This is a genomic window from Cruoricaptor ignavus (assembly GCF_014961145.1).
Taxonomy (GTDB): Bacteria; Bacteroidota; Bacteroidia; order Flavobacteriales; family Weeksellaceae; genus Cruoricaptor; species Cruoricaptor ignavus.
In genome coordinates, this window is the sequence record NZ_CP063145.1 from 2,011,733 (window position 1) to 2,069,403 (window position 57,671).

52 protein-coding genes and 3 tRNA genes (1 of these 55 cut by a window edge) are annotated in these 57,671 nt (G+C 41.9%); 41 read left to right on the plus strand and 14 right to left on the minus strand.

Annotated features, from left to right (window positions below):
* From IMZ16_RS09750 to IMZ16_RS09795, 10 genes are all read left to right on the plus strand, one after another.
* On the plus strand, positions 1-304 hold the end of the coding sequence (locus IMZ16_RS09750; RefSeq protein WP_193439877.1) for a hypothetical protein. 950 nt of this gene lie to the left of the window's left edge; the window shows 304 of its 1,254 coding nt (coding positions 951-1,254); the start codon falls outside the window, past its left edge; its stop codon occupies positions 302-304.
* 118 nt (positions 305-422) lie between these two features.
* Positions 423-1,037, plus strand: coding sequence for a conjugative transposon protein TraK (traK, locus tag IMZ16_RS09755; protein ID WP_193439878.1), 615 nt, complete (start codon positions 423-425; stop codon positions 1,035-1,037).
* Between the two features lie 2 nt (positions 1,038-1,039).
* On the plus strand, positions 1,040-1,378 hold the full coding sequence (locus IMZ16_RS09760; protein ID WP_193439879.1) for a hypothetical protein: 339 nt from the start codon (positions 1,040-1,042) through the stop codon (positions 1,376-1,378).
* The gene (gene traM, locus IMZ16_RS09765; protein WP_193440847.1) at positions 1,374-2,567 is read left to right on the plus strand and encodes a conjugative transposon protein TraM; all 1,194 of its coding nucleotides are present in this window, start codon (positions 1,374-1,376) and stop codon (positions 2,565-2,567) included. Before IMZ16_RS09760 ends, traM begins: the two co-directional genes overlap by 5 nt.
* 16 nt (positions 2,568-2,583) lie before the next feature.
* On the plus strand, positions 2,584-3,453 hold the full coding sequence (locus tag IMZ16_RS09770) for a DUF4138 domain-containing protein (protein ID WP_193439880.1): 870 nt from the start codon (positions 2,584-2,586) through the stop codon (positions 3,451-3,453).
* A 2-nt stretch (positions 3,454-3,455) separates the two neighbouring features.
* On the plus strand, positions 3,456-3,704 hold the full coding sequence (locus IMZ16_RS09775) for a hypothetical protein (RefSeq protein WP_193439881.1): 249 nt from the start codon (positions 3,456-3,458) through the stop codon (positions 3,702-3,704).
* Positions 3,705-3,710: 6 nt separating this feature from the next.
* A complete protein-coding gene (locus IMZ16_RS09780) occupies positions 3,711-5,705 on the plus strand; it encodes a type IV secretory system conjugative DNA transfer family protein (RefSeq protein WP_193439882.1) in 1,995 nt (664 codons plus the stop codon).
* A 97-nt stretch (positions 5,706-5,802) separates the two neighbouring features.
* Entirely contained in the window at positions 5,803-6,546 is a 744-nt protein-coding gene (locus IMZ16_RS10490) for a M23 family metallopeptidase (protein WP_317173216.1), read from the plus strand.
* Complete coding sequence (locus IMZ16_RS09790) at positions 6,543-7,259, plus strand: hypothetical protein (RefSeq protein ID WP_193439884.1); 717 nt, start codon at positions 6,543-6,545, stop codon at positions 7,257-7,259. The genes IMZ16_RS10490 and IMZ16_RS09790 overlap by 4 nt, the downstream gene beginning before the upstream one ends.
* 184 nt (positions 7,260-7,443) lie before the next feature.
* Positions 7,444-9,387 carry a JAB domain-containing protein gene (locus IMZ16_RS09795; protein WP_193439885.1) on the plus strand — a complete coding sequence of 648 codons (1,944 nt, stop codon included), beginning with the start codon at positions 7,444-7,446 and terminating at the stop codon, positions 9,385-9,387.
* Positions 9,388-9,457: 70 nt separating this feature from the next.
* Here IMZ16_RS09795 and IMZ16_RS09800 read toward each other — a convergent pair whose 3' ends face one another.
* On the minus strand, positions 9,458-9,814 hold the full coding sequence (locus IMZ16_RS09800) for a helix-turn-helix domain-containing protein (RefSeq protein ID WP_073180981.1): 357 nt from the start codon (positions 9,812-9,814) through the stop codon (positions 9,458-9,460).
* A gap of 1 nt (position 9,815) precedes the next feature.
* Positions 9,816-10,112 (minus strand): type II toxin-antitoxin system HigB family toxin, encoded by a 297-nt coding sequence (locus IMZ16_RS09805; RefSeq protein ID WP_193439590.1) that lies wholly within the window; start codon positions 10,110-10,112, stop codon positions 9,816-9,818.
* Between the two features lie 64 nt (positions 10,113-10,176).
* Between IMZ16_RS09805 and IMZ16_RS09810 the strand changes: the two genes are divergently transcribed.
* From IMZ16_RS09810 to IMZ16_RS09840, 7 genes are all read left to right on the plus strand, one after another.
* Positions 10,177-10,863, plus strand: coding sequence for a hypothetical protein (locus tag IMZ16_RS09810; protein WP_193439886.1), 687 nt, complete (start codon positions 10,177-10,179; stop codon positions 10,861-10,863).
* Positions 10,802-16,015 carry an Eco57I restriction-modification methylase domain-containing protein gene (locus IMZ16_RS09815; protein WP_193439887.1) on the plus strand — a complete coding sequence of 1,738 codons (5,214 nt, stop codon included), beginning with the start codon at positions 10,802-10,804 and terminating at the stop codon, positions 16,013-16,015. Before IMZ16_RS09810 ends, IMZ16_RS09815 begins: the two co-directional genes overlap by 62 nt.
* A gap of 56 nt (positions 16,016-16,071) precedes the next feature.
* Positions 16,072-16,746 carry a DUF6904 family protein gene (locus IMZ16_RS09820; protein WP_193439888.1) on the plus strand — a complete coding sequence of 225 codons (675 nt, stop codon included), beginning with the start codon at positions 16,072-16,074 and terminating at the stop codon, positions 16,744-16,746.
* 86 nt (positions 16,747-16,832) lie between these two features.
* Positions 16,833-17,462, plus strand: coding sequence for a GNAT family N-acetyltransferase (locus IMZ16_RS09825; RefSeq protein WP_193439889.1), 630 nt, complete (start codon positions 16,833-16,835; stop codon positions 17,460-17,462).
* Between the two features lie 53 nt (positions 17,463-17,515).
* The gene (locus tag IMZ16_RS09830) at positions 17,516-18,904 is read left to right on the plus strand and encodes an AlbA family DNA-binding domain-containing protein (RefSeq protein WP_193439890.1); all 1,389 of its coding nucleotides are present in this window, start codon (positions 17,516-17,518) and stop codon (positions 18,902-18,904) included.
* Between the two features lie 162 nt (positions 18,905-19,066).
* Complete coding sequence (locus IMZ16_RS09835; RefSeq protein ID WP_193439891.1) at positions 19,067-21,202, plus strand: hypothetical protein; 2,136 nt, start codon at positions 19,067-19,069, stop codon at positions 21,200-21,202.
* Positions 21,192-21,491, plus strand: a complete 300-nt coding sequence (locus IMZ16_RS09840) for a hypothetical protein (RefSeq protein WP_193439892.1) — start codon at positions 21,192-21,194, stop codon at positions 21,489-21,491. Before IMZ16_RS09835 ends, IMZ16_RS09840 begins: the two co-directional genes overlap by 11 nt.
* A gap of 512 nt (positions 21,492-22,003) precedes the next feature.
* Here IMZ16_RS09840 and IMZ16_RS09845 read toward each other — a convergent pair.
* The 3 genes from IMZ16_RS09845 to IMZ16_RS09855 all read right to left on the minus strand — a co-directional run bounded on the left by IMZ16_RS09845 (position 22,004) and on the right by IMZ16_RS09855 (position 22,342).
* Positions 22,004-22,077, minus strand: a tRNA-Arg gene (locus IMZ16_RS09845).
* Positions 22,078-22,174: 97 nt separating this feature from the next.
* A tRNA-Pro gene (locus IMZ16_RS09850) sits at positions 22,175-22,249 on the minus strand.
* 9 nt (positions 22,250-22,258) lie between these two features.
* Positions 22,259-22,342: transfer RNA gene (locus IMZ16_RS09855), tRNA-Ser, on the minus strand.
* 123 nt (positions 22,343-22,465) lie between these two features.
* Between IMZ16_RS09855 and IMZ16_RS09860 the strand changes: the two genes are divergently transcribed.
* From IMZ16_RS09860 to IMZ16_RS09870, 3 genes are read left to right on the plus strand one after another with little or no spacing between them, the layout of a single operon-like run.
* Positions 22,466-23,494 carry an N-acetylmuramoyl-L-alanine amidase gene (locus IMZ16_RS09860; protein WP_193439893.1) on the plus strand — a complete coding sequence of 343 codons (1,029 nt, stop codon included), beginning with the start codon at positions 22,466-22,468 and terminating at the stop codon, positions 23,492-23,494.
* Between the two features lie 26 nt (positions 23,495-23,520).
* Positions 23,521-24,402, plus strand: coding sequence for a glycosyltransferase family 2 protein (locus IMZ16_RS09865; RefSeq protein ID WP_193439894.1), 882 nt, complete (start codon positions 23,521-23,523; stop codon positions 24,400-24,402).
* Complete coding sequence (locus tag IMZ16_RS09870; protein WP_193439895.1) at positions 24,378-25,442, plus strand: hypothetical protein; 1,065 nt, start codon at positions 24,378-24,380, stop codon at positions 25,440-25,442. The genes IMZ16_RS09865 and IMZ16_RS09870 overlap by 25 nt, the downstream gene beginning before the upstream one ends.
* Positions 25,443-25,452: 10 nt before the next feature.
* Here the strand turns inward: IMZ16_RS09870 and IMZ16_RS09875 are convergent, their stop codons facing one another.
* The gene (locus IMZ16_RS09875) at positions 25,453-26,925 is read right to left on the minus strand and encodes a lipopolysaccharide biosynthesis protein (protein WP_193439896.1); all 1,473 of its coding nucleotides are present in this window, start codon (positions 26,923-26,925) and stop codon (positions 25,453-25,455) included.
* A gap of 212 nt (positions 26,926-27,137) precedes the next feature.
* Here IMZ16_RS09875 and IMZ16_RS09880 point away from each other — a divergent pair, with 212 nt between their 5' ends.
* The 5 genes from IMZ16_RS09880 to IMZ16_RS09900 all read left to right on the plus strand — a co-directional run bounded on the left by IMZ16_RS09880 (position 27,138) and on the right by IMZ16_RS09900 (position 32,286).
* Positions 27,138-28,802 (plus strand): DEAD/DEAH box helicase, encoded by a 1,665-nt coding sequence (locus tag IMZ16_RS09880; RefSeq protein WP_193439897.1) that lies wholly within the window; start codon positions 27,138-27,140, stop codon positions 28,800-28,802.
* Between the two features lie 88 nt (positions 28,803-28,890).
* The gene (locus tag IMZ16_RS09885; RefSeq protein ID WP_227411519.1) at positions 28,891-29,535 is read left to right on the plus strand and encodes a DUF47 domain-containing protein; all 645 of its coding nucleotides are present in this window, start codon (positions 28,891-28,893) and stop codon (positions 29,533-29,535) included.
* Positions 29,536-29,589: 54 nt separating this feature from the next.
* Entirely contained in the window at positions 29,590-30,561 is a 972-nt protein-coding gene (locus IMZ16_RS09890; RefSeq protein WP_193439898.1) for a polyprenyl synthetase family protein, read from the plus strand.
* Positions 30,561-31,529 (plus strand): GSCFA domain-containing protein, encoded by a 969-nt coding sequence (locus IMZ16_RS09895; RefSeq protein ID WP_193439899.1) that lies wholly within the window; start codon positions 30,561-30,563, stop codon positions 31,527-31,529. The genes IMZ16_RS09890 and IMZ16_RS09895 overlap by 1 nt, the downstream gene beginning before the upstream one ends.
* Complete coding sequence (locus IMZ16_RS09900) at positions 31,522-32,286, plus strand: TatD family hydrolase (RefSeq protein WP_193439900.1); 765 nt, start codon at positions 31,522-31,524, stop codon at positions 32,284-32,286. The genes IMZ16_RS09895 and IMZ16_RS09900 overlap by 8 nt, the downstream gene beginning before the upstream one ends.
* An 18-nt stretch (positions 32,287-32,304) precedes the next feature.
* Here the strand turns inward: IMZ16_RS09900 and IMZ16_RS09905 are convergent, their stop codons facing one another.
* The 3 genes from IMZ16_RS09905 to gldB are packed head-to-tail and all read right to left on the minus strand — an operon-like array spanning position 32,305 to position 34,798.
* The gene (locus tag IMZ16_RS09905; protein WP_193439901.1) at positions 32,305-33,456 is read right to left on the minus strand and encodes a cystathionine gamma-synthase; all 1,152 of its coding nucleotides are present in this window, start codon (positions 33,454-33,456) and stop codon (positions 32,305-32,307) included.
* A 23-nt stretch (positions 33,457-33,479) separates the two neighbouring features.
* Positions 33,480-33,803 carry a gliding motility protein GldC gene (gene gldC / locus IMZ16_RS09910; protein ID WP_073180615.1) on the minus strand — a complete coding sequence of 108 codons (324 nt, stop codon included), beginning with the start codon at positions 33,801-33,803 and terminating at the stop codon, positions 33,480-33,482.
* Between the two features lie 14 nt (positions 33,804-33,817).
* Positions 33,818-34,798, minus strand: a complete 981-nt coding sequence (gldB, locus tag IMZ16_RS09915) for a gliding motility lipoprotein GldB (RefSeq protein WP_193439902.1) — start codon at positions 34,796-34,798, stop codon at positions 33,818-33,820.
* 60 nt (positions 34,799-34,858) lie between these two features.
* Between gldB and nadE the strand changes: the two genes are divergently transcribed.
* Both nadE and IMZ16_RS09925 read left to right on the plus strand, forming a co-directional pair.
* On the plus strand, positions 34,859-35,647 hold the full coding sequence (nadE, locus tag IMZ16_RS09920; protein WP_193439903.1) for an NAD(+) synthase: 789 nt from the start codon (positions 34,859-34,861) through the stop codon (positions 35,645-35,647).
* A gap of 20 nt (positions 35,648-35,667) precedes the next feature.
* Positions 35,668-35,937: a barnase inhibitor gene (locus IMZ16_RS09925; protein ID WP_193439904.1), complete on the plus strand. Its 270-nt coding sequence runs from the start codon at positions 35,668-35,670 to the stop codon at positions 35,935-35,937.
* Between the two features lie 58 nt (positions 35,938-35,995).
* On the opposite strand, the gene IMZ16_RS09930 is transcribed toward IMZ16_RS09925, so the two are convergent.
* Together IMZ16_RS09930 and IMZ16_RS09935 are read right to left on the minus strand one after the other, a co-directional pair.
* A complete protein-coding gene (locus IMZ16_RS09930) occupies positions 35,996-37,360 on the minus strand; it encodes a T9SS type A sorting domain-containing protein (protein WP_193439905.1) in 1,365 nt (454 codons plus the stop codon).
* Positions 37,361-37,387: 27 nt separating this feature from the next.
* Positions 37,388-39,916, minus strand: a complete 2,529-nt coding sequence (locus tag IMZ16_RS09935) for a TonB-dependent receptor domain-containing protein (RefSeq protein ID WP_193439906.1) — start codon at positions 39,914-39,916, stop codon at positions 37,388-37,390.
* Positions 39,917-40,077: 161 nt separating this feature from the next.
* Here IMZ16_RS09935 and IMZ16_RS09940 point away from each other — a divergent pair, with 161 nt between their 5' ends.
* From IMZ16_RS09940 to IMZ16_RS09975, 8 genes are all read left to right on the plus strand, one after another.
* Entirely contained in the window at positions 40,078-40,767 is a 690-nt protein-coding gene (locus tag IMZ16_RS09940; RefSeq protein ID WP_193439907.1) for a response regulator transcription factor, read from the plus strand.
* A complete protein-coding gene (locus tag IMZ16_RS09945; RefSeq protein WP_193439908.1) occupies positions 40,767-41,813 on the plus strand; it encodes a sensor histidine kinase in 1,047 nt (348 codons plus the stop codon). The genes IMZ16_RS09940 and IMZ16_RS09945 overlap by 1 nt, the downstream gene beginning before the upstream one ends.
* Positions 41,814-41,893: 80 nt before the next feature.
* Entirely contained in the window at positions 41,894-42,445 is a 552-nt protein-coding gene (locus tag IMZ16_RS09950; protein ID WP_193439909.1) for an IS1096 element passenger TnpR family protein, read from the plus strand.
* The gene (locus IMZ16_RS09955; protein ID WP_227411520.1) at positions 42,354-43,847 is read left to right on the plus strand and encodes an alpha-amylase family glycosyl hydrolase; all 1,494 of its coding nucleotides are present in this window, start codon (positions 42,354-42,356) and stop codon (positions 43,845-43,847) included. Before IMZ16_RS09950 ends, IMZ16_RS09955 begins: the two co-directional genes overlap by 92 nt.
* A gap of 32 nt (positions 43,848-43,879) precedes the next feature.
* A complete protein-coding gene (locus IMZ16_RS09960; protein ID WP_193439910.1) occupies positions 43,880-44,674 on the plus strand; it encodes a thymidylate synthase in 795 nt (264 codons plus the stop codon).
* Positions 44,675-44,692: 18 nt separating this feature from the next.
* On the plus strand, positions 44,693-47,200 hold the full coding sequence (locus IMZ16_RS09965; RefSeq protein WP_193439911.1) for a M1 family metallopeptidase: 2,508 nt from the start codon (positions 44,693-44,695) through the stop codon (positions 47,198-47,200).
* Positions 47,201-47,473: 273 nt separating this feature from the next.
* Entirely contained in the window at positions 47,474-48,367 is an 894-nt protein-coding gene (locus IMZ16_RS09970) for a DnaJ C-terminal domain-containing protein (protein WP_193439912.1), read from the plus strand.
* A gap of 5 nt (positions 48,368-48,372) precedes the next feature.
* Positions 48,373-48,681, plus strand: a complete 309-nt coding sequence (locus IMZ16_RS09975; protein ID WP_193439913.1) for a chaperone modulator CbpM — start codon at positions 48,373-48,375, stop codon at positions 48,679-48,681.
* Here the strand turns inward: IMZ16_RS09975 and IMZ16_RS09980 are convergent.
* From IMZ16_RS09980 to mnmE, 3 genes are all read right to left on the minus strand, one after another.
* Positions 48,678-50,234: an Rne/Rng family ribonuclease gene (locus IMZ16_RS09980; RefSeq protein ID WP_193439914.1), complete on the minus strand. Its 1,557-nt coding sequence runs from the start codon at positions 50,232-50,234 to the stop codon at positions 48,678-48,680. The genes IMZ16_RS09975 and IMZ16_RS09980 overlap by 4 nt on opposite strands.
* Before the next feature lie 204 nt (positions 50,235-50,438).
* Positions 50,439-50,732 carry an HU family DNA-binding protein gene (locus IMZ16_RS09985; protein ID WP_073180588.1) on the minus strand — a complete coding sequence of 98 codons (294 nt, stop codon included), beginning with the start codon at positions 50,730-50,732 and terminating at the stop codon, positions 50,439-50,441.
* A 220-nt stretch (positions 50,733-50,952) separates the two neighbouring features.
* Positions 50,953-52,374, minus strand: a complete 1,422-nt coding sequence (gene mnmE / locus IMZ16_RS09990) for a tRNA uridine-5-carboxymethylaminomethyl(34) synthesis GTPase MnmE (protein ID WP_193439915.1) — start codon at positions 52,372-52,374, stop codon at positions 50,953-50,955.
* Positions 52,375-52,504: 130 nt separating this feature from the next.
* On the opposite strand from mnmE, the gene IMZ16_RS09995 reads away from it, so the two are divergent.
* From IMZ16_RS09995 to IMZ16_RS10020, 6 genes are all read left to right on the plus strand, one after another.
* A complete protein-coding gene (locus tag IMZ16_RS09995; protein ID WP_193439916.1) occupies positions 52,505-52,837 on the plus strand; it encodes an ArsR/SmtB family transcription factor in 333 nt (110 codons plus the stop codon).
* Between the two features lie 16 nt (positions 52,838-52,853).
* On the plus strand, positions 52,854-53,330 hold the full coding sequence (locus IMZ16_RS10000) for a DUF6428 family protein (RefSeq protein WP_193439917.1): 477 nt from the start codon (positions 52,854-52,856) through the stop codon (positions 53,328-53,330).
* Between the two features lie 18 nt (positions 53,331-53,348).
* The gene (locus tag IMZ16_RS10005; protein ID WP_193439918.1) at positions 53,349-53,783 is read left to right on the plus strand and encodes an arsenate reductase ArsC; all 435 of its coding nucleotides are present in this window, start codon (positions 53,349-53,351) and stop codon (positions 53,781-53,783) included.
* A 39-nt stretch (positions 53,784-53,822) separates the two neighbouring features.
* Entirely contained in the window at positions 53,823-54,719 is an 897-nt protein-coding gene (gene chrA / locus IMZ16_RS10010; protein ID WP_227411521.1) for a chromate efflux transporter, read from the plus strand.
* Positions 54,720-54,912: 193 nt separating this feature from the next.
* Positions 54,913-56,418 carry a M20/M25/M40 family metallo-hydrolase gene (locus IMZ16_RS10015; protein WP_193440851.1) on the plus strand — a complete coding sequence of 502 codons (1,506 nt, stop codon included), beginning with the start codon at positions 54,913-54,915 and terminating at the stop codon, positions 56,416-56,418.
* A 37-nt stretch (positions 56,419-56,455) separates the two neighbouring features.
* Entirely contained in the window at positions 56,456-57,538 is a 1,083-nt protein-coding gene (locus IMZ16_RS10020; RefSeq protein ID WP_193439919.1) for a baeRF3 domain-containing protein, read from the plus strand.
* Positions 57,539-57,671: the final 133 nt, after the last annotated feature.

A 57,671-nucleotide genomic window follows, 5' to 3' on the forward strand; every position in this document is an offset into this window, starting at 1 on the left:
AATGGTTTATGTAACCAATTCCGGGATGATTTACAACCAGCTTTTCACGTGTGTGGCCTACATCGTTACGGGCATTGGGGTATTAATGACGCCGACTATTGCCGACACCATCGTCACGGCAGGAGGAGCTACAGCGATGACGAAGATGAAAACCGCAGCAGGAAGGCTGGCCGGTTCAGCAAAAACAGCTGTATTGGCTGCAAAAACCGGAGGCGCATCCGTAGCAGGTGCAGCTACAAAATCAGCAACCCAAGGCTCTGCATCTGGAATGGCTCAAAGTGCGATGAATTCTAAGAAAAAGTAGATAAGATGTGAGATGTGAGATTCGAGATTAAAGAGAAAAGACAAAAGACGAAAAACCAAAAACCAAAAACTAAAAACAATCAACGATTAACGAACAACCAAAAACCAAAAACAGAAAAATGCTAATAAAAAATATAGAACAAAGGATAAAAATCAACAAAATCGTATCGCTGGGTGCGATGGGTTTTGCAGTTATCATTGTCATAGCGGGATTTTTCTTCGCTTACAGAATGATTCAGGACTCCCGAAAATCCATATACATCTTGGATAATGGTGTTCCCGTCCTTGCCAAGCAGACCGATGTGCTGTTGAACCGCCCCGTAGAGTATAAAGCACAAATCGAATTGTTCCACCGTCTGTTTTTTACACTGGCACCCGATGATGCCTATATCAAGGAGAATATTCAAAAATCCCTTTACCTCATTGACGATAGTGGTAAAAAGGAATATACCAACCTCAAAGAGAAAGGCTTTTATAACCAGGTCATAGCTTCCAGTGCAATGGTGAGTATCCACGCTGATTCCATCCAGCTCAATATGGAACAGAAGAAATTTGCATTTTACGGGAGGCAAACGATTACCAGGAAATCATCCGTCATTACAAGGAAGATAGATACCGAAGGCTATTTTGAGGACATCATCCGGAGCCCCAACAATCCCCACGGCGTGTTGCTCAAAAACTGGAGAATTCTGAACAATGACGAGATTTCCAACCAATCTAAAAACTCTTATTAATCATGAAAAGTACAATAAATAGATGGACGCTGTATTGGGTAAACCACCCCAAAAAATTCTTTGTCTATTCTATGGTTTTTTTAAGCCTGTCCTTTATTGGTTCGCTAATTCAGGGAATATTTTACCCTTCAGAATCGGTTTTCAAAATCAAGGTTCCGCAGCTTTATACCAAAAAACTACCCGAAACCACCAGCTATAATCACGAAAAAGAAATGCAGAACATCGTGGAGGAGCTTAAAATGCTTAAGGAAAAAAGAGACAGGCACGAACTGCAGAGGGCAGACAGCCTCCGCATCGAATATTTGTATCACCAATACCAAAAACTAAAAAATGGACATTAAAAAAATTAATTTCAAAGATAAAAAATATATTCTGCCTCTTTTGGCATTGCCATTCCTGCTGTTTTTTATTTATGTAGGCACACAGCTGGCGGAAAAGAAGCAGCCCAAAGACCAACCCAAGGAACTCTCATTATCATTAGGAGACACCAAAGATTCCATCCTTACCAAAAACGATGCTTATGATGAATTTTTCAGAAAAGATGATAACAGGACAATGCTTGGCGGTTTGGATAAAGAGCAGGACAGCCTGATGTCTTACGAAGACCGGTTAACATTGGAACAGAAGAGGAAAATTGATTCTTTGAGAGCAGAATCCGGGAAGCACCGTAACGCTACAAAAGCAGTGGCCTCATCCTATTATAATCCAAAATCAAATAGTGATGATAAGGACTACCAAAGATCTGCGGACATTATTAAGATGCTCAATGACAAATCTTATGGAAAAGAGAATGGAGCTGATGTGCTGACATCTAAAAATAACACAATACAGGAGCAACCAGACCCTGTAAAATACCTGAAGCAACAAATGCTGGTGATGGATTCCTTGGAAAAAGCCAAAGACCCCGAATACCAAAGCAGGCTGGCGGCAGAAGAAAAGCTCAAAGCCAATAAGGAGAAGCTGCAAGCATTCCTCAACTCTACCTTTAATGTAAGCAAATCAGGGATTAACAACAGTTTCAATGCTATTTATAAAGAAGCAGAAAACAGTTTTATAAAGGCAGTAATAGATGAAAACAACAAAGGCTTTTTAGGAAGCAGAATCCGCTTTCGCTTGTTGGAGGATATTTTCGTGGGACAGCGAAAAATCAGCAAAGGCTCCATTCTTTACGGTCAGATTTCAGGATTTTCGATGCAAAGGGTAGAGCTGAATATTATCTCAGTTTTTTCAAAGGGCGAAATATTGCCTGTCAATTTATCCATCTATGATTTGGACGGTATGAAAGGGCTTTATGTACCACAAAGCATATTTCGGGATATGGTGCGTGAAATGGGCAGTAACTCCGTTCAGGGCACACAGATGGATATGGGCGGCTCTGGCTTTTTCACCAGCTTAGGCACCCGATTATTCACATCCACTTCTAAATCCATCGCCAATCTCATCAAGGCTAACAAAGCAAAGCTCAAATATAACTCCTATGTTTTGCTCATAGACGAAAAAGAACTTAAAAAATCAAAAAACACAAATTAATTTAAACATTCAATTGATGAAAAATTTAATCTATGCCGTGTTGCTGTTCGCAACGCAGCTGCTATCTGCACAAACGACAATGAAAGAGCAATTCCTTTCCGAACTGCCTGAACTTGAAATTACCGACGGAGTTAATTTACACATCGTATCTCCGGAGCCTATCCAGTATGTAGATTTATCCACCACCCAACTAACGGGCGATTTACCTTCTGCCAATATCGGAAGAATAAAGCTAACAGATGATACTAAAGATACGGTTAAGGAAAGATTAAAGGCAAATTCACATTTCTCCAATGGTGAAAATATCGGGATTATCACCGTGGTCGGACAGTCTTTTATGGCGCAGTATAAAGCCGTTTACAGAAATCCGGATAATCCGAATATTGTGAGCAATATCCAGATACAGCCCGAAGATATGCAGCCGATCGAACTGAATAAAACCCGTTTTTCCAATTTAGAACTCTCGAAGTTGTCAATGGACATCATCCGGAAGCAAAGCGATGAGAAGCCCATCAGAAAAGAAAATAATTTAAAGCTGAAAATGCAGCTCAACAATGTGTTCGTATTAAGCGACTATATTTTTCTGGATATGACTTTTATAAATACGACGCATCTGAGTTATGATATTGAGGACTTGAAATTCACGATAGAGGATAAATCCATTCATAAAACAACCAATAATCAAAGCATCGAATTAACGCCAGTTTTCCAGCTGCATCCTCAGAAATCTTTCAGAAAAAACTTTAGGAACATCTATGTTTTTAAAAAGTTCACCTTTCCCAACAGCAAGGTTATGAAGATCAGGCTTATTGAAGAGCAACTTTCGGGGAGAACCATTGAGATGAAAGTGAATTATTCGGACATCCTTAAAGCAGATACTTTTTAATTATGATAGGAAATTTCATTACAGAACACTGCTACCTATTTTTAGTGGTTGCTATGGCTCTGATATTAAGCATTATAGTATGGATGTTAAACACATATGAACAGTGCTCATCAGATATAATAGATATGAGAAAAATGTTTAAAAAACAAGTCTATTTAAATGAATGGTACAGGAAAATTTTGATTGAAATCTACGATCAGGATTATATAGAAAAAGCAGAACAGGAATTTATTGAGAAACATCAATTATAAATCAATATGCAAGAACAGCAACATCAAATTAAACTCTACGGTTTTCTGCAAAAGGCGGTCTATGCGGTGGTAGCACTGGATTGTTCAGCATTGTTTTACCTCAATGCCGACATCCCCGTAGTCTCCAATTTGCTGAAAAACTTTACCAAGATGAGTTTTTTCTATCCACCGTTGAATGCCAAACTTTCAACATTGATTTTAATAGGACTGGTAGCCGTTGGTACAAGGGCTAAGAAAAAGAAAGACCTGAATATTGGAACGGAAATCATCCTGCCAATGCTCATTGGTTTGGTGATGATGTTTTCCGCTTTGGTTTGGCAACAGCAGGCAGGAAATCCTAAACTCCCGAAAATACTACCCGGTTTCAGCCTCTATCAGGTGCTGTATGCCTTACTTTCCTTTTTAGGAGCCGTTATCCTGCAAATGGGAGCCGATTCTATTTCCAAACTCATCCAACAAAAAATGGGAAAAGACCGATGGAATGTAGAGGAAGAAAGCTTTGCCCAAAATCAGGAACTTGTAGATAACGAGACCTCCGTTAACATTCCTTATCTGTTTCGGTATCAGAAAAAGACCAACAAAGGCTGGGTCAATCTTAATCCATTTCGGGGCACGATGGTCATCGGTACGCCGGGAAGCGGTAAATCTTTTGGTATTATCAATCCGGCTATTCGGCAAATGATTGCTAAAGGATTTTGCCTGTGTATTTACGATTTTAAATTTCCGGACTTGGCGCAGATAGCCTACTACCATTACCTTTTGAAGAAAGCCAAAGATTCGGCTTACGATTATGAATTCCATGTCATCAATCTCAACGAAGTAGAAAAATCCAAAAGAGTCAATCCCTTTAGAAAGGAATATATCCGCACATTGGCAGAGGCGCAGGAAATGGCAGAATCAATGGTGTCTTCACTTCAAAAAGGAGGCTCTGGTTCGGGAGGTGGCTCAGATGCCTTCTTTACCCAGTCTGCCATCAACTTTCTGTCATCGAGCATCTACTTTTTTGCTACTTATAATCACGGGAAATATTCAGATTTACCCCACATCCTTGCCTTCATGAACAGGAGTTATCAGGAGATTTTTGAAACACTTTTCAGCAACGAAGAAATCGTTTCTTTACTTTCACCTTTTAAAACGGCGTATGACAACAAGGCTTTTGACCAGTTGGAAGGCCAGGTGGGCACATTGAAAATCTTTCTTTCACGATTAGCCACCAAGGAAAGTTTCTGGGTATTTTCGGGTGATGAAGTCGAATTGAAAATTACCGACCGAAAGAATCCATCCATTCTCATCCTTGCCTCAGACCCGGGGACGCAGGATATTAACTCTGCTTTGTATTCTTCGGTGCTGAACAGGACATTAAGATTAATCAACTCCAAATACAACCTGCCGGGAGGCATTATTGCCGATGAGTTTCCGACCATTTACATCCATAAAATTGATAATGTGGTGGCAACAGCGAGAAGCAACAAAGTGGCGGTACTTTTAGGATTACAGGAAATCCCCCAGTTGCGGCAGTTTTACAAAAAGGAAGTGGCAGATACCATTTCTGCTATTGTAGGAAACATCCTCTCGGGATCAGCAAGGGATAAAAATACTTTAGAGTGGCTGGAAAAACTATTTGGGAAAATCAAGCAGAAATCTTATTCGCAATCCATCTCGCAGCAGGGTACGACCACGAGCATCAATGAGAAAATGGACTTTATGATACCTGCCGGAAAAATTGCCACGCTGAAAACAGGAGAGATGGTAGGAATGATCGCCCAGGGAGAAGAAAACGATACACTGGAGTATAAAACATCCGCCATGCACGGAAAAATCAATCTGGATATAAAGGCTATCAAAAAGGAAGAGCAAGGCTATGTGCCGATGCCGGTCTATTATTCTTTCGTGGATAAAACTGGAAAAAACCGCAAGGAAGAAGTCCTGATGACCAATTTCAGAAAAATCAATAAAGAAGTAGAACTCATCGTAAAAGAATTTTCAAAAAATGAAACCTAAAGCCCCAAAAATAATCTGTCTGTTTTTTCTTTTTGGAAGCCTTTTTCTAAAAGCGCAGTTCAATACGCTGTTGCCGGTTGCACCAAAAAAAAGCGAGATGAAGCACAATTCAGAATATCATCAGGCAGAAATGAATAGAGAAGAAAAAGGACTGAGCAATCCAACATTGAAAAAAATATGGAAAAATCTTTTTGTTTCTGATAACAACGAAAAATTGAAAAGTGAAATAGACTCTCTTAAAAATAAGATGACGGAATTTGAAAAGAGCAGCAGGAGGAAAGAGAATTATCAAAAAATAAAAGACTCCATATGGCTTCAGATGCAGCTTCAGTGGAGACAAAACACTGCCGGGCCTCCAATACCTACGGAGACTACGGCATCGGCAAAAGAGATGCGAGCACTATCGGAGAGAATTTCCCTACCGCTTAAAAACAGTATGTCGATCAGTTCGCCGTTTGGATTTCGACTCCATCCAATTTTCGGCATTCGTAAAATGCACAACGGCATGGACATCAAAGCCAATTATGAAAAAGTTTACTCGGTATTGGACGGCGTAGTCAGTGCCGCGGGCTGGGATCCCAAAGGTGGTGGAAATTATATCAAAATCAACCACTTCAACCGCTTTGAAACTGCCTACCTGCACCTTTCCGAGATGTATTACAAAGTTGGAGAGCGTGTAAGGGCTGGATTTATTATTGGGAGGAGCGGCAATAGCGGCAACTCTACCGGTCCGCATCTTCACTTTGCAGTAAAAGAGTACGGAAGGTTAATCAACCCTGACCATTTTTTGAAAGAACTTATGAATATCAAACACTTAAACATCAATAAAAACACATTATGAAAAACAACGCATTACCCATCACCGACCTTAAAAAGTACGGCATTATCAATGAAGACCTTTCTTTCTCCAGAATATTGAGAGAGGAAGATATTAAAAAATTTCTTCAGGGTTACACTATGGTGGCCGACAACGGCAAGAACAGAGCCACTTTCCAACTCACAGAGGATAATACGCGCCTCAAGGTTATCTTTTTGGAGAGAGACCGAAAACTTTCTGAAATTTTAGAAAGTAGTAAAGAGAAAATCCAGTTTTCCGATATGGCAGACCTGTCATCTTACGATCTTAAGATGCTTTCTGTGGAGAAAAAAGCCTTTATCTACGATAAGGAAAAAAACATCGTCAGAGAATATGATTTTGTGAAAAATGCCATAGAGCTTACACAAGTTCTCGCAAAAAAGGATGATCCAAAACTGATGAGCATTTATAAAAATGAACTTGAAAAACTCAAAGCCTACCTTCAGGATAAATTAGAGATGTACCCGGAGTTTTCAAAAGAAATTGCACGGGATATCAACATCGTTTCTAATGAAATCAATACCGTCAACAGTATTTCACCCGATGAGAAGCAAGTATCGAAAGATCCCCGGTCCAATGTGGTTTTGAATGTGAACGAAAGAGACCTTTATGAAGATGCCCAATCAGAAAGGGAAAACCAAAGAGAACTTCCTGAAGAGACTGAGGAAAGGCAGAGGCCAAGAGGAATGAGAAGGTGAATATAAGATTTTAAGATACGAGATACAAGACTCAAGAAACGAAAAACAAAAAACAAGAAAAGACACAAGATGAAAAAGCAGTTTTTAAAATTTTCGCAGGTTCACGAAAAACCTAACAAACGCTATCGTCCGACAGATGTAAAGAATATGAGACGGCAGTTTTACTTCAAAAAACTGAAAGACTATGGAAAAATTAAATCTCTTTAATTATCAGTCGTACCATGGGCAGAACAGCAATTATCAGTTTGAAGAAAACGAGAAGACGCAATATCTTAAAACATCGGAAGGGAAAAGATTACCGTATCAATTGTTTTCAGGGGCAAATCGTACTGATCGACAGGCCAGCTTATTACGGGAAGACGATTCAAAAGGCTACAGCAGTGATTTTGCATTAATAGAAAGACAATTTTCTGAAAACAAATCACTATCCTTTACTGCCGGAACAAAAGTTAGAAATGCAGCGGATGTTGCCTGGCTGTTTAGGGCTTTAGAAGATGAAGCCGTAGAACACACTTTTGCTTTATACCGCTTTAAAGACGACAGTTATCTCGTACAACATTTATCATCGGGAGGCATCACATCTGCGGTAGTTGATTTTAGGCTATTGGCAGGAAATGCATTTAGACTGAAGCCTGAAAGCATCACCTTAGTCCACAACCATCCCAGTGGTCATTTGGTATCAAGTCGCCAGGATCGGATGATGCTGGAAAAACTCAATAAAATATTTGAAAATACGGGCATCAAGGTGGAAGATGGCATCATCCTTAACCTGAGGTCGGGGAAATACCTAAGCTTTTCTTATGAAGATCATATGGACACTATACAAAATCATAAGGAACAGGCACAAGACCAAAAACCTGTAAATGTTTACAGTTTCAACAAGCAGGTATTTGTTTCCAACTATCAGCCTTATCAGATTAAAGGACCGGAAGATATTGCAGCCTATTTATCTGCCCAAAAATTTGGATTATCTGATAAAACGGAAGCTCTGATTTTAAACAATGCCAATGAGATTGTAGGAAAATTTGTATTGCCCCAGCATAAGCAACTGGAAAAACTCACGGAACTCCTTAGCATCTATGCAGGAACATCCGTAGTGCTGTTCGGCAATAATGTTAATGAGGAAATGTACAATAATTATAAAAAGCAGTTGGAGTATTCGGGATTTACCGCTTTGGATGCCATAAGGATGAAGAGCGGTAATTACTATTCCATCTCTCAGGATGTAAGTATAATTCCTACCGAAAGCAATATCAAACGCTTTAGCCCAAAAGAGCAAAGTTCTTCGCAGATGGTCAGTGAGCACAACAAAAAATATCAAACCAATTTAGACACACAGAAAGAAATTAATATTAACAACAAAAACACAAAACAGATGAGTACAGAAAAAACATTCAACCAGGAAGAGTATTTAAAAAATCAACTAAAATATTTAGGATTTGGAGAAGGAGAGAAACTCCACAAGGATTTGGAGAAAGGCATCAAATCCAAAGAGCAGCAATTTGAAATTAAGACCAGTTCGGACAAAGCCCTAACTGGCAACAAAGCCGATTTTACTTTAAAATTTGGTAAAACCGAAAGCGGCGGTGTTTTCCTGAATTCCTATCAGGCGAAACTTACCAATGCCAAAGGAGAGGAGTTGAGCCATAACTTTCCGGTCAACAGGGAAAATACTTTCACGGCAAAAGAAGCCATCAATTTGTTGGAAGGTCGCAGCGTAAAAATCGAGTTCCATAACCCGAAAAGCGACCAAAAAGAAACTGCATTTGTAAAACTCAATTTTGAGGAGCCTAAAACCGAAAACGACAATTACAGATTTCAGAACTTTTATCAAAATTATGGTGTAGATACCCAGAAAATCGTTGAAAAATCCAATCTGATTTTCGGTAAGCCTGAATACAAGGACAACACCATCAAATCTTTGGAAAAAGGCAATGTGGTAAAGGTAAAATTTGAAATGAATGACAAGGTGGTGGAAGGCAAAGCCGTCCTCAATCCCCAATACAAGAATTTAAACCTGTATGACAGCGATATGAACCGTATCAACACCAATAAGGCTTTGGAAGGGATGGAACAGGAGCAGAAAAATGAAAAAGCAAATGCCCGGGAGCAAAGCATTAAAAGATAGCTTGTTGCAGTAGAGATGACAGAGGGCTGCTTGGTGTGTGGCAGCCTTTGTTGTCTTCTATTGTATGGTTTTATTGCAAGATGATATTTGCACTGATGTTCAGTTTTTTGTGGATGTTTTTAGCCACTTGTAAAGTCGGTTCGCTTTTCCCGGAAAGATATTCGCTAATACGTGGAGCAGACACGCCCAAAAGCTCAGCTAATTTAGCCTGTGTAAGGTTCATTTCATGCATCTTGAATTTAATCGTATCCACCAAAGAAGGTGTAGCAATAGGATAATGGATATTCTCATAAACTTCTACAGCATCAGACAAAAGCATTAATTCAATCATATTTTTATCTGTTGCAGGAGTTTGGTCGTCCACTATTTTAAGAAGTTCATCAATACGGGCCATAATTGCTTCATATTGGGTTTCATTTTTTATCATATCAAATGTTTTTTATGTCGTTAATTTTATCATAATCACTATGAGTGCCTACAAACCGGATATATACCTGTTGGACTGAAAAAAGAATAAGAGCCACGATACGGTAATGATTGCCTTTGATATTAAATACAAATCTTTGATTGCCTACACTATCTACGCTATTAAAATCCTTTTTAATGTCTGCAAAATTATTCCATTCAGCTGCTGATACTGTACTATACCAATGCTCTAAAGCCAATTTAGCATCAGCGTGATGAGTATAAAATAACACCAGCGATTTTTTTGATATGACCCTCACTTTTTAAAATCAATCGGATTAGTTATTACAAAATTAAAAATATTATTACAAAATACAAAACTTTATGAAAAATTATTTTAAGCTATTAATACTTACTCTATCCTTTATGACGATTCAGTCCTGCCATAAGAAAATACAGTCTGAGAAAGGTGGAATAGACCTCGTTTCCAATGTTTATTTTAATGCCTCAAAAGGTTTGGACAAAATGCAGAGCTTCCATCTATCGAAACTCAACTATTTTCAGAACCAGATGGTGGAAATAATTCCGGATTTGGAAGTTCAGGAGTTTAACAGGAAGGTCTATTATATCAAAGATTCTCTTTGTTTCCCTTTGGAAAATACAGAGGGTAGCAATATTATTTTTTCAGAGCTAAATAAACAGCAAAAGGCATTTCTGGTATGGAATAAAAAAGAGGGTGCCATTTTTTCAAAAGAGCATATCCCCAACTACCAAAACAGGAGAAAACTCCCAGACACGCTCTTGTTCCGAAAAAACTATAAACGCTTTGAAATCAATTCACCCTGGACTTACAGTCGTTTTTACATTTATCCCACAGATACGATAATGCCGTACTCTCTTTACCGCCATGCCGAGGAAGATTACGGAGGAAGATTAGAGCGCATCGACTACTATAATAAAAAGACCGATGTATTTGTCAGCCTGCAACTGCTCCCAAGGAAGAATTGGGATGCTGCAGCTAAAGAACTTTTCGATTACAACCAATTCGTCAACAATAAAAACCGTGAGTAACAGCCTATATACCGGACTTCCAGTTAAAAATATCTCCATAACCGAGGGAGCCAAAAATGAACTCATCGTATTTCAGTCTGAAATAGACAAACAAGCTTTTTTAGAACTGCTCCGGTTGAATTCACAGACCAATAACAGGAGTATGGCGGTGTTGCATCAATTAGGAAATGCTGGCCAACTTACAAATCATTTCCGGTATTATGAAGGAAAGATATTTCTGTGCCTTTCCGGGGACCATTCGGGAAGATCAGCAACGCAAGAAATACTAAATGAGCTAAAAGATAAAAACATCAAAGATATCCGTCCTTTATATGGAATTGGAAAAGAACATCTGAGCCTCAATGATTATCTAAAAAAAAAGATTGAGAATCAAAATGAAAATCAAACCAAAAATTTTAATTTAGTCCAAGCCAAAAATAATTCCAATGAGCAACGAAATAACACTGAACCCCAAAGACTTTCCGATACTGAGCAATTGGAGCCAGAAAAGGCTGCACGAAACCTTGGAGCAACTGAGCAAAAGAGCCAATCCGAGCAAGACCGAAATTACATCGGAAGATCTGCTTTGGTCAGCCAAGATGTTGGAAATGGACTTACAGGCGGAAATAAGCAGCGTTTGGGAAACGGAGGTAGAGGAAGATCCGACGACGGAACACAACAGAAAAATGATGCAGAAAATGCGAGAAGAGAACATTCCGTGGGCGGAATCCTATCCGGGAGAACTCTATCCGATACAGGATTAAGAATTCCAGCATCAGACTTATCTGAAATTGAAAACTTAGAGAAACGCATTGCCCAATACAAAGGTCAAAAAGTCAGCAATGAGCAAATCTCTGAGATTGTAAATCTTGTTACCACTGTTGGAGACGGACAACAAATCCATTTAAAAAATCACTTAGCATTTCATGAAGACCTCAAGAATATTTGTACTCAATACAAAAGTGGCGGCACGGCAAAAGAAGGTCGTGGTATTTTAGATGAATACTACACGGATGCTAAAATTGTTGATGCTGTTCGAAACCTTATCAAAAACAGAGTACATGCCCAAAATGAAATCTTTGTTTTAGAGCCAAGTGTAGGCACTGGCAATTTTCTCTATGCTGCTAAAGATTTAGGTATTAAAGCCAATATAACCGCCTTTGAAATCAACGAAACAACGGCAAAGATTGCAAAAATACTCCACCCGGAAGCTAATATTCATCTTCGTTCCTTTGAAACTGAGTTTATCGACGATAGAGGGCATAAAAAAGACTTTAGCCAAAAATACGATTTGATTATTGGTAATCCACCTTATGGCGACCATAGAGGTTATTACAAAGGTTTGGGAGAAGAGCCCAAACTCTCCAAATACGAAGATTATTTCGTCAAGCGGTCCCTGGATGTTCTTAAACGGGATGGTATCCTTGCTATGGTGCTGCCTTCGGGCTGGTTGAACCGCCAGACTAAACTTAAAGAAGCAGAGCTTATCGATGCCCTTCGGCTACCTTCAGGAGTATTTCAAGGGACGCAGGTGGGCACAGATATTATCATTCTTAAAAAGAATACGCATAAAATTTCGGAGGATATTTCCGGATATTTTGAAAAACATCCCGAACATATTTTAGGGGAAATCCGTGAAAAAACCAATCGCTTTGGAAGACCGGAGCAGTATGTGCATGGCAGTTTGGAAGAAGCCTTGCAAAAGATAGTTCATCTTCAAAATAAAAAAGAAACGCTTCGGATAGGCAATTTGTTTGAAGACTTTTTTAATCAGGATCCATTTCCTAAACAAAATACGGAATCCAAAGAAGCCATCATTAATTTAGAGGAAAAATCGGGCGCATCAATAGAAGAAAAGGCACTTAATGAAGCAAAGGAAAATATTAAAAATGCCTTATCAAAACTGGGAGAAATCAAGTTTAAAAGCCCGGCCGTAGAATCTGAAATATCTAAATATGAAAACCTATTAAAGGATATTACTAAAACGCCTGAAAAGTTTGATTCAGAAAGCCTGTCGGAGATTAATGAAAAGGCAGAAAAAATCATTAAAAAACAAAGCGAGCGAAATACAGAATATCGGGTTCAAACGCAACCCGAAATCAAGAAAGGAATTTTAAAATACCATTTCAAAAAGCCGGATGCTATTGTAGAAACAGCACTTCAAAATAGTTCGGAGCTTACACATGAGCAGATAGCAGCATTCCGGGATACGGAATATGACGGAACGCTCAATAATCACGGAAAACATTACCAATTTGCCAATTATCACGACGGCAAATGGATGCACGATTTCTATTACGCCGAAGGAAATATCTACGCCAAATTAGAGCAACTGGAAAAAGACTTCGCAGACAAATTTTCGGTAGGTGGAATGGAGAGCCAATACGAAAAACAGAAAGCACTTTTAGAAAGCGTTTTGCCGAAACCTAAAAACTTAGACCAAATTTTTATGAGTCCCAACCACGAGTTTGTCCATAACTTCATTATCGGAGAAAAAGAAAGAGAGCAGTGGAATGCGGACAGCCAAAAAATGGAAATCATTAAAGAGCCTAAAAGCCTTGCGGATGAATTCAAAAGTTTTGTCAGCAAACTTAGCAGCGAAGCCTTTGCAGGTTCATCCTACTGGGAAGTTTGGAGTTTTGTAGACAATGAAAATGTAACCGGGAGCGACAAAGAACGAAACGCCCTTATTCGGGAGAGAAGAAAAGCTGCTGCCAATGATTTGTTCCAAAAGTTTTTGAGAGAAGAATTATCTGAAGACCTTAGAGAGCGATATGTAAAAGAATTTAACAGAAACTACAATAACATCTATGTTCCAGATTATTCCAAATTTCCATTGTTTTCAAAGATTTATCAAAATTTTAAAGGAAAACCACTCACACTAACCGAAGTTCAAAAAGCAGGAATAGGCAGGCAAACGACTAAGGGTGTCGGGCTTTTGGCTCACGAAGTCGGGTTTGGGAAAACCCTATCCGGAATTCTGTCTATGCACGAAGCCATGGAAAGAGGTAATGCCAAGCGACCGCTTATTGTGGTTCCGAATGAAAGTATCCTCAAGCAATGGATAGAAACCATTTTTGAGACCATTCCTGATGCTAAAGTGAATATTTTAGGCAATCTTGGAAAAGATTATGACCTTTCTAAATTTGACAATAAAGACGGAGAAATTACTATTGTTAATTATGAAGGCTTTAATAATATAGGCTTCAAAGAAGATATTACACAGCGTTTGGCTTCCACCTTTTCGTATATTTCAGAGAGTGAACTTAAAAGTGTCAATTCCATTAGCGAGAGAGATTTTCAAAAGGAACTTGAAAAGGAAAAAGAACTCGTTGGAAAAATGAAACGCGGAAAAATCTACGATTGGGAAGATTTTGGGTTTGACCATCTTACTTATGATGAAGTCCATAATGCTAACCACATCGTTGGTAAAGTAAGAATAGAAGATCGCCGTTTTGCGTCTGACTTTAGAAGTCAAAACCAGCAGACTTCAAAATTGGGAATCAATACCTGGATGGCAGCACAATATATTCAGGAGCAAAATGATGGCAGAAATGTAACACTTCTATCCGCTACACCATTTACCAATAAACCATTGGAGTATTATTCTATTTTATCACTCATTGCCAACAAACGATTGGAGGAATCAGGTTATTTTAATGTGAATACCTTTTTTGAAACCTTTATGGAGGCGGATAACGATATGGAAATTGATGCCAAAGGCGATGTGAAATTCAAAGCCAATGTAAGACGCTTTAAAAATAATTCCCTGTTCCAGCAACTGCTTTCAGAATTTATTGATATCAAAGGCGAGGAAGACAATCCTGAACTGAAACGCCCCAATAAAATCAACAAGGAATATAAAATTGAGCAAAATGATTTGACCAAAGAGCAATATGAGATGCTCAATGAGAATTTTGAGGAAACACAAAAGGGTGCCATTTTAACGCATATCCTCAATGCCAGATTGATTGCAATTTCGCCGTATCTATCTCCGTATTATGAAGATGAAGAACCGTCGTTGGAAGAGTTTATCGAAAACTCTCCAAAACTCAAACAGACGATGGATTTAATACGGCAGAATAAAAAAGACATCCCTAATTCAGGACAAATCATCTATTCTGAATTAGCGGTTTCAGAATTTCCAAAACTGAAAGAATACTTAGTGCAGAAAATAGGATACCAACCTGAAGAAATCGGAATCATCACAGGAGCAACCACCAAATCCAACCGATTAAAAATACAGGAGAATTTTAATGAAGGGAAAATCAAAGTGGTTATTGGAAGTGAAGCCATACAAGAAGGAATGAACTTACAGAAAAATACCACTGATGTTTATATGCTTTCTTTACCCTATAATTTTACCTCATTGCGACAAGTAGAGGGTAGGGCATGGAGACAGGGTAACCAAAATGAGAATGTCCGCATTAATTTTATGCTGACCAATGACAGTATTGATGTTTTTATGCTCCAGAAATTGCAGTCCAAACAGGCAAGATATTTAGAAGCAATGAAGAAAGGAGCCGATGTTTTGGATATTTCTGATATAAGTACACAGGAACTCAAAACGGCTATCATTACCAGCCCTGAGACAAGAGCCAATATCGAGATTGAATTACTGAAAAAGAGAATTGAAAATCAAAAAAGCAGGTATGTAGCAGACAATGCTTTTATCCTTAGAAAGCATCAGGACTTTTTGAAAATACAGGACGGAGTAACCAAAGCCCAGAACGACTACAACCGTATTTTGGGCTATTGTAATGATGGAAGTGCAAATTCAGATTATTGGAAAAATCAACTTTCATTCTATCAGAAAAATATTGATGCTGCTAAACAAATGGTAGAGGAAAAAATTAGTGAGTTGGCAGGCAAGGGCGTCAATGTAGAGGAAATTGAAAAGCAGACCAAGTCCACCGATGAAAAGATTGAGGCCTTAGAAAAAGAATTAGAAAAACTCCCGGAAGTTAAGGCTAAATTGGTATCCAAATATACCGAGGAAAAACAGAAACAACTACTGGAAAATCAAAAATTGGATTATGTAAAAGAGCGGGCTGATGAGAATGCAAAATTGTTTGGTGCAGTTCCATCTTTTGAAGAAGAAAAGCTGGGAATCGCAGAAATTGAATTGGCGGAGGAAGTTGAGAATAAGGTAAGTTTTTCGAGGAGAAGGTAAAGTTTCTACATCAAAGTAAAATCTTTAATAAATTTGTTCAAATTCAAATTTTGATTATGATATACGCTGTACCAACTAAAAAAGGAATAGGAGTTGAGTTATGGGGAACCCGTGCTGACTTAGAATATCTATATGATGTTATCTCAAAGTTTTGGGGGGATGATATTTCTGCTGGAATTCGAGGTTCGGAAGATAAAGATAATTTGATAAGTAGTTTCTCTTATGAATTACGAAAAGCATTATATGGTAGCAGACTTACGAGGGATACCAGTCACTATTATTTTGAAGAAACTCCATATTATGGGTTTAAAGTTTCTTGGGTACATATACTTTTTACACTCGCTACCATTAAGTATAATATGAAGTTGGTTCAAACCAATAAGGCTGATATTGCAATGATATTGCATATAGAATATTGGGTAGAAAAAGCAATGAAAGATTATGATCCTATTGGAGCCATAGCATTATTACCCTATTTTGATGATGCCATTTACGCAGAAAATGAATATTTATACTTGTATATGAGACATATAAATTTAAGATTTTTTGAAATGAAAGGAGGCAAAATTTCCTTTAGAAAATTAGGCGATCTGATGAGAACAGCTGTATATTCTTCGGATGAATATAAAGAATTACTCAATTTTATGCGCTCTGAAGCAAAAAATCATAAATGCCAAATTCAAGATATGGAGTTGAATGATGATAATGAAATCTATGAAATTGAATGGTAATTTAATAATTTCTGTAATTAAATGACAAGCGAATCGTTGCAACTATTACTGGATAGATTAAATCAGAATGAAACATCATCTTTTTAATGTTTTCAAAATCTTTAAGCTCTTCTGTTGATTTTGCCAAAATTTGGATAGAAAAACCTAAAGTAACAGATAATGTTTCATCTTATGATGGACCAGATTATTTTTATTTAATAAAAAATGATCAAAATATTTTTGTTGCCGTTGTATTTGATATGCGAAGAGATTTACATTGGTATGTTCATTCAGGTTATAGAGGGAAAGGATATCTGACAAAAGCTATGAGAGCTACAATTATACCTCACTTATTTTTATCAAGAAGCGAGCAACGAATAACCATAAAAGAAGATGAGATCGGATTAGATAATTTTAAGGCTTCTGAAAAAGTAGCATATAGTTTAGGATTTCTAAAAAAAGAAGAAGGTGAATATTTACTTAATGCTAACAATATTTCTGAACAATGCATTTTGCAAAAAGATATAGCACTTTCAGAGAATAGAATTAACGAATTAAAAAAATACATAAATTTTCTTAGCAGATCTCTATGGACAGTGCAAACAGAAATAGAAATGAGTTATGGAGAAACAGACTATTCAGATGAATTAAAAGATTTGGTTAAAGAAATTAGAGACTACACTTGGAAATTAGATGATTTTTATTGGAAAAGTAAAGCAGAGGAAATTGAAAATTGATTTGCTATCCACTAAAATAAAATTTCCTGTTAAGAGTAAAATACTATAATTATATGTTTACAGAAATTGAAATAAAGTCTATTATTTCTTCCGGAGAGGGATATAATGCGGAATTTAAGTTAAGTTTTCCTTCAAAGATTAAAGAAATTACGGAGAAAATATGTGCTTTCGCAAATGCAGCAGGAGGCACACTTTTGATAGGTGTTGACGATAGTAATAGTATTCAAGGAGTTTCTTTTGATAATTCAAAGCACTCTTCATTACAAAACTCCATCAGGGAAATATCTCCGTCTCTTCATTGTGAAATTTATGCAATGGAAATCGAAAGTAAAGAAATTGTAGTGATTGAAGTTCCGTCAGGAGACAATAAACCTTATGTGTTTTCGGGAGCGATATATGTCCGTCAAGGTCCTAATTCCCAAAAACTGACCACCGTGGAAGAAATGAGAGACTTCTTTCAGCAAGCAGACCGTATTTATTTTGATGAAGCTCCGTGCAAAGCGATTGATATTACCAAAGACATTCCGGAAGAAAATATCAGACAGTTCAGAGCATTAGCCGGACTTAGTAGTGTTATAGGCGATGAACAGATTTTCAATAATCTGAAATTATATACCAAAGATTCAGTTCTGAAAAACGGTGCCGTATTATTCTTTGCACAAAATCCTGAACAATTTTTCGAAAAAGCAGTAGTTAGATGTATTGCATTTGAAGGAAATGATAAAAGATTTATCATAGATGATAAAATTATGACAGGAACTTTATATCAACAATTTCTTCAGTCAATGGATTGGTTGAAAGGGAAGCTGGATGTCCGTTATGATATAGAAGGGGCAGGTGCTCAACCGAGAAAAGAAATATGGGAAATACCTGAGACTGTTTTTAAAGAAGCTATCATAAATGCTTTGGCACATAGAGATTATTATGAAAAGGGGGCAAGAATTACCATTGAACTTTTTTCGGATAGAGTTGAAATATCTAATCCTGGAGGTCTGGTGAGTGGCATTCCAAGAAATGAGTTTGGTAAAAGAAGTTTAAGTAGAAATTATCTCATTTTTGGATTATTTGAAAGAATAATAATGGTTGAGCAAATTGGTTCGGGAGTAAACCGTATGAATGATTTAATGATAGAAGCAGATTTGACTCCTCCTGAGTTTACAATGGAAGGAATGTTTACTGTTACACTTAGAAGACCTTTTGATTTCAAAAAGTGGGTAGATAGGTGGGTAGAAAAACTGACAGATAATAGAATTAAAATTCTTGAAGAGGTTCATAGAAATAACAGAATTACCAAGAAAGAGTTAGAACAAAATGTTGGTATAAGTGCCTCTGCAATAGATAATAACATAAATATTCTAAAAGAACTAGGATTAATTGAAAGAGAGGGTAGTGATAGAAGTGGTTATTGGAAAATCAATTATATTTTACCTATAGGTGGGTAGAAAGATGGGTGCAAAATAGAAGTTTTGATTTATGGGTCTGTGATGCTGAAAGTATATACATTTTAGATAGCGGATTATATAGTAAGTAGAAAGATGATTGTTTTGATAGCAAAAAAGTTGTAATCAGGAAATTAAAATATCTTTACAGAAAATAAGATCAATATGAAAATAGATATTCATGTTCATACTCGTAAGATAAAATCAGGTGATGCGCCTTCAAGAAATATTGAAGCAGAAAAATTTATTGAAATAATGAAGAATACCGATGTAAAGATTATGGCAATTACAAACCATAACCACTTTGATATAACACAATATGAAGTGTTCAGGGAGGGAGTCAAAGATCATTGCCAATTATGGCCAGGTATTGAACTCGATGTTTTTGAGAATGATAAAAGGGGTCACCTTATCGTAATTTGCAATCCTATAAACCACGAGGAATTTGATAAAAGAGTTAAAGCGTTGATTGCCGAAAAAAATGTAGATACTTTTACGTGCTCAATAAAGGAAATGGTAGATTCATTTGATGATTTGGATTGCGTTTATGTTGCCCATTATCTTGTAAAAAAACCAAATATTGGAGATGAAGAACTAGAACTTTTAGGAAATCAAATTGCAAATAAAAAGAGAATTATAAAAGAAGCGACAAATTCTATTTCTGCGGGTATCTATATTAGTCATGGTCATAATTCTATTTACGGTTCTGATGTTCATGATTGGGATAGCTACATTAAAGAAAGTGAAAATTTGCCAGAACTTAGGCTCCCGGTCGAAAGTTTTGAACAATTTACTTTACTACTTGAAAAAGATGAAGCAACAATAAATACACTTCTCAATAGCAAAACAAAAGAAAATGTAGAACTTGTTCCTTTTACAGTAGCCGATAAGATATCTTTAGAAATTTTCAATGATATCAATATTTTGTTTGGTTCGAAAGGAACAGGGAAGACAGAAATTTTAGATAGTTTGTCAAAATATTACAATGATTTAGGTTACAAAACAAATGTTTATAAATCCAATGACCAACATCTAAACGAGGCATTTGATTTACGAGGTTCAGCTAATATCGATTTTTCTACATTGAATATAGATGAATGTGAAGAAGAAATCCAGTTTATTAAGCAAGTAAGTGAAGAAGATATTACGAGTATTTCAAAATACGAACAACATTTCGCTTTAGAGCAAACAAATAAAATTTCAAAAAATCTAAAAATTAAGGACACCATTCTGCAAGATGATACTATAATATCTCGTAAATTAAGTGAGTTGAATACGATTTCGCAAAAATTTAATGATTTCCTTACTTATACTAGAGATAACGACAATTTGAAAGATTATATTGATTTGGAACTGCTTAAGGAATTAATTGGAGTTTTGAATAAAATTTTGTTTTCATTGAAAAAACATACAGAAGATAAATTCATTGAGAAAACAAGTGTAAAAATGCTAAATCAAATAATTAATCTTTTTAGTACAGAAATTGCAAAAAAAACGGGTCAACCTCAAAAACCTGCAAAAACTGGATTTGCAGAATACGCAAGTAATCGTATAAAAATTGAAAAAACTATAAAAAAAATTCTTCAAAATATTAGTAAACAAATTGAACCGATTGAAGAATACGCTGGAAGCCTAGGAGAGAAAGGTGAAATTTTTTGCAAAACAAATCTTAAAATTCAAGATGGCAATATTACTGATAGTGCTTATACTCCAGTAAAGCAAGTTAGAAAAACACCTCAAAAAGATTTCGCAAAATCAATAATAGCGATACAGAGATCTTTATATAATAATAATTTATTCGAGAAAATTACAGAATTGAATGCGATCGATGGTATTGAAACAATTAATTCAGTAAGTGATTTACTTTTGAAATACAAACATTTCATTCTGAATAATGAGTCTTATAGTCCTTCTAATGGAGAGTCTTCGATGATCTTATTGCATAAAGAATTAAGCGAGAACAAGGAAATTTACTTGATTGATGAACCAGAAAAAAGTTTAGGAAATGATTATATAAATGATGTAATTGTACCTTTGTTGAGGGAAAAAGCACTGCTCGGTAAAAAAGTGATAATTGCGACTCATGACGCAAACATTGCAGTGAGAACTTTGCCCTACAACTCGATATATAGGCTTCACGACCAAGGACAATATTACACATTAACAGGAAATCCGTTTTCTAATAAATTGAAATGTATTTACGGAATTCATGATGAATTAGATTGGAAAGAAATAAGTATGAAAACATTAGAAGGAGGTAAAGAAGCCTTCGGAGAAAGAGGAAAAATATATGGAAACTAAAACAGCAAATATCAAACGAGAGGCAACAGCAACCTCCTTAATTCTTAATTTAGACACTCCTTTGGAAATAATTCTAACAGAGGATAATCCAAATTCTGTCAAAGCAATTTTTAATAATTTAATAAAAGAACTTAAAAAAGGTCTCTTAAAATTTGAACTGGAAGATGAAAAAAAAGATGATATGTACTTTCACATTTGCGATGAATACATTAAACAACTAAATTCTGAAATGGAAACCGTCTATAACGAATTGAAAGATTATGAACTTTTAGATATTGAAGAAGAATAACTCCCGTCTTAATTCTAAAGAGTTTGTGAATTAAAACAATCCATTAATTTTTTACTTTATTACTGGAGTAAGATGAAACAATGGATATTTGTAATTCTTACCAAGTTATTTGAAGTTTTTATACATTAGTCCCCACTTCAAAAATCGGGGACTAAATTGGGCGTAGTTCAATAGTTTTTAATGTTTTTAAGAGTTAAGGCTTTGTTGTTAAATCATTGGTAATCAGTAGAAATGATTATTTACAGTGATTTAATGTTATATAAATTTACTTCCGTCTTCGCTACAAACCACCCCATAAACAGGGTGGTTTTTTGTTGTCACCCCGGAAACACCCCCGAAATTACTGTTTTTTGAAAAATTTGTGTTCGTTGAGATACTCTGCTTAGTCCCCAACTTTTGTTCTTGATCCTTAGTTCCCAAGTTTTGTTCGTGATCCTTTTTATGTGTTACCTATGTGTTACCCAATAAAAAATAAAGACTTACAATTTCTTGTAAGTCTTTGATTATCAATGTGAGCGCGATAGGATTCGAACCTATGACCGTCTGCTTAGAAGGCAGATGCTCTATCCAGCTGAGCTACGCACCCGGAATTTTTTAACTGAATTTTATGACCGTTCCGAGAAAATCAGAATGCCTTATCCCGTTACCTTAAAATAAAAAATTCCCGAAGGAATTTTGAAAAGTCGGGGCGGCAGGATTCGAACCTGCGACCTCCTGGTCCCAAACCAGGCGCGATGACCGGACTACGCTACGCCCCGTATATTGTGCGGAGAGACAGGGACTCGAACCCTGGCGACGGTTTCCCGCCGACAGATTAGCAATCTGCTCCGTTACCACTCCGGCACCTCTCCAAAAAAATCTAATGAACGCTTTCGCAATTGCGAGTGCAAATATAGAACAGTTTTTATTATTTAACAAAATTTTTTGCCTGGAATTTTTTGTATTTTTGAACTTTAACCAAGAAAAATATAACTATGGCACGCAAGTATCTGTATTTCATAGGTTTACCTGTATTGCTGCTCTCCTGCGCCTCTAATAAGAATGCTCAGAAATCCGCTCAGAAAGTTCAGCAGGTGGCTTCTGCGCAGGCAACCCATCAGGCAGCTACAGCTAATAAATCTGAAAACAGACCTTCGGTGGAGCGCCACTCCGGGGTAGAATTTTACACCGTGAATATCGCGGATATATCAAAAAATGATAATACTATAAGCCACTCCTCCATTGCCACGGCAAGGCCCGCAGGGTATAAAGTTACCAAAGATTTCTTCCCCGCCGTGGCACAGAATTTCCGGCAAAAGTTCATCATCCTGCATTATACCGCGATAGATAATGAAAAATCAATCCGTGTACTTACGCAAAAATCAGTAAGCGCGCATTACCTCGTAAATGATTTGCCGGATAATGAAATATACCAGCTCGTAGATGAGAATAAACGCGCCTACCACGCGGGCATCAGCTCCTGGCGTGGGAGCAGTAACCTTAACGATACCAGCATCGGCATTGAGATCGTAAATGAATCTACAGATCTGCCGGGCGGGGACTATCGGTTTGTGCCGTTCCCGGAGCACCAGTACCGCAAGGTAGCTGCATTGGTAAAAGACCTCGCCACGAGGTACAATATACCCCCTACGAACATCATTGGCCACTCCGATGTGGCGCCTACGAGGAAGCAGGACCCGGGGCCTACTTTCCCGTGGAAGCGCCTCTACACCGAATATAATCTGGGTATGTGGTATGACGATGCTACAAGAAATATGTACCTGATGCAGATGGACGCAGAGGATTTCGCAGTGCAGGTGGCCTCGCCGCAGATGGTGTTTAAGTACCAAACGATGCTGCGTGATTTCGGTTACGATATCCAGCCGAGCGGCCAGCTGGATTCCGCCACGCAGAAGACCATAGCAGCCTTCCAGTACCACTTTCGTCCAGAAAAATACAGCGGGGTAATGGATCTGGAGACCTATGCCATCCTACAGGCACTGCTGCAGAAATATCCGAAATAGAAGTCGTAAATTCCCCCGAAGTACCTTTGAATTTTCTTATTATAATTCCTGCGCACAACGAGGAAGCATTTATTGCCTATTGCCTGAAGTCCCTGCAAAGGCAACGATACCGAGATTTTAGGGCTGTCATTGTAAATGACGGTTCCACTGACGCTACTCGGGAAGTATGTGATGATTTTTTAAATAATCATAATGATACGAGGTTTACGATATTAAATCTGCAAACATCTCAGCACCAGCCCGGCGCGAAGGTTGTGAGAAGTTTCAATGCGGGGTTAGAAACTCAAAATCTTCAGCATTTTGATATAATATGCAAATTTGATGCGGATATTATTTTCCCCGAAAACTACCTCGAAGAATTAGCTAAAGTGTATGTTGAAAATCCCCGTGCGGGTATGGTCTCCGGTCTGGTGAAAATTTCTTCGAAAAAGCCCATTGCCGAGGATGCTTTCGACTTTTCTGATAGTGATGAGGTTTGGAAGTTTGAAAATATTTCATCAAAAAATCATGTGCGCGGCCCAGTAAAATCTTATCGGAGAGTCTGTTTCGAGAAAATCGGCGGGCTGCGGCCGGTGCTGGGATGGGATAATATTGATGTGATGCTCTCGGAAATTTCTGGTTATGAGGTTGTTACAATTAAAAATCTTTGGGTAAAACACCTTCGGCCTACCGCTTTCAAATACCAAGGGCAGCGCGCAGAAAAGCTTGGTGAGTATTTTTATAACATCGGACTGGACTTGCCGCTGACGATTCTTTCTGCAGCGAAGGAAGCAAGGAAGGGCGGTGGCGTACAGAATTTTTTCATTATCTTAAAATCCTATCTTCGCCAGCGTGGCAGGAGGGTTTTGACTAAATATGAAATAAGGGAGGTGAGGAAATTGCGATGGAAAAAAATTCTCGTGCGATGAGCAGGCGCATAGCCTACATTGAGCTGGATACGCACGCGGAAATCCTGGCGAACCTTATGAAGCTTTCGGAGGGTAGCGAAGATTTTTCATTCACTTTTTTTATTTCCGAAAAAATTGCCGAAAGGCTCAGCCTGCACCACTGCCCCGAAAATGTAAACATCGTAAAACCCAGAGAACTTTTAAAAAAAATAAACAGCCAGAGTTTTGATCTTGTGATTATCGGCACGGCGCATCGGAATTTTAATATTTATCAAAAAATAAGCAAAAAAAATAAGATTGCCATAATTGTTCACAATTTAAATTTTTCACAATCATCTGGGTTCCGCTTGTTCAGCTCAGTTTTTAAAAAAGAGCAGCTTTTCAGGTTGAAGCTGCTTTTTCTCGAAGGACTTCTGAGGGCCCCCCGGCTTTACCAAAATGCCGATTTTCAGCTGGTTTTAGACAAGGAAATAAGCGGAGAAAGGCAGATGTTTTTTCCAATTTTTTATAGAAAAAATCAAGGTAAAACTTCGCAAAAGCCTTTGCGGATCGTGGTTCCCGGGCAGGTATCTCAGCAGCGGAGGGATTATCGGCGAATTTTAAAAAAAATGGAAGATTTTCGCCTGTCGTGGGAATTTATTTTTTTGGGAAAGGCAGAGGGCGAGGAGCTGGGGTGGATTAGGAAGGCAGAAAAATTAATGTCGCCGCGTCTCAAACTCCGTTTTTTTACCCAAAAAGTATCACAGGAAAATTTTGACCGATTGCTAAATTCTGCCTCCGTGCTGTGGTGCCCGCTGCAATCGGAAACGGAATTTTTTTCCATCAGAGAAATTTACGGTAGGACTAAAATGTCGGGCAACCTCGGTGATGCCATCTCTGCGGGCCGGCCGGCGATTTTCCCCGAAAATTATCCTGAAAACGATTATCCGTTTATCCTGCGGGAGTCGGCGGAAGTTGAAAATCAGCTGGTGAATGCTTCGGCAGAGGACTTTTCAGGATTTGAATTTTCGGAGGTTCGCAAAGAGTTTATAGCTGTTTTATCTCGACTTTTAGCTGAGTGATTGTCATTCGTTATGGTAAAAATTTGCCAAGAAAAGTCTGCTTAAGATATTGTTTTAAAGGGAAAATCTGCAAAAAATAATTTCCTGTAAGAATGAAAGCGAGGGAGACGGCGGGTTTGTAAAAAAGATTGATCAGGGGGTTTTGAAAATTCGGAAGGAGAATCACGAGAGTAATCGCCAGTCCGGAAACGATCAGCAGGAAGCCCATCTCCATCGTAAAAGGTAATACCCTGAATTTCACATAGTTAAAACAAACTTTTACGATGTTAAAAACCGTCAGCGAAATGGCCGTAGCAAGCGCCACCCCTATGATGCCCAGCTTGGTGTGGCGTATGAAAAGGTAATTTAAGAGGATGGTAGTGGCGGCAAGCAGGAGCATCACCACTATGTTCAGCCGGTAGTATCTTGACAATGAGATAATATGCCCGTTGAAACCCGTAGCGAGGTCGAAAAGCATTGCGCTTCCCAGCAGCCAGATCACTGGCTCCGCCTCCCTCAGCTGGTCGCCATTTTTAATGAAATGCGTAAGGTAGGGGAAGCCGGAAAGTATGCAGGAAAAAAGCACCACGCCGAGGAAAAATAATGAGAGGGAGGTGCCCTTGTAAAACCTATCCAGTTCCTCCATATCCCTGTTTTCCAGAGATTTATTAATGATGGGTGCGGAGATGTTATGGATGCCCATCTGCGGAATCATAATGAGCGACATTATGTTCAGCAAGGTGCTGTAGACGCCGTTCTGCGCCATAGAAATGTGCTCGCCGATCATATAATTATCAATCCTGAACGCGATATAATTCCCGATATTTCCCAAAAATCCGAACAGGCTGTAGCTGAACATCGCGCGGTAAAGCCGGTTTTTGCGAAAAACCTCCAGGCTGAAATCCGGGCGGATGCCGTGTATGCGCCGCGTGTAAAGTCCGTAGCCCATCAGTGCCGAAAAAAATACCGTGACGAAGAAACTCAGGGCAAATTGCTCACTCAGCCCTGCGAAGAAAAATAGGCAGAACGCGCCAATATTTGCAAGTTTGGGGAATATGGAATCGAAGATATTCGAGACTGCGATTCTCTTGAAATTCGTCAGGAATTTGTTGAAAATCTGTGAGAGCGCAATTAATAATATCAGGGGGATAATGGTGTATCTGTAGCGCCAGATCTCCAGAGATTTTTTTTCAGGAAAAATTTTAAAAAAAACAGAAAAAAAACCCAGAAATAGTAGAAAATTCACAAGCACCAGCAGGAGGGAAACCGTCAGCAAACTGTTCGTTTTTCCTGCGGACTCAAAATTTGAAAAAAACTTTACGCCAGTGAATGAAATTCCGAAAACCACGAAGGGCGCCATCATCTCCGCAGTGGGGAGGATGAAGCGCAGCTTGCCGTAAAATTCCATATCCCGGGGGAAGAGGAACAGCGCGGCGAGGGTGCCTATCAGGAAACCCAGGTATCCTATAAGTGTGTAGGTAAGGCTTTGCTTGGCTATACTCATAAATGTCGAGAGAGGGGCAAATTTAATGAATTGTGTTAAAATAATGTTAAAACGAATTTGTCGTTTATTTTTGTTTGGGTAGTTGTTTCAGCCAGGATTAATATCATTGATTGAATTTCCATCCTAAATGTTTGATATTCAAAAAGAAAATTTATAACTTTGTCGGCTTGCAAGAAAAAAAACGGTATCTTTGCAAAAATTTTCTCTTTTTAATGACTTTATTTTCTGAAACTGAACTGCGCCCGGAAATCCTCCAGGCGGTCAGCGATTTGGGCTTTGAGCGACCAACCGAAATTCAGCAGCAGACAATCCCCTTTATTTCTTCAGACTCGCGCGACCTTATCGCGCTGGCTCAGACCGGGACGGGGAAAACTGCGGCCTTCTCCCTCCCGATCCTTGATATGATAGATGAATCCAGCAGGAAAATCCAGCTCCTCGTACTTTGCCCTACCCGGGAGCTCTGCCTGCAGATCGCCAAGGATATAAAAAATTTCACAAAATACCTCCCGAATGTAAAATCCGTCGCGGTATATGGCGGCAGCAGCATAATGGAGCAGATCCGCGCACTGAAAGAAAAGCCGCAGATCATAGTGGGTACGCCAGGGCGCGTTATTGACCTCATTAACCGCAGAGCCCTCGATTTTTCTGAGATCCAGTGGCTGGTGCTGGACGAGGCCGATGAGATGCTCTCCATGGGGTTCAAGGACGATCTGGAAACCATCCTCAGCGAGACTCCTGAAACTAAGCAGACGCTGCTCTTTTCCGCTACGATGAACCGCGAGGTGGAGCGCATTTCTAGAAATTACCTTACAGAGCCGCACAGAATTTCAGTAGGGAAAATTAATGAGGTTAAGAAAAATATCCGCCACGAATATTATGTTGTGGGCGGCCGCCAGAAGCGCGAGGCGCTGAAGAGGCTCATAGACGCAAATCCTAACCAGTATTCTATCATTTTCTGCCGCACCAGGATGGAGACGCAGGATGTGGCAGATTTCCTTATGCAGAACGGCTACGCTGCAGATGCGCTCCACGGGGACCTGTCCCAAGCGCAGCGCGATACCGTGATGAAGAAATTCCGCCTGAAAAACATTGACATACTTGTGGCTACCGATGTGGCTGCCCGCGGGCTGGATGTAAATTCCCTCACCCATGTGATCCACTATTCGCTGCCGGATGACCCAGAAGTCTTCGTGCACCGCAGCGGGCGTACCGGGAGAGCAGGGAAGGACGGCATCTCCATGGCGATCATAAAACCGGAAGAAAGCCGCAAACTGCGGCAGATAAAAGCTTCGACCAAAATAGAAATAGAAGAAGCGCAGATCCCGACCGGGGAAGAAATCATAAAGGCGCAGGTGGGCGGCGTTTTTGAGAAACTATTTACTGAGCACGAGGATTATTTTGAATTTGACGACAGCCTAATTCCAGATGTTTCCGAGTTCAGCAAGGAGGAGCTGGTGCACAAGCTGCTGCAGTTTCAGCTGCGCGATCTTGCTATGTATTATAAGGATAAGAAAGATTTGAGCTCTCAGGACCTTGTAGAAGAAGCCGAGGGGCGCAGAGATCGCCGTGGCAGGGAACGCGACCGCGGCAGAGGAAAGGAGCGTGGCGAAAGACGCCGCAATACCCGCGGAGGCGAGAATATGACGCGCTTTTTCTTCAACCTGGGAAAAAAAGACAACCTCCGCAAAACCGATGTACTGGATATCATCAACAAAGCATCCGGGAAATCCAGGCGCAGGCCAGACATCGGAGATATAGAGATTATGGAAAAATTCAGTTTCTTCGAGGTGGAGAAATCTTTTGAGAATGAAATTCTTAGCAATATTTCGGCAATGAAGTTCAAAGGCAGGGATATGCGTGCCGAGGTTGCGAACTGATTTAATAATTTATTAACATTCAGGCGGCAGTTCTGTTAGGCTGTCGTTTTTTTTTGCCGTATTTTTGCATTTTCCTGCAAGAAATTCAGTGAGATTTTGGAATAATATATTTGGTAAATTAAACACCATAGGCTACGATGTATATTTTGATTTGTTTAAAGAATCAGCAGCTAACCTCGTGGCTATGAGCGATATATTGTATAACGGAATCTCGGAATATGATACTTACGACGAGAATGTCCTCCAGACACTCAGCGATCTTGAGCATAAAAATGATGAGCTTACGCATACGCTGTTCCTGGAGCTGGGGAAAAAATTTGTGAAGACTTCCGTGCGAGAAGATTTATCCTCCCTCGCCTCAGCGTTGGACGACATTGCTGATTATATGTACTCTGCGGCCAAATATATCTATCTCTACAAATCTCCGGAGATTAAGATTTATTCAGAATTTGCGCATCTTATCCGCCACTGCTGCGTGGAGATACAGAATGCGCTGAGGGCTCTGAGAGAATTTAAGGACATAAATGCCGCGCGGGAAAGTATCATAAAAATCAATTCTATGGAGAACATCGGTGACGAGCTTCTCACCCAGGCAATGCTGCAGCTGTTCGAAAGCGGCGATGCCGTGCGGATTATCAAGGTAAAAACAGTTTTGGATTTTCTTGAAGAGGTAACGGACCGCGCTGAGGATGTCGCCAATATCCTTGAGAACATTATCCTTAAATACACCTGAAAGCTGCCATTGCGCCATTGCTCCACTTTTTTTTAATTTTGTGAACGATTAGTTATGGAGTTTTTAGCAAAATATCAGCAGATAATTTCTCAGGAAATTGAAAGTAATTCCTTTAAACAAAAACCCTCAGAGCTTTATGAGCCGCTGAACTACATCCTGAGCCACGGGGGGAAGCGGATCCGCCCGGTACTGCTGTTGCTTGCCGCAGACATTTTTGGCGAAAACCTTGCAAAGGCAGTGCGTCCGGCTCTTGCGATAGAGTTTTTCCATAATTTTACCCTGATCCACGATGATATTATGGATGAAGCTCCGCTCAGGAGGGGCATAGCTACCATCCATTCCATCCACGGCATCAGTACGGGGATCCTTTCCGGCGATGCCCTGCTGATAAAATCTTACCGGTATTTTGAAGAGCTGGAACCTGAGCTTTTCAAAAAATGTATTTCCCTTTTTTCGGAAACTGGGGAAATGCTGTGCGAAGGACAGCAATTGGACATCAACTTTGAAAGCACAGACAGCGTGTCCTTTGAGGAATATGAGGAAATGGTGACCAAGAAGACTGGGGTGCTGCTGGCTGCTGCCCTGAAGATGGGTGCCCTGATTGGGGGTGCCGCTGCGCAAGATGCGGATAGCCTTTACAACTTTGGCATAAATGCCGGAATCGCATTTCAGATGATGGACGACTACCTTGATGTATTCGGCAGCCAGGAGCAGGTAGGGAAGAGGCGCGCGGGGGACATTTACGAAAATAAAAAGACGATTCTTTACATCCTTGCCCTCCAGAATGCGGATGCCCAGCAGCAGGACGAGCTGAAGTACTGGTACTCGAAAAAAACGGAAAATACCGACAAAATCTACGGTGTGGAAAAAATTTTCAGAAGCACGAGCGCGGATACGAAAACCCTGGAATTAATACGCGAATACCATCAGCGCGCTTTGGAATCTCTCAATGAAAGCACATTGACAGAGGAAAAGAAAAAACCTTTCAGAGATTTCGCTCACTCGCTGCTCCAAAGAGAATTCTGATGAATTTCCGAACAGAAGTCTGCATTCCGGATTCTGAAAATAAAATCCAGCCGGATGACCGGATTTTTTCCATAGGTTCCTGTTTTGCTTCAGAAATTTCCTCTCTGCTGGGTAAGGGGCAGCTGCAGGTTTACAATAATCCCTTTGGAACTTTGTTCAGCCCATACTCTGTCAATCAGGCGGTAAAGCGCCTTCATCAGGCAAAATCATATTCTGATGAAGATTTAATCACTTTCGGAGGAAAATTTATCTCTCTCGACCACCACAGCAGTTTCGACACGCCCTATGCCCACCGGACGCTGGAACGGATTAATGCTGAAATAGATGCAGGAAATGCCTTTCTGCAGGAGGCTCGGTGGGTGCTGATCACTTACGGCACCTCCTTTATTTATGAGTTTTTGCCGAAAAAAAACCTGGTGGCCAATTGCCGAAAAATTCCGTCTAAATTTTTCAGGAAAAGATTGCTGAGTGCCGAAGAATTGAATTCGTCCATCGGAGAAAGCGTTTCGCTGCTTCGCGACATCTGCCCGCGGGAGGCTCAGATTCTGCTGACCGTTTCCCCGGTACGGCACACGAAGGACGGTTTTGCAGAAAACACTCTCAGCAAAAGCAAACTCATTACAGCTATTCACGAGGTGGCCCATAGTTTGGAGTTTTGCACTTATCTTCCTGTTTATGAGATAGTTATGGATGATCTCAGGGATTACAGATTTTATGCAGAGGATATGATTCACCCAAATAACCAGGCAATAAATTATATTTTTGAAAAGTTCGGAAATGCTTATTTTTCTGACGAGACTATGGATTTTCTGGATGAAAATTTCCGGATACAGCGAGCGCTCCGGCACCGCCCTACCGACCCCAGCAGCGAAGATCACCAAAATCTTCAGCAGAAAATCCGTGAGCAGATAGCCCGCCAGCAAGCATTGGTGAAGCACAAAATTTTCCAAGATTTTATAAATGATTGATACCCACACACATCTTTATTCGGATGAGTTTGAGGAAGACAGAGATGAGGTGATCCTCAGGGCGCTCTCGGCAGGAGTGGAAGCCTTCTGTCTGCCGGCGATAGACTCCGGAACTCACGATAAAATGCTACAGCTGGAAGCGAGGTACCCGGACACTATGCATGCAATGATGGGGCTACACCCGGTATCCGTACAGCAGGAGAGCTGGGAGCAGGAAGTGGGGATAGTAGAGAATTACCTGAAACAACGGAGATTTTGCGCCGTTGGCGAAATTGGTATTGATCTCTATTGGGATGCTTCCACGCTTGATATTCAAAGGCTTGCGTTTGCAAGGCAGATTGAACTTGCGCTGCAGTACGATTTGCCTATTGTGATACACAGCCGCAACAGTTTTGATGAAACTTTTGAGGTTTTAGAAGAAAAAAAATCTTCAAAACTCCGCGGAGTTTTTCACTGTTTTTCCGGAGATTTACTGCAGGCGCAGAGAGCCGTTGATTTGAATTTTAAACTCGGAATTGGCGGTGTAGTAACCTTCAAAAATGGGAAAATCGACCAGTTTCTGAATCAGATCGCCATTGAAAATATAGTATTGGAGACGGATTCGCCGTATCTTGCGCCAGCTCCCTACCGCGGGAAACGCAATGAAACCGCATATATTGAACTCATTGCCTCGAAGCTGGTGGATATTTATGGTATTGGTTTCAGCGAGATAGATCGAATAACCACAGAAAATGCCCGCAAAATCTTTGGGATTTAATGTTTTACGGGCATTAATTTACAATGAATCAAAAGCACTGGTAAGATCATTAAGTAAATCGTCTGAATCTTCTATTCCCACGCTAAGCCGTACCAAGTCATCAGTGATGCCGAGCTCTTTCCGCTTTTCTTCAGGGATGGAAGCGTGCGTCATCATAGCAGGATGGTTTGCCAGGGATTCCACTCCGCCCAGGGATTCCGCGAGAGTGAACACTTTGAGGTTTTCCAGGAATTTTACCGAATCTTCTTTTCTTCCTGATTTAAAAGTAAATGACAGCATCCCGCCGAATTTTTCCCCCATCTGTTTCCTGGCTAATTCATATTGCGGATGGCTGCTTAGCCCGGGATAATATACTTTATCAACTAAATGATGATTTCTTAAAAATTCTGCGATTTTTTTACCATTTTCTGAATGCCTTTCCATTCGCAAGGCTAAGGTTTTTATACCCCGGAGTACAAGGTAAGAATCCATAGGGCCTAGGATGCCGCCGGAGGCAAACTGGAGAAAATGCAGCTTTTCTCCAAGAGTCTCATTCTTGGTAATCAGCGCTCCCGCCACCAAATCTGAATGCCCGCCGAGGTATTTTGTAGCCGAGTGCATCACGATATCCGCTCCCATATCCAGCGGCATTTGAGCGTACGGCGTTGCAAAGGTATTATCCACAGCCACCAAGATTCCGCGTCCTGAAACGAGTTTTACCACCGCCTCAATATCCACCAGTTTCATCAGCGGATTTGTTGGAGTCTCAAGCCAAATCAGCTTTGTTTTTTCTGTAATTAATTCAGAAATTTTTGTGATATCCTCAAAATTCACAAAATTGAAAGTGAGACTGTACTTTTCATAAATTTTGGTAAACATTCTGTAAGTTCCACCATAAAGATCGTCCACAGCAATCACCTCGTCTCCAGGGGTGAGGAGTTTTAGAACGCAGTCAATTGCAGCCAGGCCGGAAGCAAAAGCGAGCCCTCGCGTGCCATTCTCAATGCTTGCAAGGCTGTCTTCCAGCGCCTGCCTCGTGGGATTCGCTCCTCTGGAATACTCGTATCCGGCTCGCAGCTCGCCCGGAGTTCTTTGTTTGAAAGTGGATGTGAAAAATACTGGCGGATTTACTGCACCTGTGTGGGGCTCTGCCTTTTGCCCGCCGTGGATTACTTTTGTATTAAATTTCATTTTTTTTAAAATCAATAGTATTATTATTTTATAGCCGCCCGAACAGCAAATTCATCTGCCAATCTCTCCATCCAGTCAGCAACATCTTCTTCTCCTGTGGCGCGCTCATAAGTACTCGCCAGAGACAGATAAATCTGGTGTATGAATATTTTCATATGATCCAAAGGCATGTCTTTTGCCCAGAGATCAATGCGAAGGGCTTCTCTCGTTTTATCGTCCCATACAGAAAGCATCACGGCTTTAGTTTCTTGGTTTTCAACCCCACCGTCGGGCGCATTCCAGGTCAATTTCTCTGGGATATGGTTTTCATCAAGCTCTATATCTATGGAAATCTGGCTTTTTTTCATTATGAATTTAATAATTATTTCGGGTTATATTGAGATTTGTTAAAAATTTCTGTGGCATCCATTTTCAGGAATTCTTTCAAAGTTGTATCTGGATTTTTGTCAAGATAGCTGCGACAAATCATCCAGCCGATGAAGATGCCAATTTGTGGCGAGCTGCTATTGTCTACCTCAGTATAAAACTTGGAGAATGGGCCTTCTTCTATGAACCTGCCATTCAGCCTTACATCATCGCTGAAAACGATGTCATTTTCCACAAAAAAATTCCAGACATTCCCTTCGTTGGCCTGCGCCCACTTCAGCTGCTCCTCTGTGTAGCCCATTTTCACTGCATCTGAAGTTTTGGGTAAAAGAGCATCTGTAAGAATCATTCGCTTCCCGGCATAGATTATCCTGTCTATGAACTTTTGATTGTCAGACGAAAAAGGTACAAATTGCGCCGTTACCGTCTGAGAAACTTTTGGCAGAATATTCTGCGGATTCATAGATTTCTGCAGGTATTTTTCTACTCCTGCATAATACCTGTTTCCCTCGCCCATAAATTGGGACAGATCGATGAAGAGCATCTTATCCATGGGAGAGTATAAGATCGCATCCGCTTCAGACTGCATTGACGAAGAATAAACAAAAGTCTGAGGAGCCTGAAAATCAGGGAAATAGGCTGTTGTCTGTGCGAAAAAATTACCAAGGTCAGTGGAAAGCTTTCCTAAATTATTCTTACTGATTGCCTCTTTATAGATGGCTATTTCTGCGGAATCTCGCCGCCGTTTTTCAAAATCTTCATTCGATACGCTGCCCTGAAACCAGGGATATTTTTGTACAAATTGTTCTGTGCCCAAATCTTTGCTATAAAAATCTGCAGATATATCTGTAATTTTTAGCGGCGCCGCTTGCGGAATCTTTACTGTTTCCCATCGTTCTTTTTCATTTGGTTTTTTGCAGGAAATTGCAGAAATAAAAAGTATCAGAAGGTATAGGCAGGTTCTGTGGAACTTCATTATTTTTACAGATGTATTGCAAAATTAATGATTTTGACTTTAGAATTTAATCCGTAACATATGAACACTGAAAAAGTAGCGGCGCATATTACTGAATGGCTCCGAGATTATGCAAAATCTGCTGGAATGAAAGGCTATGTAGTCGGCGTTTCCGGAGGAGTAGATTCCGGCGTGGTTTCCACGCTTTGCGCGATGACAGGCCTGAATGTCTTGGCTATGGAATTGCCAATCCGGCAGAAGGGCGACCAATCTTCACGGGCAAAAGAGCATCTGGATTTCCTCACTGGGAAATTTTTAAATGTGAAGGCGATAAGTGTGGATTTAACGCCGCCGTTTGAAGAAATTTTCCAAATTTTCAATACAGGGAATGAAGACAATGCCTACGCTGATCTTGCTTTTGCAAATACCCGGTCCCGCCTTCGTATGCTCACGCTGTATCATTTTGCCCAGCTCAATCAGCTTTTGGTGTGCGGCACTGGGAATAAAGTGGAAGATTTCGGCATAGGGTTTTTTACAAAATATGGCGATGGTGGTGTGGATGTATCTCCGATAGGTGATCTTTATAAAACCGAAGTTTATGAATTAGCACGCTTTCTCGATTTACCGAAATCCATTAAAAACGCGATTCCTACGGATGGTTTGTGGGATGCGGAGCGCACGGATGAACAGCAGATTGGTGCCACATATCCTGAGCTTGAAAAAATCCAGGAGGAATTTGGAACGAAAACGGAAGCAGATTACTCCGGAAGGGATTTGGAAGTTTACCAGATTTTTTCACGGATGAACCGAGCCGCCCAGCATAAACTTAAGCCTATCCCTGTTTGTGAAATTCCGGAAGATTTACGATAAAATTTTAAAAATTGATAGATATGAGGATTGACTTTAGTAATATTGGTGATTACGAAGATTTCTATTCAGAGATAGCAGGAAAGCAGGAGTGGGCAGGCGGCTTTATTAATGATTTGAAAACATTTATGGAGGAGATAAAGAAAAATGAGCACCTTCAGCTGGAATTCATTAATATGAGTGTCAGCCAGCTGGAAGATTTTGAAGAATTGCTGGAGATGCTCGATGATTTAAGCAGCGAGCTTAGCAATTTTGCTTTTACCTACCGCCTGGAGCAGTTTGATAGTGAATAAAATTGGTATAAAAAAGGCTGCTCTTTTGAGCAGCCTTAATACATAAGAGTGAAATCACTTATTTTTTGATGATCTTAGCTGTTGCTGTCTCACCTTCTGCTGTCTGCACTTTTACCACATAAGTTCCTTTAGCAAGGCCGTTCGCATTTACAGTTTTGCCAGAAGCTTTTAGTACAGATCTACCAGCCATATCAACTACTTCTACGCTGTTTACTTTCTTGTCAGTAACCACTGTGAATTCAGAAGATACTACGGATGGAACAACTTTTACAGAAGTGCTGAATTTAGCAACATCGGATGCACCAAGAAGCGCCCAGCTTGCTGCCCAAGCTGGTACATCAAGACCGTTTCCAGCACCAGTAGCAGCTTCGTTAATTGTGTAATAGCCAGTATTAGGCTCAATTACGATAGTTCCACCTGCCTCAGGTTTAATAACGAAATTTCTATTGTTATCTACAAACTTAATGTTAGTAAACTTGTTTAGACCGGTAAAGTTAACAATTGTTTCGTCGTGCTGAAGCGTAACGCCATCCGCCCAACCTGCAAAGATTGCATTATCAACAGTACCTCCCGAACCTACACGGAATAGGTTAGTTCCGGCACCCTCATTATCGGTTGTTTTTTGACCAATAAATGTAATATTCTTGAGAGTTGGATTTGACATTGGGGTAGCAGTCCTTTTCTTTGAATTGTTATCCGCCTCTATACCTCTGTTTCCTACATTTGGCAGATTTCTTACGCTGTAAACATTGGTAGCAGTTCCAGTCCAACCCTCAGTCCAGTCAAACGCATCATCTTCGTTATCCTGAAGATAGATGTTGCTCATATTCACTGTCCCACCGAACATTTCGATACCGTCGTCAGCACCGTTGATAATAGAAACATTATTGATAACAGTTCCGTTACCTACGCCGAAAAGAGAAAGACCATTGTACTCTTTTAGCTCGTTGAAACGCGCACCGGAATAAAGAATTTTTGTGTAAGTAATGGAACCGCTGTTATCAGCTACATCAGAACCACCGTAAGGTACATTGGCCACCTCAGTAGTACCGGAAGCGCCCGGAGCACCGATGTTGATAGGCGCACGACCTGCGATCACGATACCGCCCCAATCAGCATTCTTTGGCTGCGCATTAGCTGAAGTAAAGATTACAGGTTGTTGCTCAGTACCGTTCGAGAAGATTTTACCACCTTGCTTTACAACGACATAAGCCTCAGTTGTACCATTAGATTTTACGATAGTTCCTGGCTCAAGTACTAGGGTACCTCCCTCTTCTACTGTAAGAGAGCCAGTAAGTCTGTAATCTACTCCCGCTTTAAGGGTTTTTGTTTGTCCGGCAGCGACTACGCCGTTCACATTTTCCTGTGCTGAAAATGTTGCTACTGCAGCAATTGCAAGCACACTTGTCAAGATTTTTTTCATGATAAAAAATTTAAGTAAAAATTGATGTTAAAAATTATACCCCAAAGATAGTCCAAAATCTCTGCCGTTTCGGAATTCATATGTTACATTATTGTTATCATTTGCCTGCTCTCTCTTTATTTTTGGATTAATGAGGTTCTTTGCTTTGGCACTTATTGAGATTCTGTCCAGAGAAAATTTAAGAGTCGCATCCAGCAGGCTTATCGGTTTCTGATAAATATTACCCGTATGGTCAGAAGACAGAGAGTAAAGATACTCACCCACATAGGAGTAGGACACTACGAAATCCATTTCTTTTTTATCCTTGAATTTCTGGTTCCAGCCTAAGTTGGCGTTTGCTACAAAATCCGCAGCTCCCTGCAGCTTGTCTTTGGTCTTATCAAAAGAAACAGACAGGTTGGATGTTTCTCTTATTACTTTTTCAATGTCCAGATCACTCTCGGAATCCATATAGGTTGCATTTGCGAATCCGTAGATTCTGGATCTGTCAAATTTAGCAATATCCTTACGGATCTCGGCTTCTACCCCAAGCACTCTAGCTTTATCACCAACATTTAGGTAAGAATAGTAGAATGCTGATGAGTTAATAAGTGAGCGGGCAATAGGATTTTCTATGAATTTTCCAAAGGCGGTAATCGAAATCACCTCCCCGCTCTTAGGGAACATTTCCCACTTGATGTCTATATTGTTATTATCGGACGGGTAGAGAAGCGGGTTACCCACTGTTTCGTCAGAAACATCATTGTAGATAAATGGCGCCATCTCCTTCAGCTGAGGAAGCGTATAGGTTCTGGAAGCAGCAAACCTCAGATTATTCTTGTCGTTAAGAGCATACTTGAGATTTAGCGCAGGCAACCATTTATCGTAAGTGAATTTTACGGCACTACCAGGGATTCCCGTTTCGAAGTTCGTATCCCAGTCAATATCCTGCTTAATGTTTTCATATCTCACACCCAGCTGCCCGGTAAAGTTTTCACCAAGTCTGTATTCTGCATTGGCAAACCCGGAGTGAACATCCTGTGTGCCGTCGAACCTGATTGGTTTAAGATTGTCTACTCCGTAGTTACTGCTGATACCAAAAAATCCTTTCGTATAATTTTGTTGGTTGTAGATGAAATCGATATCGTTTACATCATCCACCAATGCTCTTGTGCCAGATTTTCTGGTATCCCATTTGAAGTCCACCTGCCGGGATTCAAAGTCTCTGTTCTTGCCTCTGCCCTGGTATCCGAGGGTAAACTTACCGTTGTCGTTGAACTGATAAGTGAACGCGATATTCCCAGCCCATTCCTTATCGTTCAGCTCATCCCAGTATCTGTTGGTGGCGCCGCCATCTCTTCTCAGTTCATATTTACCTTCGTATTCGTTGAAAAACAAGAAATTGGAGATCCTGTCCGGGCGCTCGCTATTTAGGTAATTGTATCCTGCGATCCAGTTGATAGTGAACTTGTCATTTAGTCTATGATCACCGCCCAACTGGTTTACAAAGAGGTGAGTATGTTTGAAATCAGACCTTCTGAGCAAGCCATTGTAATCTTCCGCCACATCCCTTACATAACCTTTGTGAATTCTCGTTTCCTGCTCGGATCCGTGGATGTAGTTGGAGAATAATTTCAGGGTATGCTCTGCGTTTAGGCGGTAGATAAAGTTGAGGAGCGCCGTGGTATTCGTTCCGTAGGAGTATTTTTTTGAATCATTGTAATCGTTGAAAATCGTCTCCTTTCCAAAGAAACCTTCGCGTCCTTCCTTGTATTTATAGCTATTGTCAAATCCGGCAAAGATGAAAGTATTGAGCCTGCCCGTTTCCCCAATTTTAAAGGTCCTGCCGCCAGAAAGGTTGAATTCCGTATTGAGTGGGGTAAAATTCCTCGGTCCGAAACCGTCTTTAAAGTTCCAGCTGGCATAATTATAGGATTTCAGCGGGTTGTCTGGCAGTTTGTTGGATTTGAAACCAGTCCAGGTTGGGCCCTGGGCCATATAAAACGGCTTATTGCCCAGGTCGATAATTTGGGAATTAATTCCGCTGCCAAGCTCTACACTGAAGAAAGGCTTGCCTGCGTGTTCGCGGGAAGCAATATTAATATTGGCACCGCCGAAATCTCCAAGAAGCCTCGGCTGATAAACTTTTTCAAGGTCGATGAACTCAATCATATCCGTCTTGAAAAGACCCAGATCTATATTCTTGTTTTCAGGGTCATCCGCCGGGATCGGCAGGCCGTTCATAGAAGTGGTATTATACCTGTCCAGCAAGCCGCGTACGGAGATGGTGCTGGAGCCCTCCTGCTTTACGGTACCGGTAGCCTTTGTCACTGCGGTAGCCACATCGCTCACGCCCTGCTTGGAGAGCTGTACGGCGCCCACGCGCTCTATCACTTCTACAGAGCGTTTCTGCACATTGATGATGCTGTTCTCCGTATTCTTTTTTGCAGCGGCGCGGATCTGTACGCCCTCTATTCTTTTTTCATTCTTAGCAGCTGTGCTGTCCTGCTGCCCATACACTACTGCGGCTGTTCCAAAGAGGAAAGCAACAGCGATACCTGTAGATTTTATATTCATATTTCCTTACTAAATATATTTCGGTGCAAAGAAAATATTTCTAAACGATATATGCAGCATTTTTATATTAAGTATTTGTTAACAAAGTATCTGAGTTTAAATTGTAAAAAAATGCTGTTTAATATTTTCATTTTTATAATTTTGGGATAAGTTTTATCAACATGGAAGAATCGGTTTTTTCAAAGAAAATCCTGCTGATAGATGATGAGCAGGACATTCTGGAAATTATGTCCTATAATCTCGAAAAAGAGGGCTACGAAGTCTATATGGCAGATAACGGGGAAGACGGGATTTCGCTTGCCAAAGAAGTGATCCCGGATCTGATACTTCTCGATGTGATGATGCCCGGCAAAGACGGTATAGAAACCTGCAAGGAACTGCGCCAGCAAACGGAGCTGAGGAACACCCTCATCGTTTTCCTATCCGCCCGCGCGGAAGAATTCTCTCAGCTTGCAGGCTACCAGGCGGGGGCAAATGATTATGTGATCAAAGTCATCAAACCAAAAGTTCTCATTTCCAAAATAAACGCACTGCTGAAGCTGCAGACCACCAGCTTGCCGGAAGATAAGATACTCTCGGTAGGGGAGCTGCAGATAGACAGGGAAAACTTCCGCGTATCCAGGGGCAGCGAGGCGATCCTTCTACCGAAAAAGGAATTCGACCTGCTCTATCTGCTGGCCACCAACACCCAAAAAGTTTTCAAAAGGGAAGAAATCCTGGAAAAAGTTTGGGGGAATGAAGTAGTGGTAGGAGAGCGCACCATAGATGTCCATGTGCGCAGGCTGCGAGAAAAACTTGGCGACTCCTCCATACAGACGCTGAAAGGCATAGGCTACAAACTTATGGTGTAATGGGCAAAGGCAAGCTCGTTTTATTCACCTCGCTGACAGTTACGCTGCTCATCATGCTTATCGTCTTCCTTTGGAACTACCTCCAGAGCAATTTAATCAAAAAAGATGTAAACCAGCTTCTGATCATCATCATCTGCGGGCTAATGATATTCACGGTAAACTATTTCGGGGCAGATATGCTCTTCCAGTACTATGGCAGAAAGCAGGTAAAAAGCATAGCCGATAAGCTCCCGGTGAAGATTTTCGACGAAAAAAGACGCATAGGCTTCGAGGAACTTTCCGAGAAAATCACCGGCCTGAACGAGACCAACGACACCATGAAGCAGATGGAAAACTACCGCAAGGAATATATAGGCAATGTGTCACACGAGCTGAAGACGCCCTTGTTCTCTATTCAGGGCTATGTGGAAACCCTGCGGGACGGCGGGGTGGAAAACCTCGCCATACGGGACAAGTATCTCGAGAGGATAGCCAACTCGCTCGAGAGGCTTATAAATATTGTAAACGATCTGGATATGATTAACCGTTTCGAAGCGGGGGAAATCATACTGAACATTACCTCTTTTGACATCAACCAGCTCGTGAGGGAAATTTTCGAAATGCTGGAGTATGACGCCCAGAGCAAAGGGGCAGCGCTGAGCCTAAAGTCAACAGATAGCCGGCTTGCAGTAAGCGCGGATAAGCAGAAAATTTCCCAGGTACTTATTAACCTGATCTCCAATGCAATACACTACTCCAACCGTTCCGAGGCGCAGATAATTGTAAAAACCACTGCGCTGCTGAACAAAGTTTACATAGAAGTGGAAGACAATGGGATGGGGATAAAACCGGAAGCCCTGCCGCGCATCTTCGAGCGGTTCTACCGAGTAGAATCCAGCAGGTCCCGCAGGGCGGGCGGCTCCGGCCTGGGCCTTGCCATTGTAAAGCACATTTTGGAAGCCCACAGCGAAAATATAACGGTGGAAAGCGAGTATCTTTCGGGAACAAAATTTGCCTTTACGCTGGATAGGGCCTCCGACCCAGGCGAAATTGCATCCCTCAGTTAAACTAAAATTTTAGTTTTGAAGCTTGGAAATTTCAGCCTATTTTTTTGCATTATCTTTGTGTTTGGTAAAATAAAAAAGCAATGATCTATAAAGTAAGGGTAATTCTGGATACAAAGGAAGATGTATTCCGCGATATAGAAATAAAGGGCAAGCAAACTTTGTGGAACCTGCACGAGGCTATCAGGAGCGCATTTAGCCTGCAGGGCGATGAGCTTAGCGTCTTCAATCTCTTTGATGAGGACGGTGCGGTTCTGAAAAGCGTGCCGCTGGAAGATATGAGCGACGAAGGGGATGGGGAAATAATGTCCGATGTCTATATAGATGAGGTTTTTCAGCAGGAGGGTGATAAACTTCAGTTCCAATACGGTCTGCTGGATTTATGGGAGTTTTTCTGCGAGCTTATAGGCACCGCTGAAGGAAAATCCGCTGTAAATTATCCCGTCACCGTTTTCCGCTTTGGCTCCGTTCCTTTGAAGGCACCCGCAAAGTCTACGGATTCTACACTTCTTAACAAAACAAAGTCTGAAGATTTTGATTTGGATGAAGAATTTTACGGCGAAGATTTCGATGACGATGATGATTTTGATGATGCAGATTTTTCCGACGACTTCTACGATGATGATGAAATTTAAACAAAAACTTAAAGATTTGAAAACCAATAGCTTAGCATTTTACCGAAAGAATTTAATCCTGAAACTTTCCGGCGCTGCGCTGCTTGGCGCCACGCTTTTAGCCTGCACTTCGCAAAAGAAAATTATGAAACAAGAAACGCCAAAGGACTGGATGCACAGCGGAAATATCTACGAAGTAAATGTGCGCCAATACACTAAGGAAGGCACTTTCCGCGCCTTTGAAGAGCACCTGCCAAGGCTGCGGAAAATGGGCGTGCAAACGCTGTGGTTTATGCCAATCACACCCATCGCTCAGCAAAATAAAAAGGGTACGATGGGAAGCCCTTATGCAGCGCAGGATTACACCGCGATAAATCCGGAATTCGGTACGCTGGAAGACTTCAAGCATCTCGTGAAAGAAGCTCATAACCAAGGCTTTAAGGTGATTATCGATTGGGTGGCCAATCATACGGGCTGGGATCATATCTGGACGAAAACGCACCCGGAATATTACCTGAAGGAAAACGGCACCTTCAAAATTGCTTCCGGAATGGATGACATCATTGAGCTGGATTACGGCAACCCTGAACTGCGGAAAGCGATGATAGATGCGATGAAGTTTTGGGTGCGGGAAACGGATATCGACGGTTTCCGATGCGATTTGGCAAGCTGGGTGGAAGTGGATTTCTGGGAGGAAGCACGGCCGGAAGTTGAGAAGCTGAAGCCGCTGTTTTTCCTGGGCGAATTTGATGAGCTGGAAAATCCAGAGTACGGGAAGGTTTTCGATGCCAGCTATTCGTGGACCTGGATGCATAAAACGCGGGATTATTACCACAATAATCTGCCGCTGAAGGAGCTTCGCGAAATGCTGATGCGGTACGGAGCAATCGGCGATAGTTCGATGAGAGCGTGGTTCACCACCAATCATGATGAAAATACCTGGAATGGTACGGAGTACGAAAAATACGGCGATATTGCCCTGCCATTAGCAGTTTTTTCCGCCACCTGGAATGGCATTCCGCTGATGTATTCCGGGCAGGAATTGCCAAGCCATAAGCGTTTGGAGTTTTTCGAGAAAGACCCAATCAACTGGACCGGCGATTTTCAGCTGGCGAAATTTTACAAAAAATTGTTTGAGCTGAGGGAGAAAAATCCTGCGCTTCGTGGCGGTGATTCTTCGGTGCAAACTTCTTTCGTTAAGACTTCTGCCGATGATAAAATTCTCGCCTACCTTCGGAAAAAGGGGGGGGATGAAGTTTTGGTGGTTTTAAATATGTCGAAAGATTTCGTCCCGTTTGAAATTTTGGATGATCATATTAATGGTGAATTCAAAAACCATTTCACCGGCTTCCGCAGGAATTTCTCCGACAACAAATCTTTCACAATGCAGAAGGGCGATTTCTCAGTTTTCGTGAAGAAGTAAATTGTTCTCAATCTCAACCTCAACCTTCTTCAATGCAAAACTATCTCAACCTTCTTCAGCATATCCTGGACAACGGCACCGATAAAGCGGACAGAACAGGCACCGGAACAAGGAGTGTGTTCGGCTACCAGATGCGGTTCGATTTGGAGGAAGGCTTCCCGCTGGTTACCACGAAAAAAGTCCACCTGAAATCCATAATCCACGAGCTGCTTTGGTTCCTGAAGGGCGATACGAACATCGGCTACCTCACGGAAAACGGCGTTTCCATCTGGGATGAATGGGCTGATGAAAATGGGAATTTAGGCCCTGTTTACGGCGCACAATGGAGAAGCTGGAGCGGTGCTGATGGAAAAACCATCGACCAGATTTCGGAAGTTGTAGAGCAAATCAAAACCAATCCGGATTCCCGCAGGCTCATCGTTTCCGCGTGGAATGTGGCGGAAATTCCCCATATGGCTTTGGCGCCCTGCCACGCACTTTTCCAGTTTTATGTGGCTGATGGAAAGCTTTCCTTGCAGCTATATCAGCGCAGCGCCGATGTTTTTCTGGGCGTGCCGTTCAACATTGCGAGCTACGCGCTTTTGCAGATGATGGTGGCGCAGGTTTGCGGTTTGGGCTTGGGCGAATTCATCCACACTTTTGGCGATGTGCACATCTACAGCAACCATTTCGAGCAGGTAAAAAAGCAGCTTTCGCGCGAGCCAAGGCCTTTGCCAAAAATGATTCTGAACCCGGAAATCAAAAATATTTTCGATTTCAAATATGAAGATTTCACACTGGAAGATTACAACCCACATCCCGGCATAAAAGCACCCGTAGCGGTGTAATTTTACATTTAAAATATTATGAAAAAAATATTCTTCTCAGCGCTGCTTTTGGGCTCAGTTTTCAATGCTGATTTTACCTTTGCGCAAACGGAAACTTCCGGCAGGGAAAGCATTTACCATGCATCTCACACGAAAACTACCGAGCTGAAGCATACGAAGCTGAAGGTAAAATTCGATTTCGAGAAAGAGCAGATGAGCGGCGAAGAATGGCTCACGGCAAAGCCTTATTTCTACCCAACCGATTCACTGGTGCTGAACGCAAAAGCGATGCTCATCCACGAAGTGGCAATGGAAAACGGGGGTAGGAAACAGCCTCTGAATTACGATTATCGCGATGATTTGCTGAAAATTAACCTCGGCAAAACTTTCAGCCGGAACGAAGATTACACGGTTTACATAAGATATACAGCGCGGCCAAACGAAACCACGCAGAAAGGCAGCGCAGCGATTTCCGATGCAAAGGGCCTGTACTTCATTAACGCTCAGGGTAAAGATCCGGATAAGATGACGCAGATTTGGACGCAGGGTGAAACCGAATCTTCATCCGTCTGGTTCCCGACGATTGATAAGCCGAACCAGAAAACCACGCAGGAAATAATAATGACGGTGCCTGATAAATTCGTCACGCTTTCCAACGGCGTTCTGAAGGAATCAAAAAAGGAGGCCGGCAGCCTTCGCACAGATCATTGGGTGATGGATAAGCCGCACGCACCGTACCTGTTCTTTATGGGTGTGGGCGATTATGCAGTGGTTCGCGATAAATGGCGCAACATCCCGGTGGATTATTATGTGGAGAAGGAGTACGAATCCTATGCCAAGCAGATTTTCGGGATGACGCCTGAAATGATGGAGTATTTTTCCAAGCTGCTGAACTACGATTATCCATGGCAAAAGTATGCACAAATGACGGCTCAGGATTATGTATCAGGAGCGATGGAAAACACTACGGCCACGCTGCACAGCGCAATGTCTCAGCAGAAGCCAGGAGATTTGATCGATGAAAACAGATGGGAAGATGTGATAGCGCACGAGCTTTTCCACCATTGGTTTGGCGATCTGGTGACGGCGGAAAGCTGGAGCAACCTCACCGTGAATGAATCTTTTGCAAATTATTCAGAATATCTGTGGAATGAGTATAAATATGGTAAAGATTTGGCAGATTATACGATGATGTCAGCGCTTCGTGGCTATAAAATGAGCCCTGGCAATTACCATAAGCATCTCGTGCGCTTCGATTACAAGAGCAGGGAAGATATGTTCGATGCTGTGAGCTACAATAAAGGTGGCGGCATCCTTCATATGCTGCGAAATTATTTGGGCGAAGAAGCGTTTTTCGCCGGAATTTCGGAATACCTGAAGGCGAACGCCTTTGGAACCGGTGAAGCTCATCAGGTCCGTTTGGCGCTGGAGAAAGTTTCCGGCAAGGATCTGAACTGGTTCTTCAATCAGTGGTTTTTCGGCAGCGGTAATCCGAAAATCAGCTACACCTACAGCTATGAACCTGTGAAAAAACAGCTGCAGCTGAACATTTCGCAAACGCAGACACCGCACTTCCAGTTTCCTTTGGCCATCGATGTTTTTGAAGGCGGCAAGGTTTCCCGGCAGAATGTTTGGGTGGATGCAAAATCCAGCAACAGCTTCACGATTCCGGCAGCAAGCAATCCAACCTTAGTCAATCTGAATGCCGACGGAATTTTGATTGCCGATATTGAAGAAAAGAAAACTTCGGCGCAGTATCTCGCTCAATATCAGGGTTCTAAGGAATTTTTGAGCCGATGGAAAGCCGTGGAATTTGCAGCAGAAAATAACAGCGATGCGATCGCCCAACAGATTCTTGCGGCAGCATTGAAGGATTCCAACTTCAGAATTCGCATCAAAGCTTTGCAAGGATTGGATTTAACGAAAAATTCCGTCCAAAAGTCTGTATTTTCCGAAGTGGAAAAATTAGCGCAGAATGACCCGAAAACTTTAGTTCAGGCGGCGGCAATTTCTGCTTTGGCAAAAACCAAGGACAGAAAATACCTGCCGATTTTTGAAAAGGGCAGTCAGTCGGTTTCCAATTCGGTCAAAGGAAATTCGCTTGCCGCGCTTTTCAAAATTGAACCAGAGAAAGTTGCAGCGCTGGCGGACAAGCTGGATTTGGATGGTGCCAATGAAGAACTGATAATGGCGATGCTCCCGGTGATTGTTGAGAATAAAATCGAAAATCAGCTGCCTGCTGTAGCGCAAGTTGCGGCGTTCTATCCTTTCGTGAAATTTCAGGATGCGAAGCTCGGTGCTTCCGCTGAAGCGGCGTTCAATATGATTATGACGACGGATAACCTGAAGGCTACGCAAAATTTAACGAAGGTTTTAAAAATGACGAGTAGACAGCTTTCCGATAATCCTCAGGCTAAGATGATGATTAGCCAAATGCTGAAAGACGGGCTGGCAAAGAAGATGGAAACGCTGCGCAAAAACCCGAAAAGCGAGAGCCTGCAAAAACAGGTAGAGCTGATGAATGCAGCAGTGGAAGCGTATAAGTAAGGAGCCAGGGAAAAAGTAAAAGCAAAAGTAAAAAGTTTAAAAGCCAAGTAAAAAATAAAAGGTTTCTGAAAACTTTGTGCCTCGGTGTTTTAGGTTAAATAAAACAAAAAATCACTGTGCCGCTGTGTTTCGTTGAATGAGAAGTTTATTAGTTAAATTTAAAACGAGAATGCAAAACTTTGTGCCTCAGTGTTTTAGAAGATGTATTGAAAAAAACGCTGTGCCACAGTGGTTTAAACCTAAACTTTTAACATAAAAAATCTAAAATATAAAGTGTTCATCGATTATTATAAAACGCTGGGCGTTTCGAAAACCGCCACACCGGATGAAATCAAGAAGGCGTACCGCAAACTTGCGAGGAAGTTTCATCCAGATGTAAATCCTGGTGACAAAGAAGCCGAGCGGAAATTTAAGGAATTGAACGAAGCCAACGAAGTGCTGAGCAACCCGGAAAACCGTGCGAAGTACGATAAATACGGCGAAAACTGGCGGCACGGCGAAGAGTACGAGAAAGCGCAGCAGCAGTACCGCTCTTCACAGGGTGGCGGTTTTGAAGGCTTTAGCGGGAATTTTGAAGAAGGCGATTTCTCCGAGTTTTTCCAAAACATGTTTGGCGGCGGTTTCTCTGGCAGAAGCAGCCGTGGAAGTGCTTCCGGAAAATTCAAAGGGCAGGATGCCTATGCTGAGCTCAATCTGAATATGCGGGATGCTACCGCTACGCACCAGCAAACTTTCGACATCAACGGAAAAAAGGTGCGCATCACCATTCCTGCCGGCGTTTATGACGGACAGCAAATCAGGCTGAAAGGCTACGGGCAGCCAGGAATAAATGGCGGACCAAGCGGCGATTTGTACATTACCTTCAACATTACCAGCGATCCGAATTTTGACAGGGTAGGTGATGATGTGCGGATGAAAGTGCCGATAGACCTTTATACCGCTGTGCTTGGTGGCGATGTGAAGGTGGAAACGCTGAACGGAACCGTGAACCTGAAAGTGAAGCCCGGTACGCAAAATGGTGCTACGGTGAGGCTTCGCGGAAAAGGTTTCCCGGTGTACAAGGAAGATGGGAATTTTGGCGATTTATTCGTATCGTACGATGTGAAGCTGCCAACAAACCTTACGGATAAACAGCGCGAACTTTTTGAACAACTGAAAAATTCTTAACGAAAATGAGCGACAGAATTTCAAGGGAAGAGCTTGTGAAAATCTATAATGTGGAGCTGAAATTCATAGATGATCTCGTGGATTTTGGCCTGCTGAAGAGCTTTACCGAAAACGAAATTTCATACATCCTGTACGAAGAACTACCTGCGTTCGAGCGCTTTGCCAATTGGCATTATGATTTGGAAATCAACTTGCCAGGAATTGATATGGTAAATAATCTTCTGCACAAGGTGCGTGAACTTCAGGCGGAAAACCGCAGGCTGGCGAACAGGCAGTTTGCGCTGGAAAGTTTGGCGGAAGATTACGAAGATTAATTGCTGAAGGAAATCAGCTCTTCTTTTTTCGAGTTTAAAAGCCTGTATTCCAGATACTTAAAGGAATCCCTAGGCACTATGGTTACCCATTTTCTGTATTTCAGGAACCATTTCATTTGGATGCTGTTGATGCCCTTCGTCAAATAGGCTTCCACGAAAGGATGGGTGTGCAGGTAGAGCTTGCCTTTTTCCGTCTGCATTATATTCCGGATGGCTTCTTCCATTCTTTCCACTACCACTATCGGTGCCAGAATTTCGCCCGAAGCGTTCGGGTTTTCTTCCGTGGTCACGATTTGCTTTTCCGGGCGGTTTCGCTGCCGCGTGATTTGTATCAGCCCAAATTTACTTGGCGGCAAAATTTTGTGGCGCGCCTTATCGCGCTTCATTTCGAGTTTCAGGTGCTCGTAGAGTTCGCGGCGGTGTTCAGGGTTCGTCATATCAATAAAATCCACCACGATGATTCCGCCCATATCCCGAAGCCTCAGCTGCCGCGCAACTTCCGTAGCCGCAAGTTTGTTCACGGTCAGTCCGTGCGTCTTGTTCGTTCCGGCAGCAGAAATATTCGAGCCGGAATTTACATCTATCACATGCAGTGCCTCGGTGTGTTCCACCACAAGGTATGCGCCCTTTGAGCTTGGGATGTTCACATGCTTGCCGAAGCTGTTCTTCAGCTGCTTTTCCACATTGTAATATTCCAGCAAGGGTATGTGCGAATCGTAAAACTTCACAATGTCCTTCCTTTCCGGCGCTATGATTTCCAGGTAGCTTCTCATCTCTTCCACCATCTGTTCATCATCGCAGATTACCGAAACGAATTCTTGATTGAAATTATCCCGTAAGATTGCGGAAGCTTTTTCATCTTCGCTCAAAACCTTGGATGGAACCTTCTGATTTTCAATGTTTTTAAAAATCAAATCCCACTTTTGGATCAGGTGGTTCATATCGCTGTGAAGTTCCGCCACCTTTTTTCCTTCCGCCACGGTGCGTATTATCACGCCGAAGCCTTCCGGCCTTATCGATTCTATCAGCGTTTTCAGGCGCTCTCTGTCCTCCGGATTCCGGATTTTTTTCGAGATGGAAACTTTGTCGTCAAACGGGATTAAAATCAGGTAGCGGCCTGTAAGTGAAAGCTGCGTGGAAATTCTCGGGCCTTTCGTGGAAATGGCTTCCTTCGTAATTTGCAGCAGAATTACATCGTCCTTCGCCAGCACTTTGTCCACCGTTCCGCGCTTGTCAATTTCCGGCTGGATTTCGAAATTCTTCAGGCTTGCGCTCTGCTGCCTCTTGCCGAAGGTATCTTTTATGAACTTCTTGTAGCTCAGGAAATCTGGGCCAAGGTCTTGATAATGCAGGAAGGCATCCTTATCGTGGCCTATGCTCACGAAGGCAGCGTTCAGGTTGGGCGCCAGCTTCTTCACCTTTCCCAAATAAATATCGCCTACGGAAAACTCGTTCTTTTCCACCTCTTCGTGAAACTCGAAAAGCCTTCCGTCCTCCAGCAGCGCTATGGCTGTGCGCTGCGCTTCCTGAGAGATTATCAGTTCTTTCTTCATTCGCCCGGCAAATTTTTGCTAAAATAAAATATAGTCGGCGGAAAACACCAACTATATTTTCTATTTCGCGGAAGCGCTACTTCTTCTTCTTGTGTCTGTTCGCTCTTCTTCTCTTCTTCCGTTTGTGCGTTGCCACCTTGTGTCTTTTTCTCTTCTTTCCGCTTGGCATAATTATATTTTATTTTTAAGATTTAAAAAATTGAGTTATTTCTTCACGGGAACTTTGGCTTTCACCTTATCCGAGAATGATTTCGCAGGCTTAAAAGCCGGGATATTGTGTGCAGGGATATCGATTGCCGTATTTTTAGAAATGTTTCTCCCGGTTTTAGCTGCCCTTGTTTTTATAATAAATGAGCCAAAACCGCGCAGGTAAACATTATCGCCTTCTAGCATTGCACCACGGATCTCCTGCATGAATGCCTCAATGATTTTCTGAGTTTCATTCTTTTCCGTACCGAGCTTCCCAGAAATTATTGTTACCAGTTCCGCCTTAGTCATGTCCTTTTAGCTTATTTTAGAATTCGGACTGCAAATATAGACAAATTTACCTTTCTGAAAAACAAAATATTGATTTTCTTTGTGTTGGGAGGTCTTCCCGGAAAATTTTTTTCTAAAATAGCCGCATTCATCTCTTTTGCGTCCCCAATTTTAGCGAAAGCCTTTGTAACGCTTGAAGAAATGCTGGATTTTAATCATTTAATCATTTAATTTCTCTAACTTACTTTCCGATGCAAAACTTGGAGAAGATGTTCCCTAAGACTTCATCATTGGTGAACTCGCCGGATATTTCGCCGAGGGCTTCCAAGGCGTTGCGAAGCTCGTAGGCAAGAAGTTCAGTGGTGATGCTGCTCTGCACGGCAGCCTCCACATTTTCAATGGATTGCAGGGATTTCTGCAGGGCTTCGTAGTGCCGCTGATTAGTAATCACCGTGCTGCTTTCCGTTTTCAGATTATCCACAAATGTGGAAAGTTCGCTTTTAAGCTCGTCAATATTCGTCTGATTTTTTGCGGAAATTTTAATGAGCGTCTTGGCAAAATCCGGGACTAAAGCTTTGGTAATTTCGGCTGAAAATGAAGAATTATCCGCCAGATCTGTTTTGTTCTGCAGCAGGATAATCTGTAAATCCTTCCGTTGAATTCCCCGTATGAAATCCACGACTTCTACCGCAGTGTAATCGCTCTCGTCAAAAAGGTAGAGCAGGATGTCCGCCGTTTCAATTTTCTCACGGGCCTTCTTCACGCCAATTTCCTCGATGGTATCGGTAGTTTCGCGGATTCCTGCAGTGTCTATGAAGCGGAACGCCGTGCCGTTCAGGTGCAGGATTTCCTCAATGGTGTCACGCGTTGTCCCTGCAATATCGGAAACTATGGCGCGCTCTTCTTTTAGCAGGGCGTTCAGCAGTGTGGATTTCCCGGCATTCGGCTTCCCGATGATTGCCACGCTTATGCCGTTCTTCACCGCATTACCGTAGCGGAAGCTTTCCAGCAGCTCGTGCAGCCTGGCTTTTATTTGGCGTAGCAGCGATAGCAGCGCAGTTCTGTCGGCAAATTCCACATCTTCTTCCGCGAAATCCAGTTCCAGTTCGATGAGTGAAGTGAAGTTCAGCAGGTCGTTCCGTAGGTCTGAAATCTCTTGGGAAATTCCGCCTTTTAGCTGGTTCAGCGCCATTTTTCGGGACGCCTCGTTTTCGGACGCAATCAGGTCTGCCACGGATTCTGCCTGTGCCAAATCGATTCTGCCGTTCAGGAAGGCACGCATTGTAAACTCGCCCGGTTTGGCGAGCCTTGCGCCGTTTTCCACGAAAACTTCCAGAATTCTTTTTGCGATGAACGGAGAGCCGTGGAACGAGATTTCCACCACATCTTCCGCAGTGAAAGTCTTCGGCGCACGGAAAATCGAGATAAGGACTTCGTCAATTGCCTGCAGGCCTTTGTCCGTTGGCTTTTGGCCTTCATCGAAATGCTTTTGCCCTTCCAGCAAAAACCCGTAATGCACGGTGTGGCTTGCCGCTTCTTCAAGATTTTTACCGGAGAAAACTTTATTGGCGATGGCAATGGCATCCCTGCCGGAAATGCGGATAATGCCAAGCGCCGCCACGGCATTTCCCGTAGCCAGCGCACAAATTGTGTCCTGATTCATCGGGTAAATTTACTATTATTAATGATTAGGCTGAGGCTGGGATTAAAAAGTTCATAAACACTTGCTGGAAAAATAGATCGTTAAAAAAATATTATCGTAATATTGCAATATAAAAATAAGCATTATTCCGATGGGTGCATCTAAAACGGAACATTACACCGAGAGGCAAAACAGAATTTCCACAATCTTTAAAGCGCTGGGGCACCCTGCAAGGCTGGCGATTATGGAAGTGTTGATGGAAGTGGAAAGCTGCATTTGCGGCGATATTGTCAGCAGTCTGCCGCTCGCTCAGCCCACGGTTTCCCAACATTTGAAGGAACTTAAAAACGCAGGATTAATCAAGGGTAGCATTGAGGGAAATGCCGTATGCTATTGCATCAATGAGAAATTGCTTGAAGAGATACAGGGATACTTTGCAGAAGTCTCTGTAAAATTATCGAAAATGGAAAATAACTGTTGCTAATAAAATTTTTATAATAATGAAACTATACCAATTAAAACAAATCCTGAAAACAGTACCACAACTCAATTTCGTGCTGGAAGATGGACGCCCCGTGCCGCAGCACTTTCACATTACAGAAGCTGGCCTGGTGACGAAGCATTTCGTGGACTGCGGCGGAACGATGCGGACTCATAAAAGCATCTGCTTTCAAATCTGGACGGCAGATGATTTTGAGCATAGGCTGGAGCCGCAAAAATTTCTGCAGATCATATCCGTTGCCCAGCCGCTTTTCAACGAAGGTGAAGATCTGGAGGTTCTTGTAGAGTATCAGCAAGAAACTATATGCTGCTACGGGCTGGATTTCGACGGAAGCAACTTTTTGCTAACTGCCCTGCAGACAGATTGTTTAGCCAAGGACAAGTGCGGAATACCACCGGCAAAGAAAAAAATCAATCTATCGGAATTGCAAGATTCAAAAACCAACAATTGTACGCCAGGAAGCGGCTGCTGCTAAAAATGAAATAGCAATATTATGGATATAGGTGTACCGGCGAAGAAGAAAATTTTAGTGCTATGCACTGGTAACAGCTGCAGAAGTCAGATGGCTGAAGGCTACCTGAGACATTTTGCAGGAAACAAGGCGGAAATCTACAGTGCAGGTGTGGAAACACACGGTGTAAACCCGCGGGCTATTTCAACGATGTTAGAAGACGGTGTAGATATTTCGGCGCATACCTCAAACAACATTGATGAATACGCTGATGTGGATTTTGATTTTGTGATCACCGTTTGTGATAATGCAAAGGAGCGATGCCCAATATTCCCTTCACAAGCGAAAAAATTTCACCAGAACTTTGCCGACCCTGCCAAAGCAAGTGGCAGCGAAGACGAGATAAAAGAGCAGTTCAGCACTGTGCGCCAGCAGATAAAAGTTTACTGCAGCCACTTCGTGGAAGAAAATCTTTAATGGGGGACCCTGCTTAGGAAAGGCAATTATTTCATAATATTGCCCTTAGTAGCCGGTCTTTGCTTTATTCTGCCAGCCGTATTTGTCACCGGAGTCTTTGCGTACCTCTACAAAAAATTCGGGCAGCTACCGGAAGTGCAGCCGTTCATCTATGGCATAAAACCGGCAATCATCGCCATTATTTTGGCAGCCGTATTTCCGCTTGCCAAAAAATCTCTGAAAACTTCCGAGTTAAAAATCATCGGGCTGCTGGTTTTCGTGGGAGCCCTCTTCAAAATCAGCGAGATATCCCTGATGTTCGGTGCAGGTATCGCAGCGCTTTGCCTGGCATTCATCAAAAATGGGAATAATGAAACTCTGAAGAATTTCCTGCCGGTTGCGTTGTTGCAAATTCCCAATGCTGCCAAGATTTCTGCAACTAATGCCCAGCTTTTCTGGATTTTCCTGAAAATCGGGTCGATACTTTACGGCAGTGGCTATGTACTGTTTGCCTTCCTGGATACCGAACTGGTTTCTGCCGGAATACTCACCAGGCAGCAATTAATAGATGCGATTGCTGTGGGGCAATTCACGCCAGGCCCCGTATTTTCGTCGGTCACATTCATTGGGTATCAGATAAACGGCTTCAGCGGAGCGGCGATTTCCACGCTTGCGATTTTTCTGCCGTCGTTTGTCTTTGTAGCGATGCTCAGTTTCATTGTAAAAAAGCTGCGGAATTCCAGGCAATTTTCCGCTTTTCGGGACGCGGTCAATGTAGCCTCTGTTGCTTTGATTGCCGCGGTTTGTATAGAAATGGGCACAGAAACCATCAATGATTGGCGCGCAATCCTCATTGCCGTACTAAGTATCGCCATTGCCTTCCGATACCGGAAACTAAACAGCGCCTTTGTAGTTCTCGGCGGTTCTTTAGCTGGTTATTTATTATCTTTGATTTGACACGGCTGCATTTACTACTATCAGAATATCCACAAAAATTTGAAGAGATGATACTGAAAGTGGAGAAAAGGCAAGAGATTTTCAGCAAATATTTCCGGCTTTAACAAAAATTCCGTAATTTCATCCTTTGAAATTGAGGTTTATGAGAATGGTATCGCAATTTTTCACAGTGGCTTCCGCCTTCGTTTTTACGATGGCTTCCGCTCAGGTTTCGCAGCAGCAAATGGTGCAGAACATTATGACGGAAACCTACAATAATTCTCAACTGGAAACCCTGGCGTACGAACTGCTGGACGGCATCGGGCCAAGACTCGTAGGCTCACCCAAGATGCAGCAGGCACACGATTGGGCGGTGCGGAAATTCAATTCCTGGGGCATCCCTGCAAGGAATGAAAAATGGGGGGAGTGGAAATCTTGGGAAAGGCTAACTTCTAATGCAGAGATGCTTTACCCCTACACCAAATCTCTGGAAGGCATGCAATTGGCGTGGAGCCCTGCCACAGGAAACAAAGGCGTAACGGCAGATTTGGTGGCAATGCCGGTCTTTAATTCCAAAGAAGAGTTTAACGCCTGGCTTCCTACGATTAAGGGGAAAATCGTGATGGCATCGCAATACCAGCCAACCGGAAGACCAGAGTACAACTGGAAGGAATGGGCTTCTGCAGAAACTTTTGCGAAGTATAAAAAAGAAGCCGACGAGCGAAACGCCGCCTGGAATAAATCCCTGGAGAACATCGGGCATTCCTGGAGAAACATAAACAAACCGCTGGAGCAAGCCGGTGCAGTGGGCATTATCTGGAGCAACTGGAGCCGTGGTTTTGGCGTGAATAAAATCTTTGGAGCAGGTACGAAGAAAATACCAGTGATGGATATTTCGCTAGAAGATTACGGCCAGCTCTACAGGATGATTCAGCACGGCACCACGCCGAAAGTAAGGCTGGTGACCAATAGTAAGGACCATGGCAAAGCGCCGACCTTTAATACCGTAGCCGAAATAAAGGGCAGCGAAAAGCCTGATGAGTATGTGATACTTTCCGCACACCTGGATTCCTGGGATGGTGGCACAGGTGCTACGGACAACGGCACGGGAACCATCACGATGATGGAGGTGGCACGCATTCTGAAAAAGTATTACCCAAACCCGAAACGCACCATTTTGATTGGTTTGTGGGGCAGCGAAGAGCAGGGGCTGAACGGAAGCCGCGGCTTCGTATGGCAGCATAGAGAGAAAATGCCGAAGGTTCAGGCTGTCTTCAATCAGGATAACGGTACGGGAAGAATCCAAAGCATCAATGGCAATGGCTTCCTAAATTCTTACGACTACCTGCAAAGATGGGTAAATGCTGCACCAGAAAGTATTACCAAGGAAATTAAGTACACCTTCCCAGGCTCTCCGTTTGGCGGCGGCAGCGATCATTATTCATTTGCAGCGGCTGGCGTTCCGGCGTTTTTCCTGCTTTCCAGCAGCTGGTCTTACGGCAACTACACCTGGCACACACAGCGCGATACCTATGATAAAATCGTGTTCGAGGATGTGAAGAACAATGTGGCACTCATCGCAATTATGACCTATATGGCAAGCGAAGACCCTGAGAAAGCATCGGCGGAAAAAATTAAACTGCCTATAAATTCAAAAACCGGTAAGCCCGTAGAATGGCCTTCAGTAAAGGAACCCATAAGGCTTGGTGGTTTTGATTAAACTTAAACAGATCATATTTTTTTAAACTTTTTATACAATGAGCATTAAAAGCATTTTAGAGAAAATTGCGACAGAACAGAACAACCCGTGCGTTACCATTTCGCTGAACACGCACCGCACACACCCTGATAATCAGCAGGATGGCATCGTTCTAAAAAACCTTATCAGCGAGGCAAAAGAAAGAATCCACGAGGAATTTAGCGACAGGGAAGTGAGCGGCGTTCTTGAAAAACTGGATGCACTGCACGATAAAATCGACATCAATTATCTGCTGGACAGCCTGCACATCTACATTTCCAACGATACGGAGGAAATCGTAAAATCTACCTGGCCAGTTGCAGAAAATTCCGTTTACATCGATGACCATTTTGCGCTGAGACCTCTGGTAATAGAGTACAACAGGGCGAGAAGGTATATGGTGCTGCAGCTTGCTGTGGATGGTGCGAAACTCTACCTTTGCGAAAACGGAAATGTGGTGGAAGAAGTGGATTCCGAAGCATTCCCATACCACGAAAACCCGCACTATGTGCCGAAGCAGCGCGAAAGCGACGCGGAGTATGGCGATAATGTGATGAAGGAATTCTACCGCGATGTGGATAAAGCGCTGGTTCATTACATCAATGAACTGGACAAAAATCTGAAGGTGGTGGTGATAACAACCGAAGGCAACTACAGCGGCCTGCAGGATGTGGCTACAAGACCGCAGATCTACATTGGCTATGGGCACATTGACCACGGTGAGCAGAAACCGCATCAGCTTGCAGAGCAGGCCTGGGAAATCGTGAAGGAGAACATGCAGCACGAAAGAACGGAAGCGATAGAAGAGCTGCAGGCAGCGGTTTCCGAAGGAAAAGTGATTACCGATTTGCTGGATATTTATCTGGCGGCAAAGGATGGCAACGGCGAACTGCTGATGGTACACAGCGATTTCACGCAGCCTGTGAAAATGACCGGTGAGAGGGAATTTGAAATCAAGGAGGATTCTAAAGAGCCCGGCGTAATAGACGATATTACGAGCCTGATTGCGTGGGAAGTAATTTCCAAAGGCGGCAGGGTAGTATCCACAAGTCAGGATCAGCTGAAATCTCTCGGTGAGATTGTACTGAAAACAAGATGGTAGAATTTTTTAAATTTCAAAATGAATCCCGGCGGAAAGTCGGGATTTTTATTTGTTGCGAATGGAACGGATTCTTACCAATTAAGCAAAAAATTCTAAAATATCTCAAAGCCGTATCTTTACACAAAATTAAATT

Bases quoted from the DNA above. Each gene is read 5' to 3' on its own strand.
- IMZ16_RS09955 (WP_227411520.1), top strand. From the start codon at position 42,354: ATGAAGAATTTTACGGCGAAGATTTCGATGACGATGATGATTTTGATG.
- IMZ16_RS09995 (WP_193439916.1), top strand. From the start codon at position 52,505: ATGGGTGCATCTAAAACGGAACATTACACCGAGAGGCAAAACAGAATT.
- IMZ16_RS10020 (WP_193439919.1), top strand. From the start codon at position 56,456: ATGAGCATTAAAAGCATTTTAGAGAAAATTGCGACAGAACAGAACAAC.
- IMZ16_RS09890 (WP_193439898.1), top strand. From the start codon at position 29,590: ATGGAGTTTTTAGCAAAATATCAGCAGATAATTTCTCAGGAAATTGAA.
- IMZ16_RS09895 (WP_193439899.1), top strand. From the start codon at position 30,561: ATGAATTTCCGAACAGAAGTCTGCATTCCGGATTCTGAAAATAAAATC.
- IMZ16_RS10000 (WP_193439917.1), top strand. From the start codon at position 52,854: ATGAAACTATACCAATTAAAACAAATCCTGAAAACAGTACCACAACTC.
- IMZ16_RS09985 (WP_073180588.1), bottom strand. From the start codon at position 50,732: ATGACTAAGGCGGAACTGGTAACAATAATTTCTGGGAAGCTCGGTACG.
- IMZ16_RS09950 (WP_193439909.1), top strand. From the start codon at position 41,894: ATGATCTATAAAGTAAGGGTAATTCTGGATACAAAGGAAGATGTATTC.
- IMZ16_RS09925 (WP_193439904.1), top strand. From the start codon at position 35,668: ATGAGGATTGACTTTAGTAATATTGGTGATTACGAAGATTTCTATTCA.
- gldC (WP_073180615.1), bottom strand. From the start codon at position 33,803: ATGAAAAAAAGCCAGATTTCCATAGATATAGAGCTTGATGAAAACCAT.
- IMZ16_RS09820 (WP_193439888.1), top strand. From the start codon at position 16,072: ATGATATACGCTGTACCAACTAAAAAAGGAATAGGAGTTGAGTTATGG.
- IMZ16_RS09775 (WP_193439881.1), top strand. From the start codon at position 3,456: ATGATAGGAAATTTCATTACAGAACACTGCTACCTATTTTTAGTGGTT.
- IMZ16_RS09830 (WP_193439890.1), top strand. From the start codon at position 17,516: ATGTTTACAGAAATTGAAATAAAGTCTATTATTTCTTCCGGAGAGGGA.
- IMZ16_RS09965 (WP_193439911.1), top strand. From the start codon at position 44,693: ATGAAAAAAATATTCTTCTCAGCGCTGCTTTTGGGCTCAGTTTTCAAT.
- IMZ16_RS09940 (WP_193439907.1), top strand. From the start codon at position 40,078: ATGGAAGAATCGGTTTTTTCAAAGAAAATCCTGCTGATAGATGATGAG.
- IMZ16_RS09875 (WP_193439896.1), bottom strand. From the start codon at position 26,925: ATGAGTATAGCCAAGCAAAGCCTTACCTACACACTTATAGGATACCTG.
- IMZ16_RS09945 (WP_193439908.1), top strand. From the start codon at position 40,767: ATGGGCAAAGGCAAGCTCGTTTTATTCACCTCGCTGACAGTTACGCTG.
- IMZ16_RS10015 (WP_193440851.1), top strand. From the start codon at position 54,913: ATGGCTTCCGCTCAGGTTTCGCAGCAGCAAATGGTGCAGAACATTATG.
- IMZ16_RS09800 (WP_073180981.1), bottom strand. From the start codon at position 9,814: ATGATAAAAAATGAAACCCAATATGAAGCAATTATGGCCCGTATTGAT.
- mnmE (WP_193439915.1), bottom strand. From the start codon at position 52,374: ATGAATCAGGACACAATTTGTGCGCTGGCTACGGGAAATGCCGTGGCG.
- IMZ16_RS09780 (WP_193439882.1), top strand. From the start codon at position 3,711: ATGCAAGAACAGCAACATCAAATTAAACTCTACGGTTTTCTGCAAAAG.
- IMZ16_RS09860 (WP_193439893.1), top strand. From the start codon at position 22,466: ATGGCACGCAAGTATCTGTATTTCATAGGTTTACCTGTATTGCTGCTC.
- traK (WP_193439878.1), top strand. From the start codon at position 423: ATGCTAATAAAAAATATAGAACAAAGGATAAAAATCAACAAAATCGTA.
- IMZ16_RS09840 (WP_193439892.1), top strand. From the start codon at position 21,192: ATGGAAACTAAAACAGCAAATATCAAACGAGAGGCAACAGCAACCTCC.
- IMZ16_RS09825 (WP_193439889.1), top strand. From the start codon at position 16,833: ATGTTTTCAAAATCTTTAAGCTCTTCTGTTGATTTTGCCAAAATTTGG.
- IMZ16_RS09835 (WP_193439891.1), top strand. From the start codon at position 19,067: ATGAAAATAGATATTCATGTTCATACTCGTAAGATAAAATCAGGTGAT.
- IMZ16_RS09795 (WP_193439885.1), top strand. From the start codon at position 7,444: ATGGAAAAATTAAATCTCTTTAATTATCAGTCGTACCATGGGCAGAAC.
- nadE (WP_193439903.1), top strand. From the start codon at position 34,859: ATGAACACTGAAAAAGTAGCGGCGCATATTACTGAATGGCTCCGAGAT.
- IMZ16_RS09930 (WP_193439905.1), bottom strand. From the start codon at position 37,360: ATGAAAAAAATCTTGACAAGTGTGCTTGCAATTGCTGCAGTAGCAACA.
- IMZ16_RS09960 (WP_193439910.1), top strand. From the start codon at position 43,880: ATGCAAAACTATCTCAACCTTCTTCAGCATATCCTGGACAACGGCACC.
- IMZ16_RS10490 (WP_317173216.1), top strand. From the start codon at position 5,803: ATGAAGCACAATTCAGAATATCATCAGGCAGAAATGAATAGAGAAGAA.
- IMZ16_RS09935 (WP_193439906.1), bottom strand. From the start codon at position 39,916: ATGAATATAAAATCTACAGGTATCGCTGTTGCTTTCCTCTTTGGAACA.
- IMZ16_RS09760 (WP_193439879.1), top strand. From the start codon at position 1,040: ATGAAAAGTACAATAAATAGATGGACGCTGTATTGGGTAAACCACCCC.
- IMZ16_RS09810 (WP_193439886.1), top strand. From the start codon at position 10,177: ATGAAAAATTATTTTAAGCTATTAATACTTACTCTATCCTTTATGACG.
- IMZ16_RS09880 (WP_193439897.1), top strand. From the start codon at position 27,138: ATGACTTTATTTTCTGAAACTGAACTGCGCCCGGAAATCCTCCAGGCG.
- IMZ16_RS09900 (WP_193439900.1), top strand. From the start codon at position 31,522: ATGATTGATACCCACACACATCTTTATTCGGATGAGTTTGAGGAAGAC.
- IMZ16_RS09790 (WP_193439884.1), top strand. From the start codon at position 6,543: ATGAAAAACAACGCATTACCCATCACCGACCTTAAAAAGTACGGCATT.
- IMZ16_RS10005 (WP_193439918.1), top strand. From the start codon at position 53,349: ATGGATATAGGTGTACCGGCGAAGAAGAAAATTTTAGTGCTATGCACT.
- IMZ16_RS09770 (WP_193439880.1), top strand. From the start codon at position 2,584: ATGAAAAATTTAATCTATGCCGTGTTGCTGTTCGCAACGCAGCTGCTA.
- IMZ16_RS09905 (WP_193439901.1), bottom strand. From the start codon at position 33,456: ATGAAATTTAATACAAAAGTAATCCACGGCGGGCAAAAGGCAGAGCCC.
- IMZ16_RS09870 (WP_193439895.1), top strand. From the start codon at position 24,378: ATGGAAAAAAATTCTCGTGCGATGAGCAGGCGCATAGCCTACATTGAG.
- IMZ16_RS09980 (WP_193439914.1), bottom strand. From the start codon at position 50,234: ATGAAGAAAGAACTGATAATCTCTCAGGAAGCGCAGCGCACAGCCATA.
- gldB (WP_193439902.1), bottom strand. From the start codon at position 34,798: ATGAAGTTCCACAGAACCTGCCTATACCTTCTGATACTTTTTATTTCT.
- IMZ16_RS09815 (WP_193439887.1), top strand. From the start codon at position 10,802: ATGCTGCAGCTAAAGAACTTTTCGATTACAACCAATTCGTCAACAATA.
- IMZ16_RS09975 (WP_193439913.1), top strand. From the start codon at position 48,373: ATGAGCGACAGAATTTCAAGGGAAGAGCTTGTGAAAATCTATAATGTG.